49 protein-coding genes and 1 riboswitch (2 of these 50 cut by a window edge) are annotated in these 57,482 nt (G+C 72.2%); of the genes, 13 read left to right on the top strand and 36 right to left on the bottom strand.

Annotation, left to right across the window (positions count from 1 at the left end; all coding sequences use genetic code 11):
• From ACFC79_RS20140 to ACFC79_RS20130, 3 genes are all read right to left on the bottom strand, one after another.
• On the bottom strand, positions 1-85 hold the 5' portion of the coding sequence (locus ACFC79_RS20140; RefSeq protein WP_376241919.1) for an APC family permease. It extends 1,964 nt beyond the left edge of the window; 85 of the gene's 2,049 nt are visible here — the first part of the coding sequence; the start codon lies at positions 83-85; its stop codon lies beyond the left edge, outside the window.
• Between the two features lie 132 nt (positions 86-217).
• Positions 218-1,303 carry a 1-aminocyclopropane-1-carboxylate deaminase gene (locus ACFC79_RS20135; RefSeq protein WP_376241917.1) on the bottom strand — a complete coding sequence of 362 codons (1,086 nt, stop codon included), beginning with the start codon at positions 1,301-1,303 and terminating at the stop codon, positions 218-220.
• 123 nt (positions 1,304-1,426) lie between these two features.
• Complete coding sequence (locus ACFC79_RS20130; protein ID WP_376241915.1) at positions 1,427-2,224, bottom strand: GntR family transcriptional regulator; 798 nt, start codon at positions 2,222-2,224, stop codon at positions 1,427-1,429.
• Positions 2,225-2,518: 294 nt separating this feature from the next.
• Here ACFC79_RS20130 and ACFC79_RS20125 point away from each other — a divergent pair, with 294 nt between their 5' ends.
• Complete coding sequence (locus ACFC79_RS20125; RefSeq protein ID WP_376241913.1) at positions 2,519-3,187, top strand: potassium channel family protein; 669 nt, start codon at positions 2,519-2,521, stop codon at positions 3,185-3,187.
• A complete protein-coding gene (locus ACFC79_RS20120; RefSeq protein ID WP_376241911.1) occupies positions 3,187-3,867 on the top strand; it encodes a potassium channel family protein in 681 nt (226 codons plus the stop codon). The genes ACFC79_RS20125 and ACFC79_RS20120 overlap by 1 nt, the downstream gene beginning before the upstream one ends.
• A 184-nt stretch (positions 3,868-4,051) precedes the next feature.
• Here ACFC79_RS20120 and ACFC79_RS20115 read toward each other — a convergent pair whose 3' ends face one another.
• The 4 genes from ACFC79_RS20115 to ACFC79_RS20100 all read right to left on the bottom strand — a co-directional run bounded on the left by ACFC79_RS20115 (position 4,052) and on the right by ACFC79_RS20100 (position 8,837).
• Positions 4,052-4,813 carry a DUF3159 domain-containing protein gene (locus ACFC79_RS20115; protein WP_376241909.1) on the bottom strand — a complete coding sequence of 254 codons (762 nt, stop codon included), beginning with the start codon at positions 4,811-4,813 and terminating at the stop codon, positions 4,052-4,054.
• A gap of 3 nt (positions 4,814-4,816) precedes the next feature.
• Complete coding sequence (locus tag ACFC79_RS20110) at positions 4,817-5,233, bottom strand: OB-fold nucleic acid binding domain-containing protein (protein ID WP_376241907.1); 417 nt, start codon at positions 5,231-5,233, stop codon at positions 4,817-4,819.
• Positions 5,234-5,386: 153 nt separating this feature from the next.
• The gene (locus ACFC79_RS20105; protein ID WP_376241905.1) at positions 5,387-6,079 is read right to left on the bottom strand and encodes a response regulator; all 693 of its coding nucleotides are present in this window, start codon (positions 6,077-6,079) and stop codon (positions 5,387-5,389) included.
• Between the two features lie 214 nt (positions 6,080-6,293).
• A complete protein-coding gene (locus ACFC79_RS20100; RefSeq protein WP_376241903.1) occupies positions 6,294-8,837 on the bottom strand; it encodes a DUF4118 domain-containing protein in 2,544 nt (847 codons plus the stop codon).
• A gap of 459 nt (positions 8,838-9,296) precedes the next feature.
• Between ACFC79_RS20100 and ACFC79_RS20095 the strand changes: the two genes are divergently transcribed.
• On the top strand, positions 9,297-10,232 hold the full coding sequence (locus ACFC79_RS20095; RefSeq protein WP_376241901.1) for a M20/M25/M40 family metallo-hydrolase: 936 nt from the start codon (positions 9,297-9,299) through the stop codon (positions 10,230-10,232).
• Positions 10,233-10,365: 133 nt separating this feature from the next.
• On the top strand, positions 10,366-11,835 hold the full coding sequence (locus ACFC79_RS20090; RefSeq protein WP_376241899.1) for a M1 family metallopeptidase: 1,470 nt from the start codon (positions 10,366-10,368) through the stop codon (positions 11,833-11,835).
• Between the two features lie 77 nt (positions 11,836-11,912).
• Here ACFC79_RS20090 and ACFC79_RS20085 read toward each other — a convergent pair whose 3' ends face one another.
• The 7 genes from ACFC79_RS20085 to ACFC79_RS20055 all read right to left on the bottom strand — a co-directional run bounded on the left by ACFC79_RS20085 (position 11,913) and on the right by ACFC79_RS20055 (position 19,138).
• Complete coding sequence (locus ACFC79_RS20085) at positions 11,913-12,581, bottom strand: potassium-transporting ATPase subunit C (protein WP_376241897.1); 669 nt, start codon at positions 12,579-12,581, stop codon at positions 11,913-11,915.
• Positions 12,582-12,823: 242 nt separating this feature from the next.
• Positions 12,824-14,950, bottom strand: a complete 2,127-nt coding sequence (kdpB, locus tag ACFC79_RS20080; RefSeq protein WP_376241896.1) for a potassium-transporting ATPase subunit KdpB — start codon at positions 14,948-14,950, stop codon at positions 12,824-12,826.
• Complete coding sequence (gene kdpA / locus ACFC79_RS20075) at positions 14,947-16,611, bottom strand: potassium-transporting ATPase subunit KdpA (RefSeq protein WP_376241894.1); 1,665 nt, start codon at positions 16,609-16,611, stop codon at positions 14,947-14,949. The genes kdpB and kdpA overlap by 4 nt, the downstream gene beginning before the upstream one ends.
• 7 nt (positions 16,612-16,618) lie before the next feature.
• Positions 16,619-16,708 carry a K(+)-transporting ATPase subunit F gene (gene kdpF, locus ACFC79_RS20070; protein WP_356933025.1) on the bottom strand — a complete coding sequence of 30 codons (90 nt, stop codon included), beginning with the start codon at positions 16,706-16,708 and terminating at the stop codon, positions 16,619-16,621.
• A 537-nt stretch (positions 16,709-17,245) separates the two neighbouring features.
• Complete coding sequence (locus tag ACFC79_RS20065; RefSeq protein WP_376241892.1) at positions 17,246-18,019, bottom strand: DUF3710 domain-containing protein; 774 nt, start codon at positions 18,017-18,019, stop codon at positions 17,246-17,248.
• Between the two features lies 1 nt (position 18,020).
• Complete coding sequence (gene dut, locus ACFC79_RS20060; RefSeq protein WP_376241890.1) at positions 18,021-18,554, bottom strand: dUTP diphosphatase; 534 nt, start codon at positions 18,552-18,554, stop codon at positions 18,021-18,023.
• Positions 18,554-19,138, bottom strand: coding sequence for a PaaI family thioesterase (locus ACFC79_RS20055; RefSeq protein WP_376241888.1), 585 nt, complete (start codon positions 19,136-19,138; stop codon positions 18,554-18,556). Before ACFC79_RS20055 ends, dut begins: the two co-directional genes overlap by 1 nt.
• A gap of 58 nt (positions 19,139-19,196) precedes the next feature.
• Here ACFC79_RS20055 and ACFC79_RS20050 point away from each other — a divergent pair, with 58 nt between their 5' ends.
• On the top strand, positions 19,197-19,652 hold the full coding sequence (locus ACFC79_RS20050; protein WP_376241886.1) for a DUF3093 domain-containing protein: 456 nt from the start codon (positions 19,197-19,199) through the stop codon (positions 19,650-19,652).
• A 78-nt stretch (positions 19,653-19,730) separates the two neighbouring features.
• Here ACFC79_RS20050 and ACFC79_RS20045 read toward each other — a convergent pair whose 3' ends face one another.
• From ACFC79_RS20045 to ACFC79_RS20030, 4 genes are all read right to left on the bottom strand, one after another.
• Positions 19,731-20,711: a hypothetical protein gene (locus ACFC79_RS20045; protein ID WP_376241884.1), complete on the bottom strand. Its 981-nt coding sequence runs from the start codon at positions 20,709-20,711 to the stop codon at positions 19,731-19,733.
• Between the two features lie 12 nt (positions 20,712-20,723).
• Positions 20,724-21,020: a DUF4193 domain-containing protein gene (locus ACFC79_RS20040; protein ID WP_003965732.1), complete on the bottom strand. Its 297-nt coding sequence runs from the start codon at positions 21,018-21,020 to the stop codon at positions 20,724-20,726.
• 404 nt (positions 21,021-21,424) lie between these two features.
• Entirely contained in the window at positions 21,425-22,654 is a 1,230-nt protein-coding gene (locus ACFC79_RS20035) for a sensor histidine kinase (protein WP_376241882.1), read from the bottom strand.
• A gap of 6 nt (positions 22,655-22,660) precedes the next feature.
• The gene (locus tag ACFC79_RS20030; protein WP_376241953.1) at positions 22,661-23,314 is read right to left on the bottom strand and encodes a response regulator transcription factor; all 654 of its coding nucleotides are present in this window, start codon (positions 23,312-23,314) and stop codon (positions 22,661-22,663) included.
• 395 nt (positions 23,315-23,709) lie between these two features.
• Between ACFC79_RS20030 and ACFC79_RS20025 the strand changes: the two genes are divergently transcribed.
• Positions 23,710-23,883, top strand: a complete 174-nt coding sequence (locus ACFC79_RS20025; RefSeq protein ID WP_376241880.1) for a hypothetical protein — start codon at positions 23,710-23,712, stop codon at positions 23,881-23,883.
• A gap of 122 nt (positions 23,884-24,005) precedes the next feature.
• On the opposite strand, the gene ACFC79_RS20020 is transcribed toward ACFC79_RS20025, so the two are convergent.
• Positions 24,006-24,824, bottom strand: a complete 819-nt coding sequence (locus tag ACFC79_RS20020) for an inositol monophosphatase family protein (RefSeq protein WP_376241879.1) — start codon at positions 24,822-24,824, stop codon at positions 24,006-24,008.
• 89 nt (positions 24,825-24,913) lie between these two features.
• Positions 24,914-26,041: a ferrochelatase gene (locus ACFC79_RS20015; RefSeq protein WP_376241877.1), complete on the bottom strand. Its 1,128-nt coding sequence runs from the start codon at positions 26,039-26,041 to the stop codon at positions 24,914-24,916.
• A gap of 307 nt (positions 26,042-26,348) precedes the next feature.
• Here ACFC79_RS20015 and ACFC79_RS20010 point away from each other — a divergent pair, with 307 nt between their 5' ends.
• Both ACFC79_RS20010 and ACFC79_RS20005 read left to right on the top strand, forming a co-directional pair.
• The gene (locus ACFC79_RS20010) at positions 26,349-27,596 is read left to right on the top strand and encodes an MFS transporter (protein ID WP_376241875.1); all 1,248 of its coding nucleotides are present in this window, start codon (positions 26,349-26,351) and stop codon (positions 27,594-27,596) included.
• Positions 27,553-28,875 (top strand): D-arabinono-1,4-lactone oxidase, encoded by a 1,323-nt coding sequence (locus ACFC79_RS20005; RefSeq protein WP_376241873.1) that lies wholly within the window; start codon positions 27,553-27,555, stop codon positions 28,873-28,875. The genes ACFC79_RS20010 and ACFC79_RS20005 overlap by 44 nt, the downstream gene beginning before the upstream one ends.
• Before the next feature lie 25 nt (positions 28,876-28,900).
• On the opposite strand, the gene ACFC79_RS20000 is transcribed toward ACFC79_RS20005, so the two are convergent.
• The gene (locus ACFC79_RS20000; protein WP_376241871.1) at positions 28,901-29,941 is read right to left on the bottom strand and encodes a hypothetical protein; all 1,041 of its coding nucleotides are present in this window, start codon (positions 29,939-29,941) and stop codon (positions 28,901-28,903) included.
• A 497-nt stretch (positions 29,942-30,438) separates the two neighbouring features.
• Here ACFC79_RS20000 and sepH point away from each other — a divergent pair, with 497 nt between their 5' ends.
• Positions 30,439-31,494: a septation protein SepH gene (gene sepH / locus ACFC79_RS19995; RefSeq protein ID WP_376241870.1), complete on the top strand. Its 1,056-nt coding sequence runs from the start codon at positions 30,439-30,441 to the stop codon at positions 31,492-31,494.
• 81 nt (positions 31,495-31,575) lie between these two features.
• Here the strand turns inward: sepH and ACFC79_RS19990 are convergent, their stop codons facing one another.
• Entirely contained in the window at positions 31,576-32,403 is an 828-nt protein-coding gene (locus tag ACFC79_RS19990; RefSeq protein WP_376241868.1) for a sulfurtransferase, read from the bottom strand.
• Positions 32,404-32,641: 238 nt separating this feature from the next.
• Between ACFC79_RS19990 and ACFC79_RS19985 the strand changes: the two genes are divergently transcribed.
• Positions 32,642-33,418, top strand: coding sequence for a VOC family protein (locus ACFC79_RS19985; RefSeq protein ID WP_376241866.1), 777 nt, complete (start codon positions 32,642-32,644; stop codon positions 33,416-33,418).
• 22 nt (positions 33,419-33,440) lie between these two features.
• On the opposite strand, the gene ACFC79_RS19980 is transcribed toward ACFC79_RS19985, so the two are convergent.
• The gene (locus tag ACFC79_RS19980; protein WP_376241864.1) at positions 33,441-34,346 is read right to left on the bottom strand and encodes a PaaX family transcriptional regulator C-terminal domain-containing protein; all 906 of its coding nucleotides are present in this window, start codon (positions 34,344-34,346) and stop codon (positions 33,441-33,443) included.
• A gap of 168 nt (positions 34,347-34,514) precedes the next feature.
• Here ACFC79_RS19980 and ACFC79_RS19975 point away from each other — a divergent pair, with 168 nt between their 5' ends.
• Complete coding sequence (locus tag ACFC79_RS19975; RefSeq protein ID WP_376241862.1) at positions 34,515-35,375, top strand: hypothetical protein; 861 nt, start codon at positions 34,515-34,517, stop codon at positions 35,373-35,375.
• Between the two features lie 90 nt (positions 35,376-35,465).
• Entirely contained in the window at positions 35,466-38,075 is a 2,610-nt protein-coding gene (locus tag ACFC79_RS19970; RefSeq protein ID WP_376241860.1) for an NACHT domain-containing protein, read from the top strand.
• Positions 38,076-38,079: 4 nt separating this feature from the next.
• On the opposite strand, the gene ACFC79_RS19965 is transcribed toward ACFC79_RS19970, so the two are convergent.
• The 11 genes from ACFC79_RS19965 to ACFC79_RS19915 all read right to left on the bottom strand — a co-directional run bounded on the left by ACFC79_RS19965 (position 38,080) and on the right by ACFC79_RS19915 (position 54,129).
• Positions 38,080-40,335 carry a hypothetical protein gene (locus ACFC79_RS19965; protein WP_376241858.1) on the bottom strand — a complete coding sequence of 752 codons (2,256 nt, stop codon included), beginning with the start codon at positions 40,333-40,335 and terminating at the stop codon, positions 38,080-38,082.
• Between the two features lie 3 nt (positions 40,336-40,338).
• Entirely contained in the window at positions 40,339-41,769 is a 1,431-nt protein-coding gene (locus tag ACFC79_RS19960) for a hypothetical protein (protein WP_376241856.1), read from the bottom strand.
• 5 nt (positions 41,770-41,774) lie between these two features.
• The gene (locus ACFC79_RS19955; RefSeq protein WP_376241854.1) at positions 41,775-42,863 is read right to left on the bottom strand and encodes a hypothetical protein; all 1,089 of its coding nucleotides are present in this window, start codon (positions 42,861-42,863) and stop codon (positions 41,775-41,777) included.
• An 11-nt stretch (positions 42,864-42,874) separates the two neighbouring features.
• The gene (locus ACFC79_RS19950; protein WP_376241852.1) at positions 42,875-45,502 is read right to left on the bottom strand and encodes a hypothetical protein; all 2,628 of its coding nucleotides are present in this window, start codon (positions 45,500-45,502) and stop codon (positions 42,875-42,877) included.
• Positions 45,503-45,535: 33 nt separating this feature from the next.
• Entirely contained in the window at positions 45,536-47,110 is a 1,575-nt protein-coding gene (locus tag ACFC79_RS19945) for an Hsp70 family protein (RefSeq protein ID WP_376241850.1), read from the bottom strand.
• A 106-nt stretch (positions 47,111-47,216) separates the two neighbouring features.
• Entirely contained in the window at positions 47,217-47,711 is a 495-nt protein-coding gene (locus ACFC79_RS19940; RefSeq protein ID WP_376241848.1) for a nucleotide exchange factor GrpE, read from the bottom strand.
• Between the two features lie 132 nt (positions 47,712-47,843).
• Positions 47,844-48,224, bottom strand: coding sequence for a hypothetical protein (locus ACFC79_RS19935; RefSeq protein ID WP_376241847.1), 381 nt, complete (start codon positions 48,222-48,224; stop codon positions 47,844-47,846).
• Between the two features lie 93 nt (positions 48,225-48,317).
• Entirely contained in the window at positions 48,318-48,968 is a 651-nt protein-coding gene (locus tag ACFC79_RS19930; RefSeq protein WP_376241845.1) for a thymidine kinase, read from the bottom strand.
• Between the two features lie 241 nt (positions 48,969-49,209).
• Positions 49,210-50,397: an alkaline phosphatase family protein gene (locus tag ACFC79_RS19925; RefSeq protein ID WP_376241843.1), complete on the bottom strand. Its 1,188-nt coding sequence runs from the start codon at positions 50,395-50,397 to the stop codon at positions 49,210-49,212.
• Positions 50,397-50,993 (bottom strand): DUF5998 family protein, encoded by a 597-nt coding sequence (locus ACFC79_RS19920; RefSeq protein WP_376241841.1) that lies wholly within the window; start codon positions 50,991-50,993, stop codon positions 50,397-50,399. The genes ACFC79_RS19925 and ACFC79_RS19920 overlap by 1 nt, the downstream gene beginning before the upstream one ends.
• 112 nt (positions 50,994-51,105) lie before the next feature.
• Entirely contained in the window at positions 51,106-54,129 is a 3,024-nt protein-coding gene (locus tag ACFC79_RS19915) for a GNAT family N-acetyltransferase (RefSeq protein ID WP_376241839.1), read from the bottom strand.
• Between the two features lie 172 nt (positions 54,130-54,301).
• On the opposite strand from ACFC79_RS19915, the gene ACFC79_RS19910 reads away from it, so the two are divergent.
• Positions 54,302-54,583, top strand: coding sequence for an HPr family phosphocarrier protein (locus tag ACFC79_RS19910; protein ID WP_376241837.1), 282 nt, complete (start codon positions 54,302-54,304; stop codon positions 54,581-54,583).
• A 304-nt stretch (positions 54,584-54,887) separates the two neighbouring features.
• Here the strand turns inward: ACFC79_RS19910 and ACFC79_RS19905 are convergent, their stop codons facing one another.
• Positions 54,888-55,691, bottom strand: coding sequence for a M23 family metallopeptidase (locus ACFC79_RS19905; RefSeq protein WP_376241835.1), 804 nt, complete (start codon positions 55,689-55,691; stop codon positions 54,888-54,890).
• A 12-nt stretch (positions 55,692-55,703) separates the two neighbouring features.
• Positions 55,704-55,871: riboswitch (cyclic di-AMP (ydaO/yuaA leader) on the bottom strand.
• Positions 55,872-56,383: 512 nt separating this feature from the next.
• Positions 56,384-57,482, bottom strand: partial view of a M16 family metallopeptidase gene (locus tag ACFC79_RS19900; protein ID WP_376241833.1) — the 3' portion only. 284 nt of this gene lie beyond the right edge of the window; 1,099 of the gene's 1,383 nt are visible here — the last part of the coding sequence; the start codon falls outside the window, past its right edge; it ends in the stop codon at positions 56,384-56,386.

Genomic DNA, 57,482 nt, shown 5'->3' with positions numbered 1-57,482 from the left:
TGGGCAGGAGCGTTTCTCCCAGCTTGTCGCTGCGCAGCGCCCTTCCGATCAGAATCCGTTTGGGCAGGTCGGTCAGTTTGGACACGCAGAGGATCGTAAGCGTTCCGTATGGAAGCCGCCGAGCTGTCCGAGCCGTGGCCCGCCATTTCCCTGCACTCGGACGAAACCGGCGCGAAATCCTTAACGCAATCCTTGCACCCGTGGGCTCGGGAAGTGCTCAGGCACCCGGGAACAGGGCGCTGTAGCCGTTCAGCGCGGGCTGACCGCCCAAGTGTGCGTAAAGAACCGTGGATTCCCCGGGGATTTCACCGCGAGTCACGAGGTCGATCGTTCCGGCCATGGATTTCCCTTCGTACACGGGGTCGGTGATCATTCCCTCGGTCCGGGCGGCGATCCGCATTGCGTCGAGCGTCGTGTCGTCCGGAATACCGTACGTACCCGCGTGATAACGCTCGTCGAGTTCGATGTCGTCCGCGGTGAGTTCGCGGCGCACGCCGATGAGCCGTGCGGTGGCCGCCGCGATCCGGGCGATCTGCTCCCGGGTGCGGGCCGGTTCGGCGGAGGCGTCGATGCCGAGCACCCGTCGCGGCCTGCCGCCCGCTTCTTCCAGCGCGGCGAAGCCCGCGACCATGCCGGCCTGGGTGGAACCGGTCACCGAGCAGACGACCACGGTGTCGAAGAAGACCCCGAGCGCCCGTTCCTGCTCGGCGACCTCACACGCCCAGTTCGCGAAGCCGAGCCCGCCGAGGGGATGGTCGGACGCGCCGGCGGGGATGGCGTACGGCTTGCCTCCGCTCTCCTCGACCTCGCGCATCGCCTGCGCCCAGCTCTCCTTGACGCCGATGCCGAATCCGGCACGCACCAGACGGACGTCGGCTCCGGCCAGGCGACTGATCAGGATGTTGCCGACCTTGTCGTAGACGGCGTCGGGCCAGTCGACCCAGCTCTCCTGGACGAGGACGCACTTGAGGCCGGTGCGGGCGGCGACCGCCGCGACCTGGCGGGTGTGGTTCGACTGGACGCCACCGATGGAGACGAGGGTGTCGCAGCCCCGGGCGAGGGCGTCGGCAACGAGGTATTCGAGCTTGCGGGTCTTGTTGCCGCCGTAGGCGATGCCGGAGTTGCAGTCCTCCCGCTTGGCCCAGATGTCGGCGCCGCCGAGATGCTCGGTGAGCCGGTCGAGACGGTGGACGGGCGAGGGGCCGAAGAGGAGGGGGTGGCGGTCGTACGAGGAGAGGGAGAGGGGGGTGGAAGGAGAGGAAGGAGAGGAGGAAGCGGAGGTGGAGGGGGTGGTGGGCGTCACGGCGGGGGCTCCCTTGGTCGGGATGGAGCGGTGCAGGGCGAGCGGTGCGTGGTGGTTCCTGGTGTGCGGTGCGGGATGGTCCCCGGTGCGGGGTGCGCGGCGGTCGCCTCGGGCGGCCCGTCGTCAGCGGGCGTTGCCCGCGTGCGGTACGCCCTTCGCGCCGCCGACCGGTCCGGCAGACGGTTCGGACTCCGGGCCGTCGATAGATCCGGTGGATCCGGCGGACGGTTCGCCGGCCGGTTCGCCGACCGGTTCGCCGACCTGTTCGCCGACCGGTTCGTCGGCGAGTTCTTCGAGCGCCCGCCAGATCTCGGCGGTGACCCGGGCCGCCGCGTCGGCGTCGCGCCCCGCGCACGCCTCGATCAGTCGTTCGTGCAGTTCCGCCGAGCCGTGCGCCGCGCTCGCCGTGCCGAATCGGCGCCACTCCAGCCGTCGGAGCAGCGGGGTGTACCGCTCGACGGTGGCGGCCACGGCGCGGTTGCCGCAGGCCGTGACGAGTACGTCATGGAGCCGGTCGTCGGCCCGCAGCGCGTCCGCCACGTCACCGCGACGGGTCGCGTCGCGGAAGCGGTCGTTCGCCTCGCGCATCGCGGTGACGTCCGCGTCCGTCAGACGGGGCACCGCGGTCCGGGCGGCCAGCTCCTGCATGGCCCGTACCACCGCCGCGGCATCCCGGACGTCGCCGGGGACGAGCTGGGTCACCCGGGTGTAGCTCTGCGGCTTGGATTCGACAAGGCCCTCGCCGGAGAGGCGGGACAACGCGTCGCGCACCGGAGCCCGGGACAGCCCGAGGCGTTCGGCGAGATCGGCGTCACGGACGGGGGCACCGGGTGGGATGTCGCCGCGCACGATGGCGTCGCGGATCGCCTCGTACGCGGTGTCCCGCAGCAGGGTCCGTCGTACCGGGCGCAAGGTCTCCATGAACTGACATGTTAGATGTCTGTTCTCATCCACTCAAGGCTCCGTCGCACGGTTCGGCGGGATCGTCGTGCACCGGCCGGGAGACGGCGACGCGGTACGGGCCGCCCCCTCCACGCCACCGGGCACGACGAAAGCGCGGCCGGATGGGGCTTCGCGCATCCGGCCGCTTAAGCTCATCCTGGGCAACGGGACGAACCGTTGCCCCGTTGTTTTGCCCGGCAAGCTGAGGAAGAAGTGTGAGCAGGGTGTTTTCGCAGGTCAGCCGGATGACCAGGACTGCGAGGTAGGCACAAGGTGCACATCGTCATCATGGGCTGCGGGCGCGTGGGAGCCGCTCTCGCGCAGACCCTGGAGCAGCAGGGGCACACGGTCGCCGTCGTGGATCAGGACCCCACGGCCTTCCGGCGCCTCGGGTCGGGTTTCGGCGGGCGACGCGTGACCGGTGTCGGCTTCGACCAGGACACCCTCCGCGAGGCCGGGATCGAGGAGGCCGGCGCGTTCGCCGCGGTGAGCAGCGGTGACAACTCGAACATCATCGCCGCCCGGGTGGCCCGCGAGATGTTCGGCATCGAGAACGTCGCGGCGCGGATCTACGACCCCCGGCGTGCCGAGGTCTACCAGCGTCTCGGCATCCCCACGGTCGCCACCGTGCGCTGGACCGCGGACCAGATGCTGCGGCGGCTGCTGCCGTCGGGCGCGGAGCCGCTGTGGCGCGATCCGAGCGGTGGTGTGCAGCTCGCGGAGGTACACACCACTCCTTCCTGGATCGGCCACAGGATCAGCACCCTGCAGGAGGAGACGGGCGTCCGCGTGGCGTTCCTCACCCGGTTGGGCGAAGCCATACTGCCCAGCTCGCAGACCGTGTTGCAGGAGGGCGACCTGGTCCACGTGATGATGCGTACGGACGAGATCGAGCGGGTCGAGGCAGCCTTCGCCGAAGGGCCCGAGGAGGGCGGTCACTGATGCGTGTCGCGATTGCCGGGGCCGGCGCGGTGGGCCGTTCCATCGCCGGCGAGTTGCTGGAGAACGGGCACGAGGTTCTGCTCGTCGACAAGGCGCCGACGGCCATCTCGGTGGAGCGGGTGCCGATGGCCGAGTGGCTGCTGGCCGACGCCTGCGAGATCACCTCGCTCGACGAGGCTGCGCTCCAACGCTGCAATGTCGTGATCGCGGCGACCGGGGACGACAAGGTGAACCTTGTCGTCTCGCTGCTCGCCAAGACCGAGTACGGCGTGCCGAGGGTCGTCGCCCGGGTGAACAACCCGAAGAACGAGTGGCTGTTCAACGAGGCGTGGGGCGTCGATGTCGCGGTGTCCACGCCGCGCCTGATGTCGGCCCTGGTGGAGGAGGCGGTCAGCGTCGGCGACCTGGTCCGGCTGCTGCGCTTCAGTCACGGCGACGCCAATCTGGTCGAGCTCACGCTGCCGCCGGAGTCGACGCTGGCCGGTACCCAGGTCGGCGAGGTGGCCTGGCCCGAGGACACCTCGCTGGTCACCATCATCCGCGGTCAGCGCGTCCTGACGCCGAGCACCGAGGAGACGCTGGAGGCGGGCGACGAATTGCTGTTCGTGGCCGCGCAGGCCCGCGAGGAGCAGCTGGAGGACCTGCTGTCGGCGCGCCGGGGCGGCGATTCGGCGGGCTGACGCACGGCTGGCCGAGGCGTCCGACGAAGCAGTACCACGAGGCCGTGCGGCTGTGGGCGTACCGCAGATGCGTACTACGGCCGAAGGGCCCGGAACCGTTTTGCACGGCGGTTCCGGGCCCTTCGGCCGTCGCTTGTCACTTACGCTCCGGGCTCCCGCGCCCGGCTCCCGATGCCGCGGGCGGTCAGGACTCCTGGTGCCGGGCGGCAGCAGCCTCCTGCGCCTTGCGGGCCTTCTCGGACTGTTCCTCCGCCTCCATCTCCGCGAAGACGTCGATGGGCGGCGGAGCCTTGGCGAGGAAGACCCAGGTCAGATAGACGGCGAGCAGGAACGGCGGAATCTTCAGGGCGACCAGCACCCAGCCGAACTGGGTGGTGTCGGCCCACCAGTACAACGGGAAGAGGATCGCGCACTTGGCGAGCAGGATCAGCCCCCAGGCGTAGCTCGCCTTCGTGTACGCCGTCTTGCGCCCGGGGTTCCTGGTCCGCCAGGAGAGGTTCTCCTTGAACACCGGCCCGAGGATCAGCCCGATCAGCGGCACCCCGGCGAGGGCGGTGATCAGGTAGGCCAGGGCCAGGCCGAGCGTGTACAGCATGCCCGGCAGGTAGAAGTCCTTGGCGTTGCCGGTCATCATCGCGAAGACCACACCGAAGGCCACACCGAAGACACCGCTGAAGGCGTGCTTGACGGTGTCCTTGCGGATCAGCCGTACGGCGACCAGGACGAGGGACACCACAAGGGCCGCGATGGCCGAGGAGTGCAGGTCCTTGTTGATCGTGAAGATCGTGACGAAGAGCAGTCCGGGAACGACTGTCTCCACCATCCCCCGGACACCGCCGAACGCCTCGAAGAGCGCTGCCTCGGTGACCGCTTTCGCTTCGGCCTCCTGGTGGTCGGTGCGGGTGGTGCGGTCCGTGTCGGACGTCGGCTTGTCGAGAGACGTCACCGGCTACTCCTTGCCGAGCGGTCGGAGTTCGTATTTGGGATTGAACAGCACCCGGCGTCCGTGGCTCATGGCGATCCGGCCCGATGCGATGAGCCTGCGGCCCGGTTCTATTCCGACGATGGAGCGTCGGCCGAGCCAGACCACGTCCAGCGGCGCGGTGCCGTCGAACAGCTCCGCCTCCAGGGCGGGAACTCCGGCGCGCGGCCGCAGAGTGACCGTCCGCAAGGTACCAGTCACCTTCACGATCTGCCGGTCGGTGCATTCGGAGATCCGGGTGCACCCCGAAGCCTGCGCGTCCTCCCGCAGCTCCTCGGACTCCAGGTCCTCCTGCGAGCTGGACAACCGGTCGAGCATCCGACGGAAGCGGCCGGAAGGCTTCTCCGCCTTACCGGGCTTCTCGGAACGAGGAACAGCACTCATACCCGAAGGGTACCGGTCCCCCGTGCCCCGAGTGGGTGGCCCGCGTCTCACTCGAACGAGTCATCCAGCGGGCCACTTCTCGGGCGGTCCCCCGCCCCCGCCGAGCCCCGTCGTACCGACCGGGCGTCCCGCGGCCGGCAGGTCCCCGCCCGCTCAGCCGCGCTCGAAGCGGTACCCCATTCCCGGTTCGGTGACGAAGTGCCGTGGATGCGAGGGGTCGGCCTCCAGCTTGCGCCTGAGTTGCGCCATGTAGACCCGCAGGTAGTTGGTCTCGGTGCCGTACGAGGGCCCCCAGACCTCCTGGAGCAGCTGCTTCTGGCTGACCAGTCGGCCGCTGTTGCGGACCAGGACCTCCAGCAGGTGCCACTCGGTGGGGGTGAGCCGCACGTCGCGGCCCGCGCGGTGGACCTTCTTCGCCGCCAGGTCGACGGTGAACTCCGCCGTCTCGACCACCACCACGTCGTCTGAGCCCTGCCCGCCGACGGGTTCGGCACGGCGTACGGCGGCGCGCAGCCGGGCCAGGAGCTCGTCCATGCCGAACGGCTTGGTGACGTAGTCGTCCGCTCCGGCGTCCAGCGCCTCGACCTTCTCGTCGGAGGTGTGGCGGGCGGAGAGCACCAGGATCGGCACCCGGGTCCAGCCGCGCAGCCCCCTGATCACCTCGACGCCGTCCATGTCGGGCAGTCCGAGGTCGAGGACGACGACGTCGGGGTGACGGGCGGCGGCGAGCTGGAGGGCGGTGGCGCCGTCGGGCGCGGCATCCACCTCGTACTTGCGCGCCTTCAGGTTGATCACGAGAGCGCGTACGATCTGCGGCTCGTCGTCGACCACGAGCACCCGGGTCATGGGGTCCTGCCTCTCTGCTGCACGGCTCTGGGGTCCTGCCGTAACGGCTCCGGTGTCCCGGCCCGTACGGCTCCGGGTTCCCGCGGTACGGCTCTGCTGCTTCTGCCCGTACGGCTCTGCTGCGTCCGTACGGTCCGGTGCGTCATCGGTCGTACGGCTCCGATGCGCGGCGATCTCCTGGGGCCGCACGGGGATCACGGGGTGGCCGGCGCGGTCATGAGGTGGCCCGCGCGGGCAGGTCGGGGACGGTCCGGGCATGGTCCGGGGCCGCTTTCAGGGTCAGCACCATGGTGAGTCCGCCACCGGGGGTGTCCTCGGCGCCCAGTGTGCCGCCCATGGACTCCACGAACCCGCGGGCGACGGCGAGGCCCAGCCCGACGCCCGCGCCGCGCGGGGCGTCGCCGTAGCGCTGGAAGGGCTCGAAGATACGGTCCTTGGCATCGTCGGGGACGCCTGGGCCCCGGTCGGCCACCCGCAGTTCGACGCGTTCGCCCAGTGCGCTGGCTGCGGCGGTGACGCGTTGCCCGTCCGGGCTGTACTTGACGGCGTTCTCGACGATGTTGGCGACGGCCCGCTCCAGCAGTCCGGGGTCGACGTCGACCATCGGCAGGGTCTCCGGGATGTCCAGGTCCACGCTGCCCTCGGGGACACCGCCGAGGGCCATCGGGACCACCTCGTCGAGGTCGATCTCGCGGATCAGCGGGGTGACCGTGCCGGTCTGCAGCCGGGACATGTCCAGCAGGTTGCCCACGAGGTGGTCGAGCCGGTCGGCACCGTTCTCGATGCCCTCCAGCAGCTCCGCCTCGTCCTCGTCGGACCAGGCGACGTCGTCGGAGCGCAGGGAGCTGACGGCCGCCTTGATGGCGGCGAGCGGGGTGCGCAGGTCGTGGCTGACGGCGGCGAGCAGCGCCGTCCTGATCCGGTTGCCCTCGGCGAGCCGCCGCGCCTCCTCGGCCTCGTCGACAAGTCGCTGGCGTTCCAGGACGACGGCGGCCTGGGCCGCGAACGCGCCGAGCACCCGGCGGTCCTCGGCGGGCAGCGGCCGGCCGGACAGCGCGAGCGCCATGTGGTCACCGACCGGCATGTCCACATCGGCGTCCTCCGGCCGGGCCACCGGTTTCGGGCCGACGCTCCCGGCGCAGGTCCACGGGTCGACGTCGCTGCGCCGCTCCAGCAGCGCGACGGACTCCATGCCGAACGTCTCGCGGACCCGGTCCAGCAGCGCGTCCAGGGTGGTCTCGCCGCGCAGCACGCTGCCTGCCAGGAAGGAGAGGATCTCCGACTCGGCGCGCAGACGGGCCGCCTGGTGGGTGCGGCGGGCCGCCAGGTCGACGACCGAGGCGACCGAGACCGCCACCGCGAAGAAGATCACGATGGCGACGAAGTTCTCCGGGTCCTGCACCGTCAGGGTGTGGGTGGGCGGGGTGAACCAGTAGTTCAGCAGCAGCGAACCGACCGCGGCCGACGCGAGGGCGGGCAGCACCCCGCCGAGCAGGGCCGCGAGAACCGTCATGAAGAGGAAGAGCAGGACGTCGTTGGCGAGCCCGGGACCGTTGTCCAGTCCGCGCAGCAGCAGCGTGAGCAGGGCCGGGCCGCCGACGCCGAACAACCAGCCCCAGATGATCCGGACCCGGCCCAGCCGGGCACTGCGGGCGATCGGCAGCCCGCGGCCCTTGGCGACCTCCTCGTGGGTGACGATGTGGACGTCGAGGTCGGGGCCGGACTCCCGGGCGACGGTGGCGCCGACGCCCGGCCCGTAGATGTACTGCCATGCCTTGCGCCGGCTGGAGCCGAGGACGATCTGCGTGGCGTTCACCCCGCGGGCGAATTCGAGCAGCGCCGACGGTATGTCGTCGCCGATGACGTGGTGGAAGGTGCCGCCCAGGTCCTCGACGAGGGTGCGCTGGACGGTGAGCTCCTTGGGCGAGGCGGAGGTGAGTCCGTCGCTGCGGGCGATGTAGACGGCGAGGATCTCGCTGCCGGAGCCCTTGGCCGCCATCCGGGACGCGCGGCGGATCAGCGTACGGCCCTCGGGGCCGCCGGTGAGCCCGACGACGATGCGTTCGCGGGCCTGCCAGGTGGTGCGGATGTTGTGCTCGCCCCGGTACTGCTGGAGGTACTCGTCGACCCGGTCGGCGACCCAGAGGAGAGCCAGCTCGCGCAGCGCGGTCAGGTTGCCGGGACGGAAGTAGTTGGACAGCGAGGCGTCGATCCGGTCCGGCTTGTAGATGTTGCCGTGCGCCATCCGGCGGCGCAGTGCCTGGGGGGACATGTCGACGAGCTCGATCTGGTCGGCCCTGCGGACGACCTCGTCGGGGACCGTCTCGCGCTGCCGCACGCCGGTTATCGACTCGACGACGTCGCCGAGCGACTCCAGGTGCTGGATGTTGACGGTCGAGATCACGTCGATCCCGGCCTTCAGGAGCTCCTCCACGTCCTGCCATCGCTTGGCGTTGCGGGAGCCCGGCACGTTGGTGTGTGCGAGCTCGTCCACCAGCGCCACGGCGGGCGCGCGCTCCAGGACGGCATCGACGTCCATCTCGGTGAAGACGGCGGCGCGGTACTCGATCTCCCGGCGGCGGATCTGCTCCAGTCCGTGCAGCATCACCTCGGTGCGCGGGCGGTCGTGGTGTTCCACGAAGCCGACGACGCAGTCGGTGCCCCGCTCCACCCTGCGGTGGGCCTCGGAGAGCATCGCGTACGTCTTGCCGACACCGGGTGCCGCGCCCAGGTAGATCCGAAGCTTGCCGCGTGCCATGGCCCCATTGTCTTCTCGAAAGCCGGCTGCGGCCGATGCGGCAGCCACTTCGAAACTACCCCGAGAATTTCCGGCAAATGGAACGCGGTGGGGTCCGGAGACCGAATTGACAGGATTCTGACGCCGCGCGCCGCGGTGCCCCGGGTCCGGCGCCGGCCCCCCAGGGCCGTCCACGCGCCACAGCGCCCATGCACCGCGGTGCGCGCGCCTCCGCCCGCCCACGCCTCCGGGCACGGCCCCGCCCGCCTCCGCATCGGCACCCTCGGTGGCCTCGGACGGTGTCCCCTGGAGAACTGCCTCGGGCGGATTGCCTCGAACGGGTCCGCCCGCGCGGTGAAACCACTTTCCGACGACTTCCCGACAACTTCCTGACATGGCACGGCCAGCCTTGCCGGAGTCAGCCGGTCCGCCTGCCCCACGGCTCGGGCGGGTCCGACGTCCCGTTGTCGAAAGGTACGCATGACGATACGCAGGGGCCTTCCCGGCCCCGTCGCCCGCACCCTCGTGATGTCCGCGGCCCTGGCCCTGATGCTGTCCGCGGCACCCGTCACCGCAGCTGCCGCCCGCCCCGCAGGCCACCACCGCGTCGCGGGCCCCGTCGTTCCGACCGTCTCCGAACAGCAGGTGATGCCCCACCTGCGTGCCCTGCAACGCATCGCCGACCGCAACGGCGGCAACCGTGCGCACGGCACGAAGGGGTACGCGCAGTCCGTGGCGTACGTGAAGCGTGCCCTGGACCGGGCGGGTTTCCGGACCCGGCTGGCCCCCTTCACCCATGACGGGGTCACCGGCCACAACCTGATTGCCGACTGGCCCGGGGGCGATCCGGACCATGTGCTGCTGACCGGCGCCCACCTCGACAGCGTGCCGGAGGGACCGGGCATCAACGACAACGGCTCGGGTTCGGCCGCCGTGCTGGCCACCGCTCTCCAGGTGGCCGAGTCCGGGCTGAAACCTCAGCGGCACCTCCGCTTCGCCTGGTGGGGCGCGGAGGAACCGGGGCTAATCGGTTCGGCGGACTACGTCGGAAAGCTCTCCGAGGCCGATCGCCGCCGGATCGACTTCTACCTCAACTTCGACCAGGCGGGCAGCAAGAACACCGGCCAGTGGCTCGTGGTCCACGACGACGAGCACGGCGAGACCGAGGCCCAGCAGGCGTTCGAGGCGTGGTTCGCCGAGCGCGGCGTCCCGACGTTCGACATCGGGGTCGGCGGCTCGGACCACGAGTCGTTCGGGAACGCGGGCATCCCGTCGTCCGGCTTCAGCACCGGCATCTCGGACTGCATCCACGATGCCTGCGACAACCTCGCCAACGTCGACCCGAAGACGGAGACGACCAGCACCAACGCCATCGCCGGCGTGCTGTGGAAGCTCGCCGCCACCCCCCGGCACTGATCCACTCCTCCCCCGGGCCCCTCTCCCCGGCCCCGGTATCGCCCCGGCACTCCCCGGGCCCGGCCCGCTCACCGGCGCCGACGCCGACTGTCCCGGGGTCCGTCACCGACCGACCTCTCCAGGAGATCGAGACATGCGCAGACCGCTGCACCACCCCCGCAGGACCACCACTGCCCTCGCCGCCGCCGTGGTGAGCGCCGTCGTGCTGACCACCGTCCCCGCCTCGGCCGCCACCGGCGGTCCGGGCGTCGGCGACCCGTACTTCCCCGACGACGGCAACCCCGGCTACGACGTCACCCACTACGACGTCCGGATCGGCTACGACCCGGCACGCACCGACCGGCTCGACGGCGACACCACCGTCACCGCCCGCGCCCTGACCTCCCTGGACCGGTTCAGCCTGGACCTCAAGGGGTTCACCGTGTCATCGGTCGCCGTGAACGGCACCTCGGCGAAGACGTTCTCCCGGGCCGGCGCCCACAAACTGGTCGTCACGCCGGCCCGCCCGGTCGCGAAGGGCACGACGTTCACCGTGCGGGTGAAGTACGCCGGGAAGCCCGACGCCGAGGGCTGGCACACCCTGAAGAGCGGCGGCGCGTACGTGACGGGCGAACCGCACTCCGCGACCTCCTGGTACCCCGCCAACGACCACCCGTCCGACAAGGCGACCTTCGCCCTCACCGCGACGGTGCCCGACGGCTGGAAGGCGATCGGCAACGGGCTGCCCGGACCGGAGACCGTCGAGAACGGCCGCAGGACCTTCCGCTGGTCCGAAGACAGTCCGATGGCCACGTACGCCAGCACGGTCGCCATCGACCGGTTCACCGTCCACCGGGGGAAGACCGCCGCAGGGACGCCCGTCATCACGGCGTACAGCCCGGACGCCAAGATCGACCCGGCGGCGGAGGCCCAGCAGACCGAGATCCTGGACTTCCTGACCACGAAGTTCGGCCCGTACCCCTTCTCCTCCGCGGGCGCCATCGTCGTCGGCGCCACGAAGGAACCGACCGGCGGCCCCCTCGCCCTGGAGACGCAGAGCCGCCCCACCTATGGGTCGACGCTCTTCGACGCGTCGGTGGTCCACGAGAACACCCACCAGTGGTTCGGCGACAGCGTCTCGTTCGAGGACTGGCGGGACGGCTGCGTCGCGGAGTGCTTCGCCCAGTACGCCGGGCAGCTGTGGGAGGAGCACAAGGGCTCCGACCTCGACACGGACTTCTACCGGTCCGAGGTGGAGGACTACCGGAACGACCCGTCGTTCTGGTCCGTCAAGCTCTACGACCCGGGCCCCGGCAGGGAACTGGACTCGGCGCTGTACTTCAAGGGGTCGCTGATGCTGCACGCCCTGCGCCGCACGGTGGGCGACGAGGCGTTCTTCACGACGCTGCGGACCTGGACCCACGACCACGCCTACGGCAACGCCTCGTTCCGGCAGTTCGAGGCGCTGGCGGCGAAGGTCTCGGGCAAGGACCTCAAGGGATTCTTCGCCGCATGGGTCGACGGCACGGTGATCCCGCCGGAGAAGTACCTCTACCCGGGCAGCCTGGCCGGGTCGGCCGCTGACGCCGGTGCGGCCGGTGGCGCCACCGGCCGGGCGAGGTAGCCCCGGTGCGGGCGGGGGCCGTGCCGTCACCACCGGCACACCGGGACGGCCCCCGCCCGCTCTCCGTCACCGACCCCTCACCGCTTGCCCACCAGTTGCCCGAGCGCGATGTTGAGCCGGAGCACATTGACCGTCGGCTCCCCGACGAAACCGAGGATCCGGCCGTCGGTGTGCTGGTCGACGAGCTTCTCCACCCGGTCGACCCCGAGGTGGTTCCGCTCGGCCACGCGGCGCACCTGGAGCTGCGCGTAGGCCGGTGAGATCGCGGGGTCGAGGCCGGAGCCCGAGGAGGTGACGGCGTCGGCCGGCACATCGGCGGGGTTGACCGGGTGGCCGGGGACGGAGTTGTCCTTGACGACGGCGGCCTTGGCGGCCTTCACCTCGGCGACGAGCTTGCTGTTGTCGCCGGCGAGGTTGGTCGCGCCGGAGACGAGCAGCTTGTCATGGGTGTTGACAGTGTTGGTGGTGAGGCCGTCGGAAGGGCGCGGCTGGAACCACCGCAGGTCCGGGGCCGCGGTGTGCTGTCCCTTCTCCAGCGGCAGGTCGTAGCGCTGCCCGATGAGTGCGGAGCCGACGACCCTGCCGTCGGCACTGATTTCGGAACCGTTGGCCTGGTGCGGAAATACGCCCTGGGCGACGCCCGTCACGGCGAGTGGGTACAACACGCCGCAGACGACGGTGAGGACGAGCAGGGCGCGCAGTCCCGCCCAGAGCAACCGGGCGGTGTTTGCTACGGAGTTGTTCATGGCGGCTCAGCCAATCCCTCATTGGGTTCGGCCCGGGGAAGCGGAATTCGGATCGCTTCCCCGGGGCGGGATTTCTGTGCGGTGCCGGGGAGACCGGATTTCGGTCCGGTCCCGGTGCACTGGATATCGGTACTGTCCCGGGAACACGGGATTTCGGTCCGGTCTCCCGGGCGAACTCGGTTCGGGTCCGGGAGGCACGATGCGGTTCGGCCCCGGGACGGAATTCGGTCCGGGCACGGGATTCAGTTCAGTCCGGGGACGAGGGAGATGATCAGGTCGATTATCTTGATGCCGATGAATGGGGCGATCAGGCCGCCGAGGCCGTAGATCCCGAGGTTGCGACGGAGCATCGAGTCGGCACTGCTGGGCCGGTAGCGGACACCCTTCAGGGCGAGCGGCACCAGCGCGACGATGATCAGCGCGTTGAAGACGACCGCCGACAGGATCGCGGACTGCGGCGAGGACAACCGCATGATGTTGAGCGTGTCCAGACCCGGGTAGACCGCCGCGAACATCGCCGGGATGATCGCGAAGTACTTCGCGACATCGTTGGCGATGGAGAACGTCGTCAACGCGCCCCGGGTGATGAGCAGCTGCTTGCCGATCTCGACGATCTCGATGAGCTTCGTCGGATTGGAGTCCAGGTCCACCATGTTCCCGGCCTCCTTCGCGGCCGAGGTGCCGGTGTTCATGGCCACGCCGACGTCCGCCTGGGCCAGCGCCGGGGCGTCGTTGGTGCCGTCGCCCGTCATCGCGACGAGCTTGCCCCCGGCCTGCTCGCGCTTGATGAGGGCCATCTTGTCCTCGGGGGTGGCCTCGGCGAGGAAGTCGTCGACGCCCGCCTCCTCGGCGATGGCCTTCGCCGTCAGCGGGTTGTCACCCGTGATCATGACCGTCCTGATGCCCATCCGGCGCAGTTCGTCGAACCGCTCCCGCATGCCCTCCTTGACAACGTCCTTGAGGTGGACGACGCCCAGGACACGGGCTCCTCGTCCGTCCTCCAGCGCCACCAGCAGCGGTGTGCCGCCGGCACCGGAGATCCGGTCGGCGAGTTCCCGCACCTCCGGGGCGACGCCGCCGCCGCGCTCCTCGACCCAGGTGGTGACCGAACCGGTCGCGCCCTTGCGGATCCTGCGTCCGTCGACATCCACGCCGGACATGCGGGTCTGGGCGGTGAACGCCACCCATTCGGCCTGGCGCAGCTCGCCCTGATGGCGTTCGCGCAGCCCGTACCCCTCCTTGGCGAGCACGACGATCGAGCGGCCCTCGGGGGTCTCGTCGGCCAGCGAGGACAGCTGCGCGGCGTCCGCCAGTTCGGCCGCGGTGGTGCCCGCGACGGGGAGGAACTCGGCGGCCCGGCGGTTGCCGAGCGTGATGGTGCCGGTCTTGTCGAGCAGCAGGGTCGAGACGTCCCCGGCGGCCTCGACGGCGCGCCCCGACATGGCGAGCACATTGCGCTGCACCAGCCGGTCCATGCCGGCGATGCCGATCGCGGAGAGCAGGGCGCCGATGGTGGTCGGGATGAGGCAGACGAGCAGCGCGGTCAGCACGATCACCGACTGCTCCCGCCCGGCGTGGACCGCGAACGGCTGGAGGGTGACGACGGCGAGCAGGAAGACGATGGTGAGGGACGCGAGCAGGATGTTCAGCGCTATCTCATTGGGCGTCTTCTGCCGGGCGGCGCCCTCGACGAGGGAGATCATCCGGTCGATGAACGTCTCGCCGGGTTTGGTGGTGATCTTGACGACGATGCGGTCGGAGAGCACCTTGGTGCCTCCGGTGACGGCGCTGCGGTCGCCGCCCGACTCCCTGATGACCGGTGCCGACTCGCCGGTGATGGCGGATTCGTCGACGCTCGCGACGCCCTCGACGACGTCCCCGTCGCCGGGGATGACATCGCCCGCCTCGCAGACGACCAGGTCACCGATGTGCAGTTCGGTGCCCGGCACCCGCTCCTCGTTCCTGCCGATGACGCGCCGGGCGACGGTGTCGGTCCTGGCCCGGCGCAGGGTGTCGGCCTGTGCCTTGCCGCGTCCCTCGGCGACCGCCTCCGCCAGGTTGGCGAAGATCGTGGTCAGCCACAGCCAGGCGGCGATCGCCCAGCCGAACCACTCTCCGGGGTTCAGGCAGGCCAGCACGGTGGTGAACACCGACCCGACCAGGACCACGAACATCACCGGGGACTTGGCCATCACCCGCGGGTCGAGCTTGCGCAGCGCGTCCGGGAAGGACGTGAGCAGCTGCCGGGGGTCGAACAGGCCGCCTCCGACGCGCCCCTCGCCCGTGCGGCCGGTGGGTACGTCCCGGTGCGGTGCCCGGGTCGGGGTGACGGCGGACATCGCGTCCTCCTGCTTCGTACGAGTGGTCATGACGCCAGTCCTTCGGCCAGCGGCCCGAGCGCCAGGGCCGGGAAGTAGGTGAGCGCGGCGACGATCAGGATCGTGCCGACCAACAGCCCGCTGAAGAGCGGCTTGTGGGTGGCGAGGGTTCCCGCGGTGGCCGGTACGGGCCGCTGCCCGGCGAGCGAGCCGGCCAGCGCGAGGACGAACACCATGGGCAGGAACCGGCCGAGCAGCATCGCGAGGCCGATGGTCGTGTTGAACCACTGGGTGTTCGCGTTCAGCCCGGCGAACGCCGAACCGTTGTTGTTCGCGCCGGAGGTGTACGCGTAGAGCACCTCGGAGAATCCGTGCGCGCCGGGGTTCAGGATCGAGTGGGGCGGGGTGGGCAGGACGAATGCCAGCGCGGTGAAGCAGAGCACCAGCGCCGGGGTGATCAGGATGTAGCAGGCGGCGAGCTTGATCTCGCGGGTACCGATCTTCTTGCCGAGGTATTCGGGCGTGCGGCCGACCATCAGCCCCGCGAGGAACACCGCGATGACCGCCACGATCAGCATCCCGTAGAGCCCGGACCCGACGCCGCCGGGCGCGATCTCGCCGAGTTGCATGCCCAGCATCGTGATTCCGCCGCCGAACCCCGTGTACGAGGAGTGGAAGGAGTTCACCGCGCCGGTGGAGGTGAGGGTCGTGGTGACGGCGAAGATCGACGAGCCGGCGATCCCGAACCGGGTCTCCTTGCCCTCCATCGCCCCGCCGGCGAGGTCGAACGCGGGCCCGTGGTGGGCGAATTCGGTCCACATCATCAGGGCGGTGAAGCCGAGCCAGATGCCGCCCATCGCCCCGAGGATCGCGTAACCCTGCTTCGGCGAGCCGACCATCCGGCCGAACGTCCTGGTCAGCGCGACCGGAATGACCAGGATCAGGAAGATCTCGAAGAGGTTGGACAGCCCGTTGGGGTTCTCGAACGGGTGGGCCGAGTTGGCGTTGAAGTAGCCGCCGCCGTTCGTGCCCAGTTCCTTGATGACCTCCTGCGAGGCCACCGCGCCGCCGCGCCACTGCTGCGCGCCGCCCATGAACTGGCCGACCTCGTGGATGCCCGCGAAGTTCTGGATGGCGCCGCAGGCGACCAGCACCAGCGCGCCGACCACGGCGAGGGGCAGCAGGATGCGGACGGTGCCGCGCACCAGGTCGGCCCAGAAGTTGCCGAGTTCACCGGTGCGGGACCTGGCGAAGCCCCGTACGAGGGCGACGGCGACGGCGATGCCGACGGCGGCCGAGACGAAGTTCTGCACCGCGAGGCCGCCGGTCTGGACGACGTGGCCCATGGCCTGCTCGCCCGCGTACGACTGCCAGTTGGTGTTCGCGACGAACGAGGCCGCGGTGTTGAACGCCTGGTCGGGGGTGATCGAGGCGAAGCCCAGCGATCCGGGCAGGCTGCCCTGGAGCCGCTGGAGGAGGTAGAGGAGCAGGACGCCCACCGCGGAGAAGGCGAGCACACCGCGCAGATACGCGGGCCAGCGCATCTCGGTGTTCGGGTCGGCGCCGATGGCCCGGTACATCCACTTCTCGACCCGGAGGTGCCCGGTGGAGGAGTAGACGCGGGCCATGTGGTCGCCGAGCGGGCGGTACACCAGTCCGAGCGCCACGACGAGCGCGAGGACCTGGAGCACACCGGCGAGGACGGGGCTCATATCGGGCTCAGAACCTCTCCGGGTACAGAAGGGCGAGGACGAGATAGCCCAGCAGGGCGACGGCCACGACGAGGCCGACGACGTTTTCGACGGTCACAGCCGGGCCACCCCCTTGGCTATGAGGGCCACCAGCGCGAACACCGCGATCGTGACGACGACGAAGGCCACATCAGCCATCGTGTGCTCCTGGATGAGGTGCGGATTTCTCTGACCTCTTGAGCAAACCTCCCGTCACACCCTTTTTGACCTGCGTTGATGGCTCCCTTACGGAGAACGGCGCGCCCTTGACGACGCGCTGACGTGCCGCATACGCGCCCCATACACGCGCCCCGTGCGCCTCCCCGGTCTCCTCCTGCCCGCCCTGCCTTCCTCCGGTCTCCTCGACCCCCTCTGCCCTCCCCCCGGTCTGCTCCGACCCCCTCCGGCTTCCTCCGATCCCCCGCCCGATCCGTTCCGATTCCGCGAGCTCTGCCGGAATCCCCGGGGTCCCACACCCCTCCCCGCCCCGGAACGTGGAAAGGCCGGTGGGTGACGTCCCTCCTGGAAGGGATGTCACCCACCGGCCCTCAGCCGCTACGGGCCGCAGCACGCACGAGCGGACCGGCTCGGCGCACCTCGGCTCGGTGCTTCTCGGTCAGCGCACCTCAGTGATCTCCGGGCCGCGCTGGAGCTGGCCCATGCCGCCGGAGAACCTGGAGTTCTCCTGGCTCTCCTGCTGGACGCCCTCGGGCACCATCTGGGCGTCGTCGGGGAGCTTGAGGACGATCGGATCGCGCGGCGCCATCGGGCCGTCGCCTCGAACCACCACGGTGTCGCGGAAGACCGTCTCCAGCAGGCCCGCGGCCTCCGGCTGCACGGCACCCTGGCCGGAGATCACCCCGCGCAGGAACCAGCGCGGCCCGTCGACACCGACGAAGCGCACCAGCTGCACGCCGTTCGCCCCGTCCGGGAGCTGTACGGGGACCTGGGCACGCAGCTCCCAGCCCAGCGGGCCCTCGACCTCGTCGATGATTCCGCCCTGCTGGGTGATGCCCGTGGCGATCTCCTCGCGGACCTCGCCCCAGATGCCCTCCTTCTTGGGAGCGGCGAACGCCTGGAGCTGGATGGCGCTGTCGCGCAGCACCACGGTCGCGGCGACGATCGCGTCACCGGCCACCTCGACGCGCAGCTCCATGCCCTCGACACCGGGCACGAAGATGCCGCCCAGGTCGACCCGGCCCTCGGCGGGCTGCGACACCTCGTCGATGTCCCACGGCCCGTCCGGCCGCGGTGCCGGCGGGAGGTTCACCCGGCGCGGGCCGCTGTCGGCCCCGTCGGCGTCATCGAGCTCGTCGACGACCTGCTCGGCCTCGCGCGCTTCGCCCGCCACGTCCTCGGCGGAACCACTCTTCTTGCGACGTCCGAACACGTCACTGTCCTTCCCGGTCGGGTACGACCGAAGCGTAGCTGTTTCCGCCCTGGTTGATCCCGCCCCCGACGCCACCGGCCCCACCGGAAGCATGACCTCCGGTGGATCCGAAGCCTCCCTCGCCACGGGCCGAACCGGGCAACTCGGTCACCTCGTGGAAGCGCACCTTCTCGACCTGCTGCACCACCAGCTGGGCAATCCGGTCGAACCGCTCGAACCGCACCGGCTCGCGCGGGTCGAGGTTGATGACGATCACCTTGATCTCTCCACGGTACCCGGCATCGACCGTCCCCGGGGCGTTCACGAGTGCGACTCCGCAGCGGGCGGCGAGTCCGGACCGCGGGTGCACGAACGCGGCGTACCCGTCGGGCAGCGCGATCGACACGCCGGTGGGCAGCATCGCCCGCTCCCCCGGGGCGAGCTCGACGGGCTCGGTGGTGACCAGGTCGACCCCGGCGTCGCCGGGATGCCCGTAGGCCGGAATGGGCACCGCCGGGTCGACCCGGCGGATCAGTACGTCCACGGGCCGACGCATCAGGGGTTCACCTCGAACGCGCGGGCACGCCGGACCTGGTCCGGGTCGGCCATCGCCGCCCGGATCTCGGCCGGACGGCCGTTCTCGATGAAGTGGTCGACCTTCACCTCGATGAACAGGGCCTCGGCGCGGACCGCGACCGGGCCGTCCGGGCCGCCTATCCGGCCGGTCGCCCGGGAGTAGATCTTGCGGCCGTGCACCGCCGTGATCTCGGCATCGAGATGCAGCACGGTGCCCACCGGCACCGGACGCACGAAGTCGGTCTCCAGCCGCCCGGTCACCGCGATCACCCGCAGCAGCCAGTTCAGCGAGCCGAGCGTCTCGTCCAGCGCGGTGGTCAGAATGCCGCCGTGCGCCAGTCCCGGGGCCCCCTGGTGGGCCGCCTTCACGGTGAACTCGGCGGTGACGCCCACGCCCTCGCCGGCCCGTGCCTGGAGCTGGAGCCCGTGCGGCTGCGACCCGCCGCACCCGAAACAGTGTTCGTAGTGCGCGCCGAGCAGTTCGCCGGGCGCCGGGGCCTCGGGGTGCCGGACGGGCTTCACCGCGTCGACGGGGGGATTCAGGGCCGCAGATGTTCCACTCACAGGCGCAGACCTTACCCGCGCGGCCGACGTAGCGGCGCACCGTGCCAAGCTTGGGTCCATGCAGCCTTCCGCCCCGCCCTTCGACGAACGACTCACCGCGCCCCGTTCGTGGTGGCTCATCGCCTTCCTGATCGGTATCGCCTGCGCTCTGATGCTGCTGCCGCTCGGCACCGTGCCGCTGCTGGTCGGCCTGGTGGGCGGCACCGCGCTGTCCGCGGTCGCGGTGAGCGCGTACGGCTCGGCCAGGATCCGCGTGGTGGCGGGAGCACTGGTGGCCGGGGACGCCCGGATTCCGGTGTCGGCGCTCGGCGAGGCCGAGGTGCTGGACGCCGACGAGGCGCGCGCGTGGCGCTCGTACAAGGCGGACACCCGCGCGTTCATGCTGCTGCGCAGCTACATCCCGACGGCGGTCCGGGTGGAGGTCACCGACCCGCAGGACCCGACTCCGTACGTCTACCTGTCGACCCGCGAGCCGCAGGCCCTGGTCACGGCCCTCGGCGCGGCACGCGCCTGACGCGCCGGGCCCCGGTGGCACCACGAGGTCCGGGCTCCGGACCGCGGGCTTCGGGGCTCCGTCCCGATCGGTCCCAGGTCAGTCCGCCGACTTCCCCGGCAGGCCCCTGCGCGGGCCACGCGCACGTACCGAGGGCGGCGATTGCGGGATCGGGTCCCAGGGAATCTGGCGCTTGCGCAGATCGTTCCTGATCCGCTCGGCGAGCTTCCTGGTGTCGCGCCGGTTCATCACCGCGCCGACGGCGGCTCCGACCATGAACGGGATCAGATTCGGCACATCGCGCGCCATGCGCCTCATGACCTGCTGGCGCAGCTCGCGTTTCATCCGGCCGCCCAGGGCCGCGTTGACCGTCAGGGGCTGGGCGATGTCGATGCCGCGCTCCTCCGTCCAGGACGAGAGGTAGGCGGTGGACCGCTGGGTGAGCCCGCCCGGCGGGCGCTGTCCGTAGACCTCGTGGAGTTCCGCGACGAGCTTCATCTCGATCGCGGCCACACCGGTGATCTCCGCCGTCAGCTCGGTGAGCATCGCGGGCGGTACCGGCATCATGGCCGCCGCGCCGATCCCGGCACCGACGGTGGCGGTGGCCCTGCTCGCACCTGCCACGAGCCTGTCGGCGATTTCCTCCGGGCCGAGCCCCGGGAACTGCCTGCGCAGCGTCGCGAGGTCGCGCACGGGGATGCGGGGAGCGGACGCGATGATCAGGTCGGCGGTACGACCGATCACAGCCCTGGCGCTCTCCCCGCTCTTGTGAATGCCTCGTTTCACCAGTCCCGGACGGCCTGCCCCGGGCACGGGCCCCGTCCTGCCGGATTCCCCGGCCACATCGGCCGACTCGACTCCGTCGCGTCCCACGACGGCCGCGGCCGCCTCGAACGCCGTGGCCGCTTCGAGCAAGGCCGACCGGCCTCGCTCGTCGTCCTGCTCGCCCGGGGATGGTGGCAGGGCGGGCCGCTCGGCAGACGCTGTGACGCCTTCTGCCGGGACCGGCCCGCCCTGTTCCGCCTCCGACGGCTTCCTGCGCCGCAGGCGTCGCTTCCGGAACGGTTTGTCGCCTGCCACGGCCGACTCGGCCTAGTCGCAGTCGCGGCAGATCGGCTGACCGTTCTTCTCGCGCGCCAGCTGGCTCCTGTGGTGTACGAGGAAGCAGCTCATGCACGTGAACTCGTCGGCCTGCTTCGGCAGGACCCTGACTGCCAGTTCTTCGTTGGACAGGTCCGCGCCGGGCAGTTCCAGCCCCTCGGCCGCGTCGAACTCGTCGACGTCGACGGCGGACGCCGTCTTGTCGCTCCGCCGGGCCTTCAGTTCTTCGAGGCTGTCCTGATCGACGTCGTCGTCGGTCTTGCGTGGGGTGTCGTAATCCGTTGCCATGTCGCTCTCCCCCTCTGGGTGTCTGCGGTGTCTCAGCGCACGTAACGCGTGAGAGGCCGGACTTGTGCCCGACCCGAGGCGGAGATTTTGCCTCACATCAAGGTCTGTTACTCAATCGACACCCAAAAGGACCGCTCGGGAGTGATCGACTTGGGTGGCGATGGGGACCGTACACGGTCCCGGCGTCGTGTCCCACGAGCGCCACCCCGTGTACTTCCCGTGATATCGGACCCCGGAAACCCTGATTTTTGCGGGGTTTCCGGCCAATGCGCCGATCACGGAGCGTTGACGACCGGAAAATCGCTCCTGTGATCGATCACACACGACAGCATCTGCCACAGGTCCCGAAAATTCCGCCCAAAGCGAACAGGTCTTCCCGGGGGTGCGTCATCCGGTTCCGTCGGTCAGACCGGCAATGAGACACGCATCACAAGGCCACCCCCTTCTCGCGGTTCCGCGACGATCCGACCACCGTGGGCGCGCGCCACGGACCGGGCGATGGACAGGCCGAGCCCGACCCCCTTGTCGCTGCCCGTTCGTTCCGTACGCAGCCGTTTGAAGGGCTCGAAGAGGTTGTCGATCTCGTAGGCGGGCACCACCGGACCCGTGTTCGAGACGACCAGCTCGGCATGGCCGGACCGGAGCTCGGTGGCGACCTCCACCCAGCCGCCCTCGGGGACGTTGTACCGCACGGCATTCTGCACGAGGTTCAGCGCGATCCGCTCCAGCAGGACGCCGTTGCCCTGGATGACGGCCGAACTCCGCTCGCCCCGGATCTCCACACCGCGCTCCTCGGCCTCGGCACGCGTCTGGTCGATGGCACGCGAGGCGACCTCGGCGAGGTCGACCGGCTTGCGCTCGACGATCTGGTTGTCGCTGCGGGCGAGCAGCAGCAGCCCCTCCACCAATTGCTCGCTGCGCTCGTTGGTGGCCAGCAGGGTCTTTCCCAGCTGTTTCAGCTCCGGCGGCGCCTGCGGGTCGGAGAGGTGGACCTCCAGCAGGGTGCGGTTGATCGCGAGCGGCGTGCGCAGCTCGTGCGAGGCGTTGCCGACGAAGCGCTGCTGGGCCGTGAAGGCCCGCTCCAGGCGGTCGAGCATGTCGTCGAAGGTGTCGGCGAGCTCCTTCAGCTCGTCGTCCGGGCCGTCCAGCTCGATCCGGCGGGACAGATCCGTTCCGGCCACCCGTCGGGCGGTACGGGTGATCCGGCCCAACGGGGAGAGCACCCGGCCCGCCATCGCGTACCCGAAGGCGAACGCGATGACGCTGAGGCCGACCAGGGCCAGCAGCGACCTGTTCAGCAGCGTGTCCAGCGCCTGTTGCCGCTGGTGGTTGACGCAGGAGTTCATCGCCGCGTTGACGGCATCCGAGGTGGTCACCCCGCTGAAGTTGCACACCTCGCTGGTGAGCTGACCGCTCACGATCTTGAACGGCAGCTCACTGCCCACGTGCAGGGCCTGGGCGGCCAGCATGTAGATGATCGACAGCAGCAGGATGCCGGCGATCAGGAACATGCCGCCGTAGAGCAGCGTGAGCCGTATCCGGATGGTGGGGCGCAGCCAGTAGGGCGGCTCCTGCTGCTTGGGCTCCCAGGTGGGCCTGGGGGGCGCCGACGGGGGCGCCGGGACGCTGGGCATCGGCGCTCAGATCCGGTAGCCGGAGCCGGGAACGGTGACGATCACCGGGGGCTCGCCGAGTTTGCGGCGCAGGGTCATGACGGTCACCCGCACGACGTTGGTGAACGGGTCGGTGTTCTCGTCCCATGCCTTCTCCAGCAGCTGCTCGGCCGAGACGACCGCGCCCTCGCTGCGCATCAGGACCTCCAGCACGGCGAACTCCTTCGGCGCGAGCTGGATCTCGGCCTCGCCCCGGAAGACCTCGCGGCGGTTGGGGTCCAGCTTGATGCCCGCCCGCTCCAGGACGGGCGGCAACGCCACCGTCGTGCGCCGGCCCAGTGCGCGGACCCGAGCGGTGAGCTCGCTGAACGCGAACGGCTTGGGCAGGTAGTCGTCGGCCCCCAGCTCCAGGCCCTCCACCCGGTCGCTGACGTCCCCGGACGCGGTGAGCATGAGCACCCGGGTGGGAATGCCCAGCTCGACGATCCGCCGGCAGACGTCGTCGCCGTGCACCAGGGGGAGATCCCGGTCCAGCACCACGACGTCGTAGTCGTTGACCTCGATGCGCTCCAGGGCGGCCGCGCCGTCGTACACGACATCGACGGCCATGGCCTCACGACGCAATCCGGTGGCCACCGCATCGGCGAGCAGCTGCTCGTCCTCCACGACGAGTACGCGCACGGCGCTGTCCTTCCTCAGAAACTTCACTACGACAGAAAATTCACCGCGGCGACGGCCGCGGTGCGCGCCGATGTGCTCACGGTCCGTGACACGGGCCGCTCATCGGTACGTTTGTGTGCGGCTCCATCCTGCCCTCAACGCGCATAAACCGGCGGTAAGGCGGCGCTCGCCCATCGGCACCTCCGGGGAATTCATCAGATTTACGGGCCAGTTGAGGTTTCTCTGAGGTGGGGTCCGGGGAGGACGCAGTCACACCCGCGATCACGTCTCGACTGTGGCGTACCACCGGCCACTCCGTCCCCGGAGAGTGCGTGATCACCAGCCCTACCGCCACCGCGCGGAGGGAAACCCCGGGCACACCCCCGTGCCACCGACCCACGCTGAGGGGGCGCATCATGGACGCTTTCACCGCAGGCCTGCTGCAACGGATCAAGAGCACCGAGTCCGACCTCACCAGGGCTCGGGAGACGGGCGACGACTTCCTCGCGGACGTCGAGCAGAGCGAACTGGACGACCTGCACCGCCTCGCCGCCGAGCACGGAGTCAAGATCGGCAGCACCAGCGCCTGAGCCGTCGTGGAGGGGCCCCGACGCCGATCTCCCGGCGTCGGGGCCCCTCTCCTGTCTCCACGGGCCTCCTGGGCGCTTCCCGGCCCTCATGGGCCGCCCCGCCATGCCGGTGGGGCGGGCTCTCAGTCGTGCCAGGCGCCGAACTCCTCCAGCAGGGCCTGCAGCTGCTCGAAGACCCCCGGCACCGCGGCGATCGTCAGGTCGCCGTCGGCGGCCCGCCCCGGGCGTCCCCCGGTGCGGGCGCCCGCCTCGCGGGCGATGAGGTCCCCCGCCGCGAGGTCCCAGGGATGGAGCCCGCGCTCGTAGTAGCCGTCGAGGCGGCCCGCGGCGACATCGCACAGGTCCACGGCCGCCGAGCCGCCGCGCCGGATGTCGCGCAGCCGGGGGATCAGCTTCTGCGCCACGTCCGCCTGGTGCGCACGGACGTGGCCGACGTAGTTGAAGCCGGTCGACACGAGTGCCTGGTCGAGCGGCGGGGCGGGCCGGCAGCGCAGCGGGGTACCGGAGCCGTACGCACCGCCGCCGACGTACGCGCCGCCGCCGAGCACCGCCCGGTACGTCTCGCGGCGCATCGGCGCCTCGACCACGCCCACGACCCGCTCGCCGTCCCGTTCCGCGGCGATCGACACGGCCCACGTGGGCAGGCCGTACAGGTAGTTCACGGTGCCGTCGAGCGGGTCGATGACCCAGCGGATGCCGCTGCTGCCCGGCGCGCTCGCGCCCTCCTCGCCGAGGAAGCCGTCCTGGGGGCGGTGCTCGGCGAGGAAGCCGGTGATCAGTTTCTCGGCGGCTATGTCCATCTCGGTGACGACATCGATCGGGCTGGACTTGGTCGCGGCCACGCCCAGATCGGCCGGTCGGCCGTCGCGCAGCAGTTCACCGGCGCGGCGGGCGGCCTCCAGGGCGAGGTCGAGGAGTTCGGACAGGTTCGGTTCGGTCACGGCTCTCCAGGTTTCGACGGGCTGCGGGGCGACGACGGGCCTCCCGGCCCCGCCGGGCGCGGAGCGTTCCTCCCCGCGCCCGGCACGGTTCACGCGTACGGGCTGTCGGCTCCGGCGGCGGCCGGCTTGGGTCCCCTGGCGGGGCAGCAGCCGACCGGGCACAGGTCGTGGCTCGGGCCCAGCGCGCCCAGGGCGCAGCGCCGGCCGCCCGCTCCCCGCTCGGTCGCGGCCCGCTCCAGCAGCAGATCGCGCACGGCCGCCGCGAACCGCGGATCGGCGCCCACGGTCGCGGATCTGCGCACCGGCAGTCCGAGCTCGGCGGCCTTCGCGGCGGCCTCCGTGTCGAGGTCGTACAGCACCTCCATGTGGTCCGAGACGAAACCGATGGGGGCCATCACCACGGCGGTGACGCCTTCGCCGTGCAGGCTCTCCAGGTGGTCGCAGATGTCGGGTTCCAGCCACGGGATGTGCGGGGCGCCGCTGCGGGACTGGTAGACGAGCCGCCAGGGGTGGTCGACGCCCGTCTCCTCCCGGACCGCCTCGACGATCAGGCGGGCGATGTCGAGATGCCCGGCGACATAGGCACCGCCGTCGCCGTGCGCCTCCACCGGGCCGGAGGTGTCGGCGGCGGAGAGGGGAATGGAGTGCGTGGTGAAGGCGAGGTGCGCCCCGGCCCGTACGTCCTCGGGCAGGTCGGCGAGGGACGCCAGCACGCCGTCCACCATGGGCCGCACGAACCCGGGGTGGTTGAAGTAGTGCCGGAGCTTGTCGACCCGGGGCACCGGCAGCCCCTCGGCCTCCAGGGCGGCCAGCGACTCCGCGAGGTTCTCGCGGTACTGGCGGCAGCCGGAGTAGGAGGCGTACGCGCTGGTCGCCAGGACCGCGATGCGCCGACGGCCGTCCGCGACCATCTCGCGCAGGGTGTCGGTGAGGTACGGCGCCCAGTTGCGGTTGCCCCAGTACACCGGCAGGTCGAGGCCGTGCTCGGCGAAGTCCTCGCGCAGGGCGTCCAGCAGGGCTCTGTTCTGGGCGTTGATCGGACTGACGCCGCCGAACAGGAAGTAGTGCTTGCCCACCTCCTTCAGCCGCTCCTCGGGGATGCCTCGGCCGCGGGTCACGTTCGCCAGGAACGGGACCACGTCGTCCGGGCCTTCGGGGCCGCCGAAGGAGAGCAGCAACAGGGCGTCGTAGGGAGTGGGGTCGCACAGATCGGGCATGTCACCGATCCTGCCACTCGCCCCGGAGGGTGCCCCCACCGACGTCCCACCCGGCGTCGGCGCCGCACCCGCCCGCAACGGTCTCCCCCACGACGGCCTGCGGGGGTCGCGGGGTCCGGGCCCCGCGGAGGGACCGAGAACCCCTCGGTGCAAAAGACCGCTCCTCTCCCGCTGCCCGTCGCCGGTGAGGCCGTGACGACCTGGGGAGCAACGGGGAGCGGCTCACCGGTGCTCCCCGGGCCGTAAGCTGTGCCGGTCGTACTCACGCATGACAGGCGCGTGCGATCACGCCGCCCCGGAGCCCTCCTTGCCCAGTCCCTATCGCGCGATCTTCGCCGCCCCCGGCACCAAGGGGTTCTCGGCGGCCGGCTTCCTCGGCCGGATGCCGCTGTCCATGATGAGCATCGGCGTGGTGACCATGGTTTCCCAGCTCACCGGCCGCTACGGGCTGGCCGGGGCGCTCTCCGCCACGCTGGCGATGTCGGCGGCGGTGCTCGGGCCGTGGATCTCCCGGCTCGTGGACCGGCACGGCCAGCGCCGCGTGCTGCGCCCCGCCACCCTCGTCGCACTGGCGGCGGTGGCCGGTCTCCTGGTCTGCGCGCAGCAGCGGCTGGCGGACTGGACGCTCTTCGTCTTCGCGGCGGGCGCCGGCTGCGTCCCCAGCGTGGGTTCGATGATCCGGGCCCGCTGGGCGGAGATATACCGCGGTTCGCCGCAGCAGCTGCACACCGCGTACTCGTGGGAGTCGATCGTCGACGAGGTGTGCTTCATCTTCGGGCCGATCATCTCGATCGGCCTGTCCACCTCCTGGTTCCCGGAGGCGGGGCCGCTCCTCGCGGCCGGGTTCCTGCTGGTCGGCGTCTTCTGGCTGACGGCGCAGCGGGCCACCGAGCCGGTGCCGCATCCGCGTGGACGGCGCACCAGGAACTCCGCGCTGCGTTCCCGGGGGCTCCAGGTGCTCGTGGTGACGTTCGTGGCGACCGGGGCGCTCTTCGGGGCGATCGACGTGGTGACGGTGGCCTTCGCCGAGGAGCAGGGACACAAGGCCGCGGCGAGTCTCGTCCTCGCCGTGTACGCCCTCGGGTCCTGCGTGGCCGGGGCCGTCTTCGGTCTGCTGCGCCTGAGCGGGAAGGCGTCCGTGCGGTGGCTGGTGGGGGTGTGCGCGATGGCCGTGAGTATGATCCCCCTCCAACTGGCCGGGAACCTGCCGTTCCTGGCCGTGGCGCTCTTTGTCGCGGGGCTCGCCATCGCACCGACGATGGTCACCACCATGGCCCTCGTCGAGCAGCACGTACCACGCACCGCACTCACCGAGGGCATGACCTGGACCAGCACCGGGCTCGCCGTGGGGGTGGCGCTCGGCTCGTCGGCCGCCGGCTGGGTGGTCGACGCGTCCGGGGCCGGGGCGGGGTACGCGGTGCCCGCCGTGGCGGGAGCGCTCGCGGCCGCGGTGGCGTTCCTGGGGTATCGCCGGCTCAGCGGGCCGGCTCCGACCGGAGGGCGCGGGGAAGATGACCGAAACCGACGCACGGACGACGACGAACGCGTGGCGTAACTGGGCGGGGAACGTCACGGCCCGCCCGGCAGGGGCCGTGACGCCTGCCTCCGTGACCGAGCTGGCCGGGGCGCTGCGCCGGGCCTCCGAGGACGGCCTGCGGGTGAAGCCGGTCGGCACCGGGCACTCCTTCACGTCGGTGGCGGCCACCGACGGCGTGCTGATCCGCCCCGACCTGCTCGCCGGTATCCGGGAGATCGACCGCGAGGCGATGACGGTGACCGTCGGGGCCGGCACCCCGCTGAAGCGGCTGAACGCCGCCCTGGCGCGGGAGGGCCTGTCGCTCACCAACATGGGCGACATCATGGAGCAGACGGTCGCGGGCGCCACCTCGACCGGCACCCACGGCACCGGCCGCGACTCGGCGTCCATATCCGCGCAGATCCGTGCCCTCGAACTGGTCACCGCCGACGGCCGGGTCCTGACCTGCTCGGAGCAGGAGAACGCCGACATCTTCGCCGTCGCCCGGATCGGACTCGGCGCGCTGGGCGTCATCACGGCGATCACCTTCGCCATGGAGCCGATCTTCCTGCTGACTGCCCGCGAGGAGCCGATGGCCTTCGACCGGGTCGCGGCCGAATTCGACGAGCTGGTCGCCGAGAACGAGCATTTCGAGTTCTACTGGTTCCCGCACACCGGCAACTGCAACACCAAGCGCAACAACCGCAGCGCGGGCCCCGCCGCCCCGCCCGGGAAGGTGAGCGGCTGGATCGAGGACGAGCTCCTCTCCAACGGGATCTTCCAGGTGGCCTGTTCGCTCGGCCGGGCGGTCCCCGCCACCATTCCGTCGATCGCGAAGCTCTCCAGCCGCGCCCTGTCGGCCCGTATGTACACCGACATCCCTTACAAGGTCTTCACCAGCCCGCGCCGGGTCCGCTTCGTGGAGATGGAGTACGCGGTGCCGCGCGAGGCGGCCGTGGAGGCGCTGCGCGAGGTCCGGGCGATGGTCGACCGTTCGCCGCTGCGGGTCAGCTTCCCCGTGGAGGTCCGCACCGCCCCCGCGGACGACATCGCGCTCTCCACGGCCTCGGGCCGGGAGAGCGCCTACATCGCCGTCCACATGTACCGGGGCACTCCCTACCAGGCGTACTTCACGGCGGTCGAGCGGATCATGACCGCCCATGCGGGCCGCCCGCACTGGGGCAAGATCAACACCCGCGACGCGGGGTACCTCGCCGAGGTCTACCCGCGGTTCGGCGAGTTCACCGCCGTGCGCGACCGCCTCGACCCGGACCGCCTGTTCGGCAACGACTACCTGCGCCGGGTGTTGGGCGAGTAGCCCGGCCGGCCGGCCGGTTCGCGGCTCAGGGTGCGGTGACCGTGCCGGTGGTGGCACGACCGTCCTGCGCCGGGTCGGCGCCGGCGCCGGTGGGCTCCGGGGCGGCACCGCCGTCGCCGGGGGCCGACGGGGAGGGCGTGGCCTGCGGGGTCGGACCGGTGCCGGTGCCGGTTCCGCTGCCGGTTCCGGTCCCGTCGGCGGGCGTGGAGCCGGTTTCCGGGTCGGTCGGGGCGCCGCCGCCCCGGCCGGAGTCCGGGTTCGGGCTCGTTCCGCCCTTGGGGTCCGTGCCCTGCGTCGCACCGCTCCCCCCGCCCGGCGTCCGGTCCTGCGCCGGATCGGTGCCGGTCGACGGGGCGGGGTCGTCCGTCCCGGTCCCCCGCTCCGACCCGCCGCGCACGACGGACCCGACGGTGGTCCCCCGGCCGCCGCTCAGGTCGCTCCCGGAGACCAGCTCGTACGTGGTGATCCCCGCCATCGACACGGCGAAGACCACGACCGCTCCGAGGGCCGGACGCTTCCAGCCGCGGATCCGGGTGCCGTGGGTGGTGGCCTCGGAGAACTCCTCGTCGGAGTCCGGGAGCACCGCCGCGAGCGACTGGGTCGCGTCGAGCGGGGCCGGCGGCCGCGTCCGGTCCGGATCGGCCCCTGCGGCCCGCAGCACGGTCGTGGCATCCGTCGCATCCGGCGAGGACGTGCCGTCCACGACGGGCATGGCCCTGGTGACGTCGGCGGCGCCGGGGGCGGTGGACCGCCGGTCCTGCGGCGCGGCGGGGGCGCGGACCGTCTCGCGGGTCCGCACGGTCGTCTCGCGGCCCTGGTGCTTCACCTGGACCGTCACCTCGCGGATCTGCTCCCCGGTGCGGCGGAAGAAGTGCTGGAAGACCGAACCGCCGCAGGTGGCGACGACGCTCATGACGCCCGCGCCGATGACCGTTCCGTACACGCCGAGCTGCGAGGCCGCCACGGCTGCCGCGACCGCCGCCACGGCGCTGCCCGCCACCTGCGGCAGGCTCAGGTCTATTCGCTTTTCCTCGGGTTCTGTGTCACTTTCCGGCTTCCGCACCATTTCCAGCCCTCGATTGACATCTCTCCCACCCTGCACCAGGAAGGGACATTTGAGCGAAGTGATTAGTTCCGCTTCGGGAGATTCTGTGAAGCAGGACACGCATGAGGGACGCACCTCACCCGAATGGGTAGCTCAACTCCCGCACCTCACGAGAACTTCGACGGCACGGCGGTCCACCCACATGGCCCGAATGGAGTACTGTGGCGAGCCCTGGGGCCGGATTCCCGTACGGGTGTCCGGGTTCTTCGGAAAGGGGGCCGAAGGAGGCACTCAATCCGGCGACGTCGCAGCATCGCACGGAGGCCGATTACACGAGGTGACCGCAGGTCGCTTTGTGTTGCACAATGGGTCACCGTGACATACCGGCGGTCAAGGGCTCACGCCCGACACACCGGGCAACACGGCAATGTTGTGGCAGGCTGCACCCGGGCAGGCCACACTCGACTAGCGGAAGCAGCGGCGCAGTGACGTCGGCAGGCACCACCCGGGAGGTCCCCATGCCCGAACTGCGTGTCGTGGCCGTCTCCAACGACGGCACACGACTGGTGCTCAAGGCTGCGGACAGCACGGAGTACACGCTTCCGATCGACGAGCGGCTGAGAGCCGCCGTGCGCAACGACCGCGCCCGGCTCGGACAGATCGAGATCGAGGTGGAGAGCCACCTCCGGCCGCGCGACATCCAGGCCCGGATACGAGCCGGCGCCTCCGCGGAGGAGGTCGCCCAGTTCGCCGGGATTCCGGTCGACCGCGTCCGCCGCTTCGAGGGCCCGGTGCTCGCGGAGCGCGCCTTCATGGCCGAACGCGCCCGGAAGACCCCCGTGCGCCGTCCCGGCGAGAACACCGGTCCCCAGCTCGGCGAGGCGGTGCAGGAGCGGCTGCTGCTGCGCGGCGCCGACAAGGAGACCGCCCAGTGGGATTCGTGGCGTCGTGACGACGGCACCTGGGAAGTCCTGCTGGTCTACCGGGTCGCGGGCGAGCCCCATTCGGCGAGCTGGACGTACGACCCGCCGCGGCGGCTGGTCCAGGCCGTGGACGACGAGGCGCGTTCGCTGATCGGCGAGACCGACGACGCCGCTCCCGAACCGACCTTCCCGTTCGTGCCCCGGATTGCCCGGCTGCCCCGCGACCGGCCACTGGACCGCGCCCTCGACCGTCAGATCGAGCGCCCCCCGATTCCCGCGCCGGAGCCGGAGGAGCACGCCAACGGCATCTCGGCGAGCGAACGCGATTCGCTGACGAGCCTGCTGGAGGCGGTGCCGAGCTTCCGCGGCGACATGGTGGTCCCCGAGCGGCCCGCGCCCCCCGAGCCCCCTGCCGTCGAACCGGCGGTGCAGGAGCCGGAGGCCGAGGAGTCGTCCGCCGCGGCCTCCGCCGGTGCCGGTTCCGCCTATGCGGATGTGCTGATGCCGCGGGCGGTGGCCGGGCATCGCGACCGGCTGACCGGGACCACGGACCGGCAGGCCGAGGCGGACGGTGTCCGTCCGGGCCGCCGTGCCGCCGTGCCGAGCTGGGACGAGATCGTCTTCGGCACTCGCCGCAAGAAGCAGGACTGAGCGCAGGACGGAAGGCAGGACCGAGCGGGGGAACCTGCGGCAGGTCACGGGCCCGTACGCCGCGGCGTACGGGCCGTTCCGTCACTGGGGGTCGGGGCCCGTGGCGACCGGACGGGACTCGTCGGCGGTCCACTCGGACCAGGAGCCCGCGTAGAGCGCCGCGGGAATTCCCGCGACGGCCAGGGCCAGCACCTCGTGGGCGCCGGAGACGCCGGAACCGCAGTAGACACCGACCTCCGACGCCCGGTCGGCACCGAGTGCCCCGAAGCGGGCGGCCAACGACTCCGCGGGCAGGAACCGCCCGTCGCCCGTCACGTTCTCCGAGGTCGGGGCCGACACGGCGCCCGGGATGTGCCCGGCCACACGGTCGATCGGTTCCACTTCGCCCCGGTAGCGTTCGGCGGCCCGCGCGTCCAGCAGCAGACCGGACCGGGCCAGCGCCGCCGCCCCGTCGATGTCCAGCGACGGCACCGCTCCGGGTACCGGCCGGAAGTCGCCCTCGGCGGGTGCCGGGATCTCCTTGTCGAGCGCCCCCTCCCAGGCCGCCAGACCGCCGTCCAGCACGCGGACGTTCTCGTGCCCCGTCCAGCGCAGCAACCACCAGGCGCGGGCCGCCGCCCAGCCCTGACCGCCGTCGTACACCACCACCGGCGTGTCCGCGCGGACACCGGCCCGGCGCATCACCGCACCGAACGCCTCCGGGTCGGGCAGGGGGTGGCGGCCACCGCGTCCGGCCGGACCGGCGAGGTCCGTGTCCAGGTCGACGAAGACCGCGCCCGGGATGTGCCCGGCCTCGTAGTCCGGGCGGCCGTGCGGGCCGCCCTGCTGCCAACGTACGTCCAGGAGCACCGGCGGACACGGCCCTGCCAGCTCGCTCACACATTCGACTGCGGTGATGATGGGCTTCATGGCTGCCATCCTCGCGCAGGGCCGCCCCCGCTCATAACACCGTCACACCACCGGACCAGGTGTACCGCATGTTTCCGGCCTCTTCGCCGAGATCCCGGACAGTGCGGCGCGGCCGGTACGCATCGTGCGCCGGGTGGTGCAAGCATCTGCACGGGGCGCGCCCTCCCGTGCCGCACCACGGCACACCGGCCCCGTTCCCCCCGTACGGCCACCACGATGGTCCGAGGAGAGAGTGACGATGACCGAGGCTCCCGCCCGGCGCACACCCGGAACGCCTTGCTGGGTAAGTCTGATCGTGCACGGTCTGGGCACGACGCAGAACTTCTACGCCGGTCTGTTCGGCTGGGAGTTCGTGCCCGGCCCCGACCAACTGGGCCCCTATGTCCGGGCCACTGTCGACGGGAGGGTGGTCGCGGGCCTCGGGCAGATGGCGCCCGACCGTCTCCTGCCGGTGGCCTGGACGACGTACCTGGCCACCGATGACGCCGACGTCACGGCCGAGCTGATCCGCTCCTGCGGCGGCACCGTCGCCGTCGGGCCGCTGGACGCGGGTGAGGCGGGCCGGATGGCCATCGCCTCCGACCCCGGCGGTGCGGTGTTCGGAATCTGGCAGGCCGCTGCCCACCTCGGCACGGCACTCGCCGGAACCCACGGCACCCCGGTCTGGAACGAACTGCTGACCCGGGAGACCTCGACGGTCTGCAAGTTCTACCAGACGGTGTTCGGTTACGAGGCGGAGGCGGTGGTGTCCGCCGACTTCGACTACCAGACCCTGCACCTGCACGGCCGCCCGGTCGCCTCGTTGCACGGCATCGGTCACGCCCTGCCCCGCGACCGGGGCCCGCACTGGATGACGTACTTCGAGGTCGACGACACCGACGGGGCCGCGCGTCGCGTGGTGGATCTGGGCGGGTACGTGCTCCAGCCGCCCAGGGACGGTTCCAGCGGGCGGGTGGCGACGGTGGCGGACCCGGAGGGCGCGGCCTTCACGATCGTCCGGACGGCCGGTCGCTGAAACCGCGGGTGCGGGCCCGGCCTCAGCCGGTCCGCACCCGCTCCGTCTCGCCCCGGACGCGTTCGACATGACGGCGCGCGGGGCCGGCCAGCCGGGCATGCACCTCGTCGAAGAGCTCGGACGCCTCGGCGCCTCCCCAGTCGGCCGGCAGCAGATCCCGGGCCACACCGGGGTCGAGATAGACGAGCCGGCGCCAGTCGGTCAGCACCCTGATGTACGTCGTGAACGCCTCGCGGTCCGTCGTCGGCCCGCCGTCCGCGACCGGCGCGGTGACCGGGCCGTGGGCCACGAGGAATTCGGCGTACAGCCGCTGCAGCCGGGCGGTGTCCCACCAGGTGCGTACCTTCGCGGCGAGTTCGCCGTTGCCGTGCGCGCCCCCGTGACCGGCCACGGAGAGATAGTCGGCCCGGAACAGGTCGGCATAGGCGCGCAGTCCGTGCCGGGCCAGCATGTCCTCCGCCTCGTCGTGCACGTGTCCCGGTGCGATCCACACACCGGCGGACACCGAACCGAAGCCGAGCCGCGTCAACTGGGTGCGCAGCGTGTGCCGTCGGGCGCGCTCCGACTCGGGCACGGAGAAGACGACGAGCACCCACCCCTCGTCCACGGTGGCGCGCCGGGCCGCGAAGATGCGCGGATCGCCGTCGCGCAGCATGCGTTCGGTCTCCGGCGAGATCCTGTACCCCGCCGCCCCGCGCACCGACGCGGCTTCGAGGATTCCCGCGCGCTTCAGCCGGGAGACGGAGGAACGCACGGTGGGCGCCTCGATCCCCAGCTCGGCGAGCAGCCGGATCAGCGAGGCCACGGACATCCAGCCGTCGGTGTCGCGCGCGTACAAGCCGTAGACCGTCACGATCAGCTGCCTCGGCTGCGCCTTGCCCGGGGAACCGGCCCCGGCCCCGGCGCCCTTCCCGCTCACCGTGTTCACGGCGTCATCCTAACGACCCCACGCACGTCGGTCGGCGGCGTCGTCCACCGGAGGCCGGGCCGTGCGGCCTCCGGTGCATGCGATCGCAAGCCCCGTGCTCCCCCGCCGTACCACATCACCTGCCGAAGGGCTCCCCCTCGGGAAAGCCAGGGTCTACGGTTACTGACCATGTGGTCAGGACAGCCGCCGGGGGGCGGTGGGAACCGGGCGAAGGCGGCCGCGATCGCCGCGGCCACAACTGTGGTCCTCACCGTCGGCGTCGCGGGCTTCCTGCTCCGGGACGGCGGCAGGAACGATATCGCCGACGGCAGCAGGAACGCGAAGGCGCCGACGGTCGCCTCGAAACGCGCGACGGCCTCGGCCTCGGCGTCCGGCAATCCACGCGGCGGGCAGACCGTGCGACCGACCGTCCCCGGCTGGAAGGCGGTCGTCGACCCCGAGTGGGGCACGGCCTTCGACGTGCCGCCGGACTGGGACGTCAAGTCGTCGTCTCTGCTGATCGGCTTCGAGGACCGCAAGGTCGACTACAGCGACCCCGACAACTGGGACAAGGTCGCCGTCATCATGGGCGCACCGGCCGTCCTGGAGGAGAACTGGTGCCGGTACCGGAGCAAGAAGAACGGGCGCGTCAAGCTGAACAGCACCGAACTGGCGGCGACGGGCACCAAGGGGGCCAAAGGCGCCGAGAGCACCGGCGCCGTCGCCCTGAGCGAGGCGGAACGGTGGGTGTACGGCGGTTACACCCAGCCGGACACAAAAAGCATCATCCGCGACCGGACGGCGAAGCCCTACACGACGAGGTCCGGCCTCAAGGGCAGCATCGCCCGGGCCAGGTCCAGGAACGCGCCCAGGGAGGACGGGTGCGCGAGCGACGGCAAGGCCATCACGTTCGGCTTCAGGAACTCGACGGGTGGCTTGGTCGCGTGGAGCCTCTACGGCGCCACGGGTGTGAAGGACGAACTGCCGGACTCGACGATCATGAAGATCCTCGGCACGGTACGCCTCCACGGGAACCCGACGAAATCCTGAGCCGGGCGGCCGAAGTCCCCCGGCACGGCTCCGCGTTCGGATCGGGCCGGGAGGACGGAGCGGGAAGGACGACGACGGGGGCGGGGGTACATGGCGAGGCAGATGGGCTCCGGTGAGCCGCACATCACCAACACCGCTGTCGATTGCACGGCCGAGTACCTGATCCAGATCGGGATTCTCGAAGGCGATCTCAATCTGACCCTGCGCGTGGAGCCCCCGCCGCCCGACGACGACGCTCCGCTGGCCGCGGCCGAGCGCCGGCTCGCACGCAGTCTCCTGCACCGGTGGCGGGCCGAGGCCGACGCCTGGGGCATGACCGATCCCGAGCCGCTGCCCGTGCGCTGGACACCCAGCCGACGAGTCGCATCCGCCGGGGAGTACGTGCCCGCGGGCTCCGGGACCGACACCATCGCCGGGACCTTCCTCCGGCTCCGGCCGCGGCGACGGCTGGTCGTGCTGGGCAGCGCCGGATCCGGCAAGACCGTGCTGTCCGTCCTGCTCACCCTCGAACTCCTCGCCCGGCGGCTCACGCAGGGCGAGGACGACGTGCCGGTCCCGCTCGTGCTGTCGCTGGAGTCCTGGGACACCCGGCGGCAGTCGCTCACCGACTGGCTGGTGGACCGGCTGCGCCAGGACCACCCCGGTCTGCCGCCCGTCGACGGCGTGCACCCGGCCCGTCGGCTCGTCCTCGACCGGCGGGTGCTGCCCGTCCTCGACGGCCTCGACGAACTGCCCGGACACCGCCGCGCCGAGGTCCTCGACGCGCTCAATACCGGCCTCGGCAGTGTGGGCGACGCGGTACTGATGTCCCGCACCGCCGAGTACGAGCACCTCGACCGGAAGGGCGGGGGGCTGCGGCACGCGACGGTGATCGAGTCGCTGCCGCTGCGCCCCGACGAAGTGGCGGGCTATCTCCGCAGAGCCCGGCCACCGGCCCGCGCGGCGGCCTGGGCGCGCCTGCTGGAGACCCTTCGGAAGGAACCCTCCGCGCCGGTGGCGTGGGCCCTGACCAGTCCGCTGATGGTGTGGCTGGTACGCCGGTCCTACGAACAACATCCGGCGGATCCCGGGGAGTTGATGAACCGGGCACTGTTCCCGACCCGTGAGGCCGTCGAGGCGCACCTGCTCGACCGGATCGTGCCCGCCGCGTTTCCCTCGCAGCCCCCGAACCCCGGTCGGCTGCACCCGCCCCGCACCTGGGACGCCGAACGGGCCGGTGTCTGGCTCTCGTACCTGGCGCAGCTGCTGAGCCGCCGCGAGGAGTCCGAACTGGCCTGGTGGCAGCTGCACTCGGCGCCACTGCCGCGACTGCTCGCACTGCCCGCACTGCTCACCACCGGCATCCTGCTCTCCTTCGTCATCGAGGCGGCCATGTCCGGCTACGCGGAGGACTCCGTGCTGGGCCACCTGAGCGTGACGGTGGACGTGTCCGCCGGGGTTCTCTTCGCGGCCATTGCGCGGTCCGTGACCGCCTCGTGGTTCGGGCATCGGATCACCGAGCCGCGGCGCAGCGCCAACCCTCTGCTGTTCATCCAGGCCCTGCGTTCCTTCGACCGGAACGCGCGGGTGGGCCCGTGGGTCCGCCTCGCGGCGCTCGTGGGCGGTCCCGCGCTCTTCGTCCTCCTGCTCGCCCTGTACGTCTTCGTGTCACCGGACTCCGTCCTGGTCTGGCTCGCGGTCGGCTGCGTGCTGCCCACGCTGCTGACCATCGTGTACGCGGCTCCGGCCGACACCGTGGACGCCGCCACCCCCGACGAGCTCCTGCGCGGCGAACAGTCCGCCCTCATCACGCTGGTGACGCTGGTGGCCCCGCTGATCGGAGCCGGTTCGGGTCTGTTCTTCTCGCTCCGCGGCGGTGGCGGGTGGTGGCCTGCCTTCGGTGGCTGGGCAGGTGCCTCGGCGACGTTCGTACTGCTCAGCCCGTGGAGCCGCTGGGTGCTGGCCAAGTGCTCGCTCGCGGCGGCCCGACGGCTGCCGTGGTCCCTGATGGCCTTCCTCAGGGACGCGCGCACGGCGGGCCTGCTCCAGCTGTCGGGCGGCACCTATCGCTTCCGCAACCGTCGGCTCCAGGAGCATCTGGCGGGCCGGCGCGCCCGGGAGCGGGACGAGGGTGGCGGCCCGCCCGCCCCCGGGCCGGATCACGTGCCCGCGCTCACGGGCTCGGGCCACTTCACCGCGGAACGCACGGCGGACCGCTACCTCCTGCGCGGCCGGTCCAGAAGGCTGCCGCTCGCCCACTGGGCGGCGTTCGGTTCCCTGATGGGCATCTTCCTCGTGCGGTTCACCGTGAGCGGCCAGTGGCAGGACGCGACCGCCTGGCTGGCGCTGCTCGCCCTGCCCTTCCTCGGCGCCGTCATCACCGTGGCCGGGATGCTCCTGCCGCGGCAACGGGTGGAGCTGGAGCTGACCCGGAACGGCATCACCTCCGTGATCGGGCGCAGGCGACGCTCCTACGCGTGGCGGCACGTCGAGGAGATCACCGTGCGCCGCGCGGTCGTCCGGGGCCGGGACGCGCGCTTCTACGCACTCCAGGTACGGCTGCTCGCCGGTGCCCCGCGCCCGCCCCGCCGCTCCCGCATGGGCGATGGCTGGTACTTCGTCACGCCGGTCGGCTTCTCGCCGCAGGTGCATGCCACTCTCCGCACGGCCCTCGCCGACTTCGCGGGGCCCTGCTGGACGCCGCCGTCCGGTCCCCGCTGAGCCCTCAGCAGAGCGGCTCGACGTCCGCGGAGGCCGTGAGGAAGGCCAGGCAACGTGCCGTCACCGTCTCGCCGCCGTCGCCGATGTCGACGGCGTAGGCGATGGGGGCGCGGCGCTCGGTCCCCTCGGGAGCGGTGATCCGCCAGTGCACCTCGTACGTGTCGTGCGCCCGAAGTGTCCGGGACGGCCGCCCGATGGGAGTGGCCCGCCACCCCTTGGGCAGCAGGGGCGGTCGCACGGTGATGGCGAGGTCGCGTGCGGTGGTGTTCTCCAGGGTGAGCCGACCGCCGTCCGCCGGGTGCAGGCGCAGGGCGTCGGAGCTGCGCCAGCGGATGTTGACCTCGCGCAGGCGGAGCCGCTGCTCATCCTTGCTGTCGTCCTTGATGAGTCCGGAGAGCAGGCCGACGCGGACGGAGTCGACGGAGTCCGGGACGGGATAGTCGTAGCCGTACTCCGTCGTGAGGTAGGCACCGTCCTTCCGCTCGTGGGGGTGTCCGTCCCGGAACTCGATCGTGCGGGCATCGTCCTGGCCCTCCACGTCGAGGCCCGATACGAAGAACGACGCGACGCTGTCCGGGTCGAAGTCCACCGACACCTCGCTCAACGGCAGCGGAATCCCGAAGTCCATCCTCAGCCAGTTGTCCTTCTGCGGGGATCCCTTGAACGACCAGTAGCCCGCACGGCCCGGCAGTACGGCGGACGGCGGATGCCCCGGTGCCGAGTAACTCGCGCTGAACTCCGGCCAGTCCCCGGGGGCGACCGCGGTGAGATCGACCTGGCGGACCGAACCGGACAGCGGATGCCGCCACTTGTCGTACATCCCGGGCAGGCCGAGAAGCGCCGCCGGTGGCAGCACCCCCGCCTCCAGGAGGACCAGGACGAGCGGTACGACCAGGTACCCGGCGAGGTGGGTGAGCAGAAGGGTGTGACGGGCGGCGCGGTGCCGGGGAAGGCGGAACGTCGTGCTCGCGGGTCGGCGCCCGGGCGGAGGCACCATGCTCTCCCCCGCGCCGGCGGCACCGGAGGTACCGGCGAGCCACCGCAGCGTCCCCGCGAGAGCCGCGGCCGGAATGCAGCGCATCTCGATGCCCGAGGCGTCGAGCGCGCGCAGCAGATGGCCGCCGCCGACCGCGTCCAGTTCCGCGCGCACGGCAGTGTCGTCGCCCTGTGCGGCTCGGGTGTACAGCAGGGCGATACGGTGCGGACGGCGGCGCCCGGGCAGGGCGGTGAGGACGTGCAGGACCCGGGTCACGGCGTGCACGGCGTCGCTGTGCGCGGTGGGATCGTCCACCACCAGCAGCAGTCCGCGGGCCCGGGGCAGGACGTCCAGCGCGGCCACCGACTCCTGACTGCCGTAGGCGTCACCGGGCGGGTCGTACCACAGCACGGGCGTCCCTCCGGTGCGCACGAGCGGCGGCTCGGCCCCGGGCGCGGCGCCCAGCTCGGCCTGCCCCTGCCGGTGCACCGCGCCACGTTGCGCGGCCGGGCCCCCGACGAGCACGACGACCCGCGCCCGTTCGTATCCGGCGGGCAGCGCCTTCCCGCAGTGCGGACAGCGCGCGTCCAGGCGGCGCATGCCGAGGACCGCGGGCAGTCGGGTGCCGCAACGGCAGCGGTGGGAGAGGGCGCCGTACCGGTTGGGCAGCAGCTGCCGGTGTGCGGCTCGGCACGTCGGGCACAGCCGGACCGGGCGGTGGACGGTGTGCCCGCAGCCGGTGTACGGGCACGGCGCCGGCCCACTGCGCAGCGCGCGCCCCGTCCGTGCGACGGCCGCGCACACCGCCCACCACACGGTCCACAGTGAACAGCCCAGCGCCCACAGCAGCATCGCGAACAGAAACGGAAGGATGCTCAGCGCAGTCGCGGTCAGTACGACTGCGACGGCCGTCAGCAGGGAGACCGGGCGCAGGAAGAGCATCGGCCAGCCCCGCCCGCCGGTCCCGCGCCGTTGCGGCCGGTCGAACACGTCGTCCACCCGGTCGGCCAGGAACCGCTCGGCATCGCTCATCAGCCGTTCGTGCCGCTCCAGTCCGTCCCACCAGGTGGCCCGCAGGTCGCGCGCGGCGACGACGCGGAAGTAGGACGACGTGGCCGGCTCACCGCGCGGGTCGGGCGAGGAGTGGGCCGCCCGCCCGAAGGTCCGCCAGACGGTGTGCAGCTGGGTCCACACCAGCCTGGGCAGGGTGATGAAGACGCCGTAGCCGACGATCAGGACGACGAGCAGGGCGATCACCAGGAGCAGCACGACAGGGGCCGCCACGGCTCACTCCCCTTCCCGGGCAGGACCGCGTCGCCACCGCAGCCGTGGTGCCCGCGCCGGCTCCTCGGCCCGCACCAGATCGCGCAGCGCCTCGTAGGTCTCCGTCTCCTCCCACAGCCCCTGCCGGTACAGCCGCAGGATCCGCAGTGCGGTCGGCCGCGGCTCCCCGGGGGCCAGGCGCAGCACATGCAGTGCGGTGCCCGGGGCGGCGGCGAGCACGTCGGGTGCCTCGTCCGCGAGGGAGACGAGGGAGGCGCACGCCCGCGCGTCCAGCGCGGCGGTCCGCAGTTCGGCGGAGGCTTCGAGGGCGGCGATCAGCCCCACGAGGGCGGCCGACCGGTACGGCTCGGGCAGCGGGGCGAGCGCGGCCCGCACGTCCCCGAGGGGTGCCGTCCCGTCGGCGAGATGGCGCGCGGCGGCGTCCGTCAGGCGCTCGGGCGCCAGTCCCGCCGCCTCCGGCCGCAGCTCCACGACGGCGCGTACGAAACTCACGAGCGGGGCGCCCGCCCCGCCGAAGGCCGCCGTGTCGCCGTCCGGCGCGAGCAGCGCGCACCCGGTGCGCAGCCGCCGTACGCCCCCCTCGACGCCGTCCGCGGGGCCCGCGTCCCAGAGTTCCGCGACGGCGTCCAGGACGTCGAGGCGCCCGCCCGCCAACGCGTCCGCGAGGAACCGTGCCACCGGGACCGACTCCGGACAGCCGTCCCCGGTCAGCCGGTCGAGGTGGAACACCGGACCCGGTGCCCGCTCCGCGGTCTTTGGCCCGGTCCCGGTCAGATGGCGGTGGTCGTCCTCCGGCCGCGCGGTGTATGTCGTGAACGTCAGCCGGGCGGCCAGACCGACGGGCAGGGTGTAGGAGACCGCGGCGATCCAGTCGACGACGCGGTCCGGGTCCGCGGAGACCAGAGTGGCACCGGGGCCCTCGCCGGCCAGCGCCCGCAGGGTCGCGGTGAGCAGCCGCTCCAGGAGACGGAGGCCGGGGGCGCCGCCGGAGGCCAGCGAGCGGATCACGCGGTCGGGTCCGATGGCACTGCCGGGGACGAGTTGGGTGATGTCGGGCAGGTCCGGGCCGTCGTCGTGCGGCGGCGCCTGGACCCAGTGGGGTGTGTCCCACAGCTCCACGGGGCGCAGACCGGTCAGTTCGCCGGGGGTGGCGTACAGGGCGTGGCAGAAGTGGTTGCCCCAGCGGCCGGTGTAGTCCCGGCCGGTGAAGCGGGTGCGGGTCAGCACTGCCGTGTCGTCGTCCGGTCGGTCGTAGGAGAAGGCCACGGGGTAGTCGCGGTGCCGGTCCGGGCCGGGGGGCCGCGCGTACCCCGTCGACGGGCGGAGGACATCGAGTGCGGGGCGGGCCGTCGGGGAGGCGGCGGTGAACCGGAAGCCGCCGTGGGGTGCGTCGGACGAGGGAGGGGCGGACGTGTAGTACGCCTGTCCCGCCATACGCGTCACCCCCGTCCCCGGTCGAGGGCGCCGAAGCGGTGCAGCAGCCACATCAGGGGGTCCTCCACCCGGTGCGGGCGTACGAGGCCACCGAGTCCGAGGCCGCCGCCCCTCCGGGGCGCGGTACCGAGCGTGGACAACGCGAAGAGCTGATAGTCGGTGCAGAACTGCTGGAGCCGCGCGTCGAGTTGGTGTTCCTGCCAGCGCCGCAGCAGGGCCTGCAGCTCGGCGTGGACGGCGGCTCGGTCGTCGGCGTCGAAGACGGGGCCGGGACGGCGGGTGCGGTGCAGCGGGGAGTTGTCCGGCAGGTGCGCCCACAGGAGGTCGGCCTTGGTGAGGGCGACCGCGACCGGAACGGTCACCTTGCCGCCGCCGCCCAGGTGGCCCAGCACCCGGGCGAGCACGTCGCCCGACCTGCCCGGCACCCCGTCGCCGTCCCTCACCGGTGCGCCGGGCAGGTCCTGCGGATCGACGAGGACGACGACGGCGTCGGCCGCCAGGAAGTAGCGCGTCTGGGCCTCCATGCGGTCGCGTGAGGCGAAGTGCTCGCCCGCGGTGTCGAGGAAGACCAGGGTCAGCACCCGTTTGCGGACACGTCCGAATCGGCCCCGCCGGGCGCGGCCGAGGCGGTGCACGAGGGGACGGCCGCCGTCGTGCTCGGCGGTCTTGGGGACGGTGTGCTGCTCCTCGTACAGGTGTCGTTCGTACCGTTCGCGGTAGTCGGCCATCGTGTCGTCGTCGCAGGGGAGCAACGCGGCGTCGAGCTCGGCGCCGAGGTGGTGCAGGAGTTCGTGCACGAGGACGCCGATGTAGGTGCTCTTGCCGGAGCCGACCGGTCCGGCGAGCGCCACGAGCTTTCCGGGAGTGCGCAGATAGCCCTCCGGCAACCGGGCCGTGCAGGCGGTGCAGCGCAGCCGGGTGGTGGTGCGGCCGCAGGTGCCGCACACCGCCGAACCGGCCCGTGGGTTCGCCGAGGCGAGGCCCCGGTCCTCGGCACAGGCGGCGCCGCTCGCGCAGACGTACGCGATCTGCTCCCGGGAGATGCGCCGGAAGCAGTGCGGGCACACCCAGGTACGCCGCCACGGCAGTCTCACGTCCACTCCCCCTAGGTGATCCTGAGCGTGTGCTGCGGCGGGTCGCGCAGCACGAGTGCCCCGCCGACGGCGAAGCAGCGCAGCCGGCCGGCCGGGCCGCGGGCCAGGCGTGCCGACAGCTTCACGTCCTGCCCGGGGCCGAGCGTCACGTCGGCGGCTTGCGCGAGGACGTCCCCGTCGGCGGGCTCCAGCGGTGGGAGGGGACCACGCGACCGCACCAGCAGCAGCCGCTCGGCCCGTACGGTGACCCCGGCCGTGAACACGGCGGTGACCGTGCGCCGTCCGGGCAGGCCGTGCCGCTCCAGCCGGTAGTCGACCTCGGCGCGCGGTGGCAGTACCGCCGTGCTCGGCGGGCCGTACGCGGGCATCCCGCCGAGCAGGGCGATCGGCCGCACCTCGACTTCCACCCCGGCGCCGTCCGCGACCGGCAGCCGCACGCCCGCCTCGTGCAGGTAGGCGGCGCGGCCGACGGTACGCCGCTGCTCGCCCGCCCCGCCGGGGGTGCGCCAGATGACCTCGACCTCGTCGCCGCCGTCCGGCAGCCAGTCGAAGGCGACGACCACGCCCGTGCCGACGCGACGGGTGAGCGTGGGGGTGCCGAGCGCCTGCGTGGCGGCCACGGCGTGCGCCCCGACGACGGCGTCCTGCCCGGCGACCGTGACCGCGAGCACCATGGTGGGCCGGCCCGGCGGCGCGAACCGCAGCCCTTCCGGGGCGGGTCGCGCCGTGATCGGACGCGCGGGAAGCTCCGCCGTGCGCAGCCGGGTGCCGGCCGGCCACGGGGGCGCGTCGTCGAAGGCGTACAGGCGCACCTCGCCGCCGGGCGGCGGGTCGAGGCACGCCAGGAGGTGGCCGTCCACGAAACGGATGTCCAGGTCGGTGACCGGCTCGGGCGGCGCGAGCGGCGTGGCGGTGCGCCGGACGCCCTCGGTGCGCACGAGCTGTCCGTCATCGGTGCGGTGGACGGTGCGGATGCGGTAGTCGTACGGCGTGCCGTTGGTGAGCCCGCCGTCCGTGAAGCCGTCCCGGTGGGCGGCGACGCGCACCTCCCCGCCGTCCGGCGCGGTGCGGACGACCTCGACGGACCGGGCACGGCCGGGGCAGGTCCACTCGGCGGTGATCCGGCGGTCCCCGGGGTGCAGGAGAGCGCCGGTGACCTCGGGCCAGTACACGACGGGCCCGCCCACCACGAGCGGGGAGGGCGCGCTGCCGGGTTCGGCGGCCCGGCGCACGGCGACCGCGTAGTACAGCGGGACGCAGGGCGGGGGTGAGCCGTCCACGTACGAGGTGGCGCGCGGCGATGTCAGCGGCAGCACCGTGCCGTCGGCCGCGCCGCGCGGCGGGCGCCGCTCGGTGCGCAGCAGCACGCACTCGGGCTCGCCCGTCGTGGACGGCGAGGGCCGCCACCGGACGGCGACTCCCGCGCCGTCCCGCGCCGCGGTGAGGCCGGACACCGGGCGGACCGCGAGGCCGCGGCGCACGGCGTCGATGCCCGGCAGATCGCGGACCGTCTCCTCCGCCTGCTCCAGCAGGTCCCAGGCCCGGTCCGCCTCGGCCGGCGGCAGTCGGCGTGCGCGGTCCACCATGCCGCGCGCCTCGGCGAGTTTCTCGCGCGCGTGCTCGGCAAGTGCGCGCGCGTCCTCGGCGAGCGAGCCCGGCGGCAACCGGCCCGCCACGGCCGCCGCCTCGGTGAGCCGCCCGTCCGCGACCAGTCGGCGCAGCCGCTCCGACAACGGGTCCCCGGCAGCCTCGTGCATCACCGCGAACACCAGTCGCCGCGCGTCGTCCGCGGCGACGGACAGCTCGTCCACCGCGTACGCGAGGAGCGTGGCCGGAGTCGCACGGGCGGCGTACCGCGTCCGCAGGGGCAGCGCCAGTTCATGGAGCAGAATCCGGGCGAGTCCCTCCCGGCCCTGCTCGGCGAGCACGCCGCGGACGGCGGCGGTCACGGCCTGGGCCGCGGTGTGCGCGGCACCGTGCGGCAGTCGTCCCCAGCGGCGCGCCGCCGCCTCGACCGCCGCCGGGTCGACCGGGAGCGTGTCGAAGACGTGCACGGGCCGATCGGTCCGCCCACCGGGCGTGCTCGCCGCGAGGAAGTCGCCGAGGTGCCGCAGCCCCAGCACCTCCAGATGGCCGGCGCAGCGCGCGTACGCGGGGTACGGCACCGCGCGGGGCAGGGGGTCGGGCTCGGCGACCCGCAGCCCGAGGCCGGGCAGCAGGTCCCGTACCCGGTCCTCGCGGACCCGGTGGGCGGCGGCGATCTCCGCGACCGTGCTCTCGGCGAGCATGCCGAGTCCGCCCGTGGCCTCCTCCAGGGCCGCGCGCAGCCCGGCCCGCTCGGATTCGGCACGTCGGCCCTGCGCCGCGATGGCGGCCCGCAGCCGTCCCGGGTCCCCGGCGGCGGCTGCGTCCAGCAGCGGCCGGTGGATGAGGTATCCGGCCTCCAACTGCTCGATGACGGCGCGGTACTTGAGCCGGGACCGGCTGCGGCGCCAGCAGACGCGGACCGCGGCGACCGCCTCGGCGACCGCGGGCCCGGTGAGACGCTGCGGCAGCTGGTAGCGCGTGCGCAGGTCCTCGGTCACGGGCGCCCCGGCGTCGAGCACCTCGCGCCGGTAGCGCTCCTCGTCGAAGGCCACGGCCTTGTTCCCCCGTCCTGCCCCTGCCCGGGATCAGCCGATCCGCTGGCGGCTCATCGCAACCCGCGCCTCGTCCACCGCCGCTTCGGACAGGCCGCCGATCTGAAGGGAGATCTCGATCTGCTCGCCGGTCTCCCGCTCGGAGGCGACGACGGTGAGGAGCCCGGAGCTGTCGAGCGTGAACACGCACTGGAAGGGCCAGCGCGCGGGTTTGCCGGGTGGGATCTTCAGCGTGCCCTGCGCGACCTCGGTGTTGTGATCCAGTTCCTCCGACTCCACCGCGCCCGCCTGTTCCATCACCTGGATCCGGACCTTGCGCTGACCGTCGCGGAGGGTGGCGAAGTCGTCGGTCACCGACACGGGCAGGGTGTCGTTCGCGTGCACGAGATGGGTGACGTACTCCCGGCCGGTGTCAATGTCCGTGACCTGGATGCCGTAGCCGCGCGAGGCAACGGTGGAGATTTCGTACGGGCGGTGGGTGAGGCCCGTCTCCGGCACGTCCGGTGCCTGCCCGTCGGGGAGTTCGCCGCCGGAGAGGATGAAGGCGGCCCGGTCGAGGGCGTAGAGCGCGGCGCCGCGGGCCACCGCGAGGTCGGGGTTGTGCAGCCTGGGCTCGAAGCCGAACTGGGCGCGCAGGGCGGCGGCGACGGCGGGCATCTTGGTGGCGCCGCCGACGAGCAGCACGTCGTCGAAGGACGACACGCCCCGCTCCGCGGCGAGTTCGACGGTGCGGCGGGTGATGTCGACGGTGCGGTCGAGCAGGTCGCGGGTCAGTTCCTCGATCAGCCCCCGGGTCAGCTCCACCGGTTCGACCCTGCCCTGGTGCATGACGCGGACGGTGTAGCGCTCGCGGAAGGACAGCGCCTTCTTCGCCTCCTCGGCGTCCTTGCGCAGCTGGGTCTCGGACTGGAGGTCGGACAGCGGGTCGTCGACGTCCGGGAAGCGCTCGCGGAACCGCTCCGCCAGGTGCACGACGACGCGGTCGTCGAAGTCGCTGCCGCCCAGCTCCTTCGCGCCGTCCGTGCACAGCACGGTCAGTTCGCGCCCGCGCAGGGTGAGCACGGTGGTGTCGAAGGTGCCGCCGCCCAGGTCGTACACGAGGATGGCCCGGTCCCCGCGCTCCTCGTCCCCTTCCAGCGCCCCGTAGTCGAGTGCGGCCGCGATGGGCTCGGCGACCACGTCGAGGACGCGCAGTCCGGCGATCTCACCGGCCTTGCGGGTGGCGTCCCGCTCGGCGAGCCCGAAGTAGGCGGGCACGCTGATCACCACGTCGCGCGCCTCGTCGCCGCCTGCGGCCTTGGCGTCCTCGACGAGTTTGCGCAGGATACGGGCGGAGATCTCCTCCGGTGTGTAGGCGCGGCCGTGGAACTCGCGCGGCACCGCATCGCCCATGTCCCGCTTGATGAGCTGTACGACGTGCTCGGGGTCGAGGACGGTGGCGTCCTTTGCGCTCTGCCCCACGACGACGCTGTCGGCGCTCTCGAAGTAGACGACGGAGGGTGTGGTGTCCGCCCCTTCGAGGTTGCGCAGCACGGTCGGTCTGCCGATGTCGTCGATCCGTGCGACGCAGGAGTAGGTGGTCCCCAGGTCGATGCCGTACACGGCCATACGGTCTCCCGCCGTCGGGACGGCCGCGCATGGCGTCCGCACCGTCTGTTGTCTCGTCAGTTGTCCTTGTCGGTCATGTCGTCGAGCCCGCCGGAGCCGGAGACGTTCATGGAGCTTCCGGCTCCCACCGGAAGACCACGACGTCGGCCTTGCGCACGACCCGCTCGCCCTGGACGAATCCGGCCGCCACGACGCGCGCCACCGTCCGGTTCGCCTCCGGTCCCCCGGCGGCGGCGCTGCCCACCGGACGCTGCAACGCCATGTCGAACGCCTCGCCGGTTTGGGGTACGTACCGCTGCACGCCGGTCCTGGCCACGGTGTCCGCCGCCTCGTCGGCCAGTGCCGTCAGCAGGGCCCGCAGTTCGTCGACGTCGAGCGGTCCGGTGACGTGTTCGGCCTGGCGCAGGATCTGGTCGTGGAGCCGGATCAGTGAGTGGCGCACGAGATCGAGCGCAGCTTCGGTCTCGCCCCGGCGCAGCCGCTCGACCTCGTCGTGCAGCCTTGTGACGATCTCCTCACGGCGCTCCGCGAGCCGCTGCTGACGAGCGAGTGCCGCGGTGAACTCGCTTGCGAGCGTGCAGGGTTCGACAGGTTCCGACACGCCGCTCACAGTAGACCACGGGGGCACGGCGCGTCTGCGGAATCTGCCGCGATCGCCGGCCGGGCCGGAACACCTGCGTCGCCCGGCTCGGGCCCGGTCCTCTCCTGCGCCGCCCGGCCGTGCACGGCCTCGTCAGCCACCGAGGTTGATGGAACCGTGAACATCCCGCGCCTGGACGACAGTGCCCTGGGTGCCCCCGGAGACTGCGTTGCTCACATCGCCCGCACCGGTCCGCGTGCCCTCCAGCGCCTCGGCCTCCCGGCGCCAGGCGGCGAGCGCCTCGGCGAAGGCGGGGTCCTGCCGGGCGCGGAGAGCCAGCGCCTCGGCCAGCGCCGTGGCCCGCTCCGCGCTGTCGGCCGCCCCGGCGAGGGCGGTGAACTCGTCGTCGTGCGGCTCCCGGTCCGAGGACCGCCGCCTGACCAGGTTTCGCAGGGTTGTCCACATCTGCTCCCCCGCCGCGCCCGCGGTGCCTCCCGCAAGGGCCATGAGGAGTTCAGGTGCAATCGGGTCCACGATGCCTCCACCGTTTCCAGCGCACGGGTCGTGGGTCGAGCGTAAGGCACGGCGGGCCCGCGGAGACCCGGAGCCGACGGAGGAATCTCGCCGTCAGGCGGACGTGACCGGCAGGACGTCGGGCGAGAGCGCGCCCGCGCGGGCCGAGGCGGCAGTCATCCGGCGGAGGTGATGACTGCGGCACAGGACCTCGTAACCGATCTCCGCCACCGGACGGTTGACGTCACCGACGACCACCTGGGCGCCCTCGACCACCATCTCCCCGCCGACCGTGCGCGCGTTGTGGGTGGCCCGGGCTCCGCACCAGCACAGGGCCTCCACCTGGAGGGCCTCGATCCGGTCGGCCAGCTCGATCAGCCGCTGCGAGCCGGGGAAGAGCCTGGTACGGAAATCGGTGGTGATGCCGAAGGCGAAGACGTCCAGCCCGAGGTCGTCCACCACCCGCGCCAACTGGTCGATCTGCTCCGGCGAGAGGAACTGCGCCTCGTCGGCGATCACATAGTCGACCTTGCCGCCCTTGGACAACTGGTCGACCAGATACGCGTAGATGTCCATGCCCTCGGTGGCCTCGACAGCCCCCGTGACCAGGCCCAGCCGCGAGGACAGCTTCCCTTCCCCCGCCCGGTCGTCCCGCGTGAAGATCACACCCTGAAGTCCCCGGGCCGAACGGTTGTGTTCGATCTGGAGCGCCAAAGTACTCTTCCCGCAATCCATCGTTCCGGAGAAAAACACCAATTCGGACATCAGTGGAATGCGGCCTTTCGCGGCGAGTAGGGTTCCGGGCACAGCGCGCCGCCCGGCCGGCGCATGGCGACGGGTCCGGGCCGTGGCGAATGCCCCGGCGCGTGCGTGCCCCTCCCGCTGTCCATGGTGCCGGAGGGAAATACCAGTTCGGACATCGGTGGAGGGCAATCTTCCGGATCGGTTGGGGTCTCGGGGAGCGACGCCGGACGGCAGCCGCCCCGACGGTGGTGCGAAATCGCGGCTACGAGCGTACTTCGAGCAGTGGCACGTACTGCTCGACGGGGGTCATCGAGCCGTGCATGCCGACCATCTCGGACTCGTGCGGCTCGTTGACCGACGCGGTGATCACCACGTCGTCGTGGGCCGCAGCGACGACGTCGCCGATCCGACCGCGGACGCGTTCGTCTGTCTTCGGGCCGAACCAGCCCGCCTCGATCGCCTCGTCCCGGCTCGCCACCCAGAACTGCTCGCCGAGCACTTCCCGCCAGACGGCCAGGACGTCGTCCTCCGCTCCCGGAACGGCGTACACGTGCCGGGCCCGGCCCTCGCCGCCCAGCAGCGCGACGCCCGCGCGCAGTTCCCAGTCCTCGTCGAAGTCGATCCGGGACCGTTCGTCGAAGGGGATGTCGATCATGCCGTGGTCGGCGGTGATGTACAGCGCCGAACGGGGCGGGAGCTGCTCCGCCAGGCGCCGGGCCAGCCCGTCCACGTACATGAGCTGTCCGCGCCAGGCGTCGGAGTCGATGCCGAACCGGTGCCCCTTGGCGTCGACCTCGCTGTAGTACGTGTACACGAGCGAGCGGTCGCCCGCGGCCAGCCGTTCGGCGGCGACGTCCATTCGTTCCTCGCCGGACAGCCGTCCGAGGAACGATCCGCCGCTCAGTGCGACCCGGGTGAGCGGCGTCCGCTCGAAGGCGGGGGCGGACACCTGGGCGGTGGCCACTCCCGCGGCATCGGCGAGCGCGAAGACCGTGGGGTGCGGCTGCCACTCCGTCGGCGGGGTCCAGGGCTGCCAGCGGAGCTGGTTCATCAGCTCGCCGGTCTCCGGATTGCGCGCGGCGTAGCCGGGCAGGCCGTGCTCCCCCGGCGGGAGTCCGGTGCCGACCGAGGCCAGCGATGTCGCGGTGGTGGCGGGGAAGCCTGCCGTGATCGGGCGGCCCGTGCCGCCGCGCGAGGTGGGGAGCAGCGCGTGCAGGAACGGTGCTTCGTCGGGGTGGGCCGCGATCTGCTCCCAGCCCAGGCCGTCGATCAGGAACACGCAGTTGCGGTCGGCAGGCGTGAGCTCGGGGATCGCCGCGGTGAAACCGGGCACGCCCTGCCCGGCGACGAGGGTCGGCAGCAGATCCGCGAGCGAGCCGCCGCCGTACTCGGGCACGGGAGCGGTGCGGACGTCGAGCAGGACCGGGTCCTGCCAGGACGGCTGGGTCATCAGCGGCCGGTCGCGGCAGTCACGGCCGTGGCCTCGGAGAGCGACTGGGCGAAGGCGAGGGTCTGGCGCACGGTGTCCGGGCCGTCGCCGGCCTCGCTGACCCGCAGGCTCAGGTCGTCGGCCGTGGTGTTGCCGGTGTAGCCGTGGTCCGCCTCGCAGTTGGGGTCGCCGCAGGCGGCGGGCTCCAGATCGATGCGGGAGACCGCGCCCCAGCCGATGGTGAGGACGACCTCGCGCGGCAGCGTGCCCGGCACGTACTTCTCGGGGTTCGCCACGACCCGGCTGACCACGACCGACGAGATCCGGTCGAGCTTGACCGATTCGGTGGAGGTGGTGGCGTACGGCGTCGGGGAACTGGTGTCCGCGTTCTGCTCGTCGGTGTGGCTGACGATGAACCGGGTGTCCGTGAGGACCAGGACCGTGACGTGGCGGCGCACCTCGTTGGAGTCGAAGGTGGTCTCCTGGTGGACCAGGTACGAAGCGACCGGCTCACCGCCCACGGCGGCCTCCACCGCCTCGGCCACGAGGGCCGGGTAGTAGCCACTGCGCTCGATCGCCGCGCGCAGCCCCTGGGTCGTCGTACCGGTCTTTGCCATGAGCACCATCCTACGGGGGACGGATGACTGCCGGGGACGGCACGGACGGGGCGGTGCGGGACACTGCCCGCCCGCAGGAACGGCACCGTCGGGCGGGCGGTGCCCGTAGCGGTCAGTAGTTGGGGAGGCGGCGGGGCCCGAGGTCGGTACGGGGCGGGGGCGGCGAGATCCGCACGTTCGCGCCGAGGACGGTGAGCCCCTGGGTGGCGACCACGACCGGTTCCAGGGTGACGGAGACCACCTCGGGGTGGTCGTCGACGAGTCGGGACACCCGCAGCAGCAGTTCCTCCAGTGCCGCGGTGTCGACCGGCGCCGCCCCCCGCCAGCCGAACAGCACCGGGGCCGCGCGGATGGTCCGGATCAGCTCGGCGGCGTCGCGGTCGGTGGCCGGAATCAGGCGGTGGGCGGTGTCGCCGAGGAGCTCGGAGGGTGCGCCGGCGAGCCCGAACGAGAGGACGGCGCCCGCCGTCGGATCGATCGCGGCCCGTACGACGGTGTCGACGCCGCGCGGGGCCATCGCCTGGACGACGGGCTGGAGTTCGGCGGGCCCGCCGAGCAGGTCCGTCAGTTCGCCGTAGGCGCGTCGGAGCGCGTTCTCGCCCGCGAGGTCGAGTCGTACCCCGCCGAGATCGGCCCGGTGGCGCAGGTGGGGCGCGGTGGTCTTGAGCGCCACGGGATAGCCGAGCCGGGCCGCCGCGGCGACGGCCGCTTCGGGGTCGGGGGCGGGCAGGGTCGGCCGGACGGCGATGCCGTAGCGGCCCAGGAGTTCGCACGCCTCGTCGTGGGTGAGCGGCCTGCCGCGGGGATCGGGGTCGGGGCCGAGGAGGGCGTCGATCAGCTCGGCGGTCCCGGCCTCGTCGATGGTGTCGTCGAGGAACTCGGGCACCTTGCCGGGCACGGCGGCCTGCCGGCGCCACTGCGCGTACCGCACCGACTCGGCCAGGGCGCGCACCGCTCGCTCGGCGGCCGGGTAGGCGGGGATCCGCCCGGCGCGGATGCCCGCCCCGGACGCGTCCCGGGCCTCCGTACCGCAGTCGCCCCCGGTGGCACGGCCGACGGCTGCGGGTGTCTGCGCCGCCGGGGCGGGGAGGGCACCCGGGCCGTCGCTGCCGCCGTCCGCGGCGGGCACGGCGGTGGGACGGGTGCCGCCCGGCACGAGCCCCGTGGACGAGGGGCCCGTTCCCGCGCTCCCCGTGCTCGCCTGCTCGGCGGCCGAGGGAGCCGTGCCACCGGACGGCCGCCTCGCCGTGCGCGACTGCGCGACCGTGCCGGTGGCCGCGGCGAGAGCGTCCGCCAGCCCGCCGATCTCCACGTGCACGACGGCCACCGGCTTCGCCGGGCCCGCGGCCACTGCCGCACGCAACGCGGTGGCCAGCACCTCTCCGTCGCCGGTCTCCGCCTCCCCGTCCTCGCCCACCCACGGGATCGCCGTGACGATCACCGAGTCGCAGCCCTCGTCGGCGAGGGCCGCGGCCAGGGCCTCCCGGAAGTCCTGCGGGGTGGCGGCGGTGGTGAGGTCGAGGGGCGGTCGCGGCCGCAGCCCCTCGGTCAGACAGGCGTCGTACGTGAGCAGCCCGAGCGATTCGGAGTTCCCGAGGATCGCGACCCTGGGCCCGGCCGGAAGGGGCTGGTCCGCTAGGAGGAGGCCCACGTCGACCGTCTCCGTCACCGTGTCGACCCGGATCACGCCCGCCTGCCGCATGAGCGCGGAGACCGTCGCGTCCGGGATCCGGCTGACCGGAACGGCGTGGCCGGGCGGCGTGGCACCGCTGTGCCGGGCGCCCTTCACCACGACGACGGGCTTCACTGCCGCGGTGCGCCGGGCGAGCCGCATGAATTTGCGCGGGTTGCCGAACGATTCGAGGTACAGCAGGGCGACGTCGGTGTCCGGGTCCTCGTACCAGTACTGGAGGAAGTCGTTGCCGGAGATGTCGGCACGGTTGCCCGCGGAGATGAAGGTGGAGAGCCCGGCCCCCTGCCGGTAGAGCCGGGAGAGCAGGGCGATGCCGATCGCCCCGGACTGGGTGAACAGTCCGATGCGGCCGGGCGCGGGCGGCTCCGGGGCGAGGGAGGCGTTCAGCCGGACGGCCTCGGCGTTGTTGATGACGCCGAAGGCGTTCGGGCCGATGATCCGCATGCCGTACGAGCGCGCCTGGCGGACCAGTTCGCGTTGCCGGTCCCTGCCCTCGGCCCCCCACTCGGCGTATCCGGCGGAGAGGACGACGAGGCCCTGGACACCGTGCTCGCCGCAGTCGGCCACGGCCTCCGGCACCCGTTCGGCGGGGACGGCGACGACGGCGAGGTCCACCGGCTCGTCGATCTCGCCCACCGAACGATGGGCGGGGACCCCGTCGATGGTCTCCCGGTCCGCGGTGAAGGAGCGGTTCACGGCATACGTGCGGCCGGTGAACCCGGCCCCGAGGATGTTGCGCAGGACCGTCCGGCCGACCCCGCCGGGCGTGCGGCCGACGCCGACGACGGCCACGGAGCCGGGGCTGAGGAGGCGTTGCACGGAGCGCGCCTCGGCCCGCTGCTCGCGGCCTCGCTGGACGGCGAGGGATTCGGCGGTCGGTTCGAGGTCCAGCGTGAGGTGGACGGAACCGTCCTCGAAACTGCGCTGCTGGGTGTAGCCGGCGTCCCGGAACACCTTGATCATCTTGGTGTTGGCGGGCAGCACCTCCGCGGCAAAACGGCGGATGCCGCGTTCGCGGGCCACGGCGGCGATGTGTTCGAGGAGCGCCGAGGCGACCCCCCGGCCCTGATGCGCGTCCTGCACGAGGAAGGCGACCTCGGCCTCGTCCGCGGGAGCGGAGGCCGGCCTGCCGCGCCCGTCGATCCGGTCGTAGCGGACGGTCGCGATGAACTCGCCGCCGACGGTGACCGCGAGCCCCACCCGGTCGACGTAATCGTGATGGGTGAAGCGGTGCACATCCCGGTCGGACAGGCGCGGATAGGGGGCGAAGAAACGGTAATACTTCGATTCGTCGGAGACCTGTTCGTAGAAACTGACCAGTCGTCCGGCGTCGTCCGTGGTGATGGGCCTGATCCGGGCGGTCCCACCGTCACGGAGGACCACGTCCGCCTCCCAGTGGTCGGGGTAGGCATGGTGCGGACTGTGCTCCGGCGCGGGCTGCATGGGCCCAGAGTACGACCCGGCCACCGGTCGCGTGCGCCCTGGGGCCGGGGCAGTCTGGGGGGATCGAACAGCGCTGCCGCACTGGTCGCGGGCCTGTCGCGGGTCGGCCGGAACACCGCGCACCGCGTGCGAGAATGGTCTAGACAACCGTTGATTCATGAAGGGCAGAACCATGGCTGAGCGCCGCGTCAACGTCGGTTGGGCCGAGGGCCTGCACGCCCGCCCCGCTTCCATATTCGTCCGTGCCGCCACGGCGTCCGGCGTCCCGGTGACGATTTCCAGGGCCGACGGCAACCCGGTGAACGCCGCTTCCATGCTCGCGGTGCTCGGCCTCGGTGCGCAGGGCGGCGAGGAAATCGTGCTCGCGTCCGAGGCGGACGACGCCGAGGCCGCGCTGGACCGCCTGGCCAAGCTGGTCGCCGAGGGGCTCGACGAGCTCCCGGAGACCGTCTGAACCGACTTCCCGCGCGCAGGAGCCGCGATGCCGCCGGACGGGGCATCGCGGCTCCTGCGCTTTCCGGACCCCGGCTCCTGCGCGTTCCGGACCGGCCGCGGCGTTCCGGACCGATCGCGGGCGGAGCAGCGGCGACGGACTCCTCGGCCCCCGGCGGGGGCCTCTCCGCCGGCTCGGGCGATGGGCCGGCCCGGGGGAAGGAGAACGGGAAGGGGACCTCGGCACGCCGAAGACCCCGGCGTGCGGATCCTTTCGGGACGCGCCTGCCGGGGCCTTCTGGAACGGTGTCGTACGTGGGGTCCGCTCAGATGTTGACGCCGTGGGCACGCAGGTACGCGACGGGGTTCATGTCGGAGCCGTAGGAGGGAGCGGTCCGGGCCTCGAAGTGGAGGTGGGGGCCGGTGGAGTTGCCGGTCGATCCGGAGAGCCCGATCCGCTGGCCCGCGCCCACGCTCTGGCCGACGGAGACTCCGATCGAGGAGAGGTGGCCGTACTGCGTGTACGTACCGTCCGTCATCCGGAGCACGATGTTGTTGCCGTACGCGCCGCCCCAGCCGGCCTCGACGACCGTTCCCGCGCCGACCGCGACGACCGTGCTGCCGGAAGCGGCGTGGAAGTCGATGCCCGAATGGCTGCCCGACGACCAGAGCGAACCGCTGGACTTGTAGCCGGTCGTGACGTAGGAACCGGCGACCGGGAGCTGGAAGGAGCCCAGGCGGGCCCGTTCGGCGGAGCGGGCGGCGCGCGCCCTCTCGGCACGTGCCTCGGCTGCGCGCTTCGCTTCCGCCTCGGCCTTCGCCCTGATCGCGGCCCGCTTCTCGGCCTCGGCCTTCAGCCGGGCCTCTGCCTTCGCCTCGGCGTCGGCGTGGCGCTGCTGCGCGTCGGCCTGGGCATCGATCCGGTCGGCGAGAACGCTCCGGACGGTGATGACCTGATTCAGGCCGGTCTCGTCGGTGTCGGGGGCGCCCGCGTCCGCGGCGAGGGCCGGGGAGGCGGCGCCGCCGATGACGCCGGTGGTGGCCAGGGTCGCGATGCCCGCGATCCGCGCACCGTTGCGCGTGAGCCGGCTCGGGGCACGGTGCTTCCCGGTGGCACGGGTGAACGCCATGAAGTGGCTGGTCCTTTCCTTCCTTCTCGCCTACCGGGTTAGCTGACGGGTTCGGAGCAGGAAGGTCTCCTACGGGCGCCATGGCCTCATCGAGGCCCGGGCATCCGATTCACCCCAGGGACTGTGTGGGTCCCCGGCTCCCCAGGCTCACGCCCTACGGGGACTCGGCGATGGCTGCCCGGTGCGTCCCGGTCGCGACACACGAGTGACGAACAGCCCGGTCGACGCTAAGGGGCGGAACTTTCGTTCTCCAAACGGACCGGCCGATTTGTAGCGCATGCCACAGGGCGGACAGGCAACCTCCGGGGCGGAGCGGGCCGAGGGGAAGGCCCCGGCGAGACATCTCTCACAGGGGCCCTCCTCCCGGCCCGGGATTCGTGCGCCCCGGCGGACTTCGTCGGACTCGCGTCCGGGCGAGCGCGCCCGGTGACCGCCGCGCCCGGACGGCCGTGCCCCGGATGACCGACGTATCCGGGTGGCCGCCGTGTCGTCCGGGTGGCCGCGTGTCCGGCTCGTGCACCCCGGTTCCCGGACGCCGCCGCCGGCCCCGGGCGGCTCGGTGCCCGGGACCGGCATGTCGGACGCCGACGCCGGGCGGGAACGGGCCGGCCACCGGCCCGGTGCCCGAGCCGCCCGGTCCGATTCCGGCACGGAGCGCTCCTCCGGCACCGGTGACAACGACGGTACGGACGTCAGCCGGCGACCACGGACACCTCACCGATGCCCAGGGCCCGCACCGGTTCCTCGATCCGGGACGCGTCGCCGACCAGAACCGTCACCAGCCGGTCCTCGGGAAAGGCGTTGACCACCGCGGCGGTCGCCTCGACCGTGCCGGTCTCCGCGAGCCGGGCGTACAGATGCGCCTGGAAGTCGTCCGGGAGGTGCTGCTCGACCTGATCGGCGAGGGTACCGGCGACGGAGGCCGCCGTCTCGAACTTCAGCGGTGCGACACCGACGAGGTTCTGCACCGCCGTCTCGCGCTCCTCGTCGGTCAGCCCTTCGGCCGCCAGGGTCCGAAGAACCGTCCACAGGTCCTCCAGCGCCGGTCCGGTCGACTCGGTGTCCACCGAACCGCTGATGGCGAGCATCGCGGCGCCGGTCGCCCCCGTTGCCGAACCCGGGGCCGACGACCGCAGTACCTGGGCGAAGGCCCGCACACCGTAGGTGTAGCCCTTCTCCTCCCGCAGCACCCGGTCCAGTCGGGAGGTGAGCGTGCCACCCAGGCAGTACGTGCCGAGCACCTGGGCCGGCCACACGCTGTCGTGCCGGTCGGCTCCGATCCGGCCGATCAGAAGCTGCGTCTGCACCGCGCCCGGACGGTCGACGATGACCACGCGTCCGGTGTCGTCGGCCGTGATCGGCGGGGCGGGGCGCGGCTCCGCGGTGTCGCCGGACCAGTCGCCGAGGGTGTCGGCGAGCACGGCCTCCAGATCGATGCCGGTGAGATCGCCGACGACCACGGCGGTCGCCGCGGACGGCCGGACGTGGGCGTCGAAGAACGTCCGCACCGCCGCCGCGTCGATCCGCTCCACCGTCTCCTCGGTGCCCTGGCGCGGTCGCGACATCCGCGACGTGGCCGGGAAGAGCTCCTTGGAGAGCTGCTTGGCGGCGCGCCGGGCCGGGTTGGCCTGCTCGTGCGGGATCTCGTCGAGCCGGTTGCGCACCAGCCGCTCGATCTCGCTGTCTGCGAAGGCGGGCGCGCGCAGCGCCTCGGCCACCAGGCCGAGTGCCTTGCCCAGCCGGGACACCGGAACCTCCAGGGAGACCCGGACGCCGGGGTGGTCGGCGTGC

The organism is Streptomyces sp. NPDC056061 (assembly GCF_042266885.1).
Taxonomy (GTDB): domain Bacteria; phylum Actinomycetota; class Actinomycetes; order Streptomycetales; family Streptomycetaceae; genus Streptomyces.
The sequence above is the reverse complement of the archived record's forward strand: the minus strand, read 5'-3'. Positions and strand labels throughout refer to the sequence as shown.

Excerpts from the sequence above, each read along its gene's own strand:
- ACFC79_RS19990 (WP_376241868.1), bottom strand. The coding sequence starts at position 32,403 with ATGAAGCCCATCATCACCGCAGTCGAATGTGTGAGCGAGCTGGCAGGG.
- ACFC79_RS19905 (WP_376241835.1), bottom strand. The coding sequence starts at position 55,691 with ATGGCGTTCACCCGTGCCACCGGGAAGCACCGTGCCCCGAGCCGGCTC.
- ACFC79_RS20015 (WP_376241877.1), bottom strand. The coding sequence starts at position 26,041 with ATGCCCGATCTGTGCGACCCCACTCCCTACGACGCCCTGTTGCTGCTC.
- ACFC79_RS19960 (WP_376241856.1), bottom strand. The coding sequence starts at position 41,769 with ATGGCGGGACAGGCGTACTACACGTCCGCCCCTCCCTCGTCCGACGCA.
- ACFC79_RS20035 (WP_376241882.1), bottom strand. The coding sequence starts at position 22,654 with ATGCCCAGCGTCCCGGCGCCCCCGTCGGCGCCCCCCAGGCCCACCTGG.
- ACFC79_RS19985 (WP_376241866.1), top strand. The coding sequence starts at position 32,642 with ATGACCGAGGCTCCCGCCCGGCGCACACCCGGAACGCCTTGCTGGGTA.
- dut (WP_376241890.1), bottom strand. The coding sequence starts at position 18,554 with ATGCGTCGGCCCGTGGACGTACTGATCCGCCGGGTCGACCCGGCGGTG.
- ACFC79_RS20130 (WP_376241915.1), bottom strand. The coding sequence starts at position 2,224 with ATGGAGACCTTGCGCCCGGTACGACGGACCCTGCTGCGGGACACCGCG.
- ACFC79_RS20005 (WP_376241873.1), top strand. The coding sequence starts at position 27,553 with ATGACCGAAACCGACGCACGGACGACGACGAACGCGTGGCGTAACTGG.
- ACFC79_RS19910 (WP_376241837.1), top strand. The coding sequence starts at position 54,302 with ATGGCTGAGCGCCGCGTCAACGTCGGTTGGGCCGAGGGCCTGCACGCC.
- ACFC79_RS20095 (WP_376241901.1), top strand. The coding sequence starts at position 9,297 with ATGACGATACGCAGGGGCCTTCCCGGCCCCGTCGCCCGCACCCTCGTG.
- ACFC79_RS19970 (WP_376241860.1), top strand. The coding sequence starts at position 35,466 with ATGGCGAGGCAGATGGGCTCCGGTGAGCCGCACATCACCAACACCGCT.
- ACFC79_RS20090 (WP_376241899.1), top strand. The coding sequence starts at position 10,366 with ATGCGCAGACCGCTGCACCACCCCCGCAGGACCACCACTGCCCTCGCC.
- kdpA (WP_376241894.1), bottom strand. The coding sequence starts at position 16,611 with ATGAGCCCCGTCCTCGCCGGTGTGCTCCAGGTCCTCGCGCTCGTCGTG.
- ACFC79_RS19930 (WP_376241845.1), bottom strand. The coding sequence starts at position 48,968 with ATGTCCGAATTGGTGTTTTTCTCCGGAACGATGGATTGCGGGAAGAGT.
- kdpB (WP_376241896.1), bottom strand. The coding sequence starts at position 14,950 with ATGACCACTCGTACGAAGCAGGAGGACGCGATGTCCGCCGTCACCCCG.
- sepH (WP_376241870.1), top strand. The coding sequence starts at position 30,439 with ATGCCCGAACTGCGTGTCGTGGCCGTCTCCAACGACGGCACACGACTG.
- ACFC79_RS19925 (WP_376241843.1), bottom strand. The coding sequence starts at position 50,397 with ATGACCCAGCCGTCCTGGCAGGACCCGGTCCTGCTCGACGTCCGCACC.
- ACFC79_RS20000 (WP_376241871.1), bottom strand. The coding sequence starts at position 29,941 with ATGGTGCGGAAGCCGGAAAGTGACACAGAACCCGAGGAAAAGCGAATA.
- ACFC79_RS20040 (WP_003965732.1), bottom strand. The coding sequence starts at position 21,020 with ATGGCAACGGATTACGACACCCCACGCAAGACCGACGACGACGTCGAT.
- ACFC79_RS20050 (WP_376241886.1), top strand. The coding sequence starts at position 19,197 with ATGCAGCCTTCCGCCCCGCCCTTCGACGAACGACTCACCGCGCCCCGT.
- ACFC79_RS19945 (WP_376241850.1), bottom strand. The coding sequence starts at position 47,110 with ATGGCCGTGTACGGCATCGACCTGGGGACCACCTACTCCTGCGTCGCA.
- ACFC79_RS19915 (WP_376241839.1), bottom strand. The coding sequence starts at position 54,129 with ATGCAGCCCGCGCCGGAGCACAGTCCGCACCATGCCTACCCCGACCAC.
- ACFC79_RS20105 (WP_376241905.1), bottom strand. The coding sequence starts at position 6,079 with ATGACCCGGGTGCTCGTGGTCGACGACGAGCCGCAGATCGTACGCGCT.
- ACFC79_RS20120 (WP_376241911.1), top strand. The coding sequence starts at position 3,187 with ATGCGTGTCGCGATTGCCGGGGCCGGCGCGGTGGGCCGTTCCATCGCC.
- ACFC79_RS19975 (WP_376241862.1), top strand. The coding sequence starts at position 34,515 with ATGTGGTCAGGACAGCCGCCGGGGGGCGGTGGGAACCGGGCGAAGGCG.
- ACFC79_RS19920 (WP_376241841.1), bottom strand. The coding sequence starts at position 50,993 with ATGGCAAAGACCGGTACGACGACCCAGGGGCTGCGCGCGGCGATCGAG.
- ACFC79_RS20110 (WP_376241907.1), bottom strand. The coding sequence starts at position 5,233 with ATGAGTGCTGTTCCTCGTTCCGAGAAGCCCGGTAAGGCGGAGAAGCCT.
- ACFC79_RS20025 (WP_376241880.1), top strand. The coding sequence starts at position 23,710 with ATGGACGCTTTCACCGCAGGCCTGCTGCAACGGATCAAGAGCACCGAG.
- ACFC79_RS20085 (WP_376241897.1), bottom strand. The coding sequence starts at position 12,581 with ATGAACAACTCCGTAGCAAACACCGCCCGGTTGCTCTGGGCGGGACTG.
- ACFC79_RS20100 (WP_376241903.1), bottom strand. The coding sequence starts at position 8,837 with ATGGCACGCGGCAAGCTTCGGATCTACCTGGGCGCGGCACCCGGTGTC.